The organism is Streptomyces sp. NPDC043952 (genome assembly GCF_056435325.1).
In genome coordinates, this window is the sequence record NZ_JBWKES010000003.1 from 366,851 (window position 1) to 416,305 (window position 49,455).

At 71.4% G+C, this 49,455-nt stretch carries 44 protein-coding genes and 3 pseudogenes; 28 read left to right on the plus strand and 19 right to left on the minus strand.

Features of this window, described 5'->3' with window-relative positions; all coding sequences use genetic code 11:
• Positions 1-276 precede the first annotated feature (276 nt).
• Positions 277-1,122: an RNA polymerase sigma factor SigF gene (locus tag AC069R_RS05260; RefSeq protein ID WP_478764676.1), complete on the plus strand. Its 846-nt coding sequence runs from the start codon at positions 277-279 to the stop codon at positions 1,120-1,122.
• 551 nt (positions 1,123-1,673) lie between these two features.
• Here the strand turns inward: AC069R_RS05260 and AC069R_RS05265 are convergent.
• From AC069R_RS05265 to AC069R_RS05290, 6 genes are all read right to left on the minus strand, one after another.
• A complete protein-coding gene (locus AC069R_RS05265; protein WP_478764677.1) occupies positions 1,674-2,900 on the minus strand; it encodes a lanthionine synthetase LanC family protein in 1,227 nt (408 codons plus the stop codon).
• Positions 2,901-3,037: 137 nt separating this feature from the next.
• On the minus strand, positions 3,038-3,193 hold the full coding sequence (locus AC069R_RS05270; protein WP_478764679.1) for a hypothetical protein: 156 nt from the start codon (positions 3,191-3,193) through the stop codon (positions 3,038-3,040).
• Positions 3,154-3,693: a hypothetical protein gene (locus AC069R_RS05275; RefSeq protein WP_478764680.1), complete on the minus strand. Its 540-nt coding sequence runs from the start codon at positions 3,691-3,693 to the stop codon at positions 3,154-3,156. Before AC069R_RS05275 ends, AC069R_RS05270 begins: the two co-directional genes overlap by 40 nt.
• Positions 3,694-3,719: 26 nt before the next feature.
• Positions 3,720-5,861 (minus strand): lantibiotic dehydratase, encoded by a 2,142-nt coding sequence (locus tag AC069R_RS05280; protein WP_478764682.1) that lies wholly within the window; start codon positions 5,859-5,861, stop codon positions 3,720-3,722.
• Positions 5,858-6,199, minus strand: a complete 342-nt coding sequence (locus tag AC069R_RS05285) for a hypothetical protein (RefSeq protein WP_478764684.1) — start codon at positions 6,197-6,199, stop codon at positions 5,858-5,860. Before AC069R_RS05285 ends, AC069R_RS05280 begins: the two co-directional genes overlap by 4 nt.
• Before the next feature lie 135 nt (positions 6,200-6,334).
• Positions 6,335-6,829, minus strand: a complete 495-nt coding sequence (locus AC069R_RS05290) for a thiopeptide-type bacteriocin biosynthesis protein (RefSeq protein WP_478764685.1) — start codon at positions 6,827-6,829, stop codon at positions 6,335-6,337.
• Between the two features lie 867 nt (positions 6,830-7,696).
• Here AC069R_RS05290 and AC069R_RS05295 point away from each other — a divergent pair.
• Entirely contained in the window at positions 7,697-8,497 is an 801-nt protein-coding gene (locus AC069R_RS05295) for a S1 family peptidase (RefSeq protein ID WP_478764686.1), read from the plus strand.
• Positions 8,498-8,743: 246 nt separating this feature from the next.
• On the opposite strand, the gene AC069R_RS05300 is transcribed toward AC069R_RS05295, so the two are convergent.
• Positions 8,744-9,880, minus strand: coding sequence for a GlxA family transcriptional regulator (locus AC069R_RS05300; protein ID WP_478764688.1), 1,137 nt, complete (start codon positions 9,878-9,880; stop codon positions 8,744-8,746).
• Positions 9,881-10,016: 136 nt separating this feature from the next.
• Here AC069R_RS05300 and AC069R_RS05305 point away from each other — a divergent pair, with 136 nt between their 5' ends.
• From AC069R_RS05305 to AC069R_RS05350, 10 genes are all read left to right on the plus strand, one after another.
• Positions 10,017-10,940 (plus strand): NADP-dependent oxidoreductase, encoded by a 924-nt coding sequence (locus tag AC069R_RS05305; RefSeq protein WP_478764690.1) that lies wholly within the window; start codon positions 10,017-10,019, stop codon positions 10,938-10,940.
• Positions 10,941-11,281: 341 nt separating this feature from the next.
• On the plus strand, positions 11,282-11,440 hold the full coding sequence (locus AC069R_RS05310) for a hypothetical protein (RefSeq protein ID WP_478764691.1): 159 nt from the start codon (positions 11,282-11,284) through the stop codon (positions 11,438-11,440).
• Positions 11,441-11,489: 49 nt separating this feature from the next.
• On the plus strand, positions 11,490-11,858 hold the full coding sequence (locus tag AC069R_RS05315; RefSeq protein ID WP_478764693.1) for a hypothetical protein: 369 nt from the start codon (positions 11,490-11,492) through the stop codon (positions 11,856-11,858).
• Positions 11,859-12,401: 543 nt separating this feature from the next.
• The gene (locus tag AC069R_RS05320; protein ID WP_478764694.1) at positions 12,402-13,352 is read left to right on the plus strand and encodes an urea transporter; all 951 of its coding nucleotides are present in this window, start codon (positions 12,402-12,404) and stop codon (positions 13,350-13,352) included.
• A 4-nt stretch (positions 13,353-13,356) separates the two neighbouring features.
• Complete coding sequence (locus tag AC069R_RS05325) at positions 13,357-13,662, plus strand: urease subunit gamma (protein WP_478764695.1); 306 nt, start codon at positions 13,357-13,359, stop codon at positions 13,660-13,662.
• A 19-nt stretch (positions 13,663-13,681) separates the two neighbouring features.
• Positions 13,682-14,092: an urease subunit beta gene (locus tag AC069R_RS05330; RefSeq protein ID WP_478764696.1), complete on the plus strand. Its 411-nt coding sequence runs from the start codon at positions 13,682-13,684 to the stop codon at positions 14,090-14,092.
• The gene (gene ureC, locus AC069R_RS05335) at positions 14,092-15,816 is read left to right on the plus strand and encodes an urease subunit alpha (protein WP_478764697.1); all 1,725 of its coding nucleotides are present in this window, start codon (positions 14,092-14,094) and stop codon (positions 15,814-15,816) included. Before AC069R_RS05330 ends, ureC begins: the two co-directional genes overlap by 1 nt.
• A gap of 88 nt (positions 15,817-15,904) precedes the next feature.
• Complete coding sequence (locus AC069R_RS05340) at positions 15,905-16,591, plus strand: urease accessory protein UreF (protein ID WP_478764769.1); 687 nt, start codon at positions 15,905-15,907, stop codon at positions 16,589-16,591.
• Positions 16,592-16,650: 59 nt separating this feature from the next.
• Entirely contained in the window at positions 16,651-17,361 is a 711-nt protein-coding gene (ureG, locus tag AC069R_RS05345) for an urease accessory protein UreG (RefSeq protein WP_478764699.1), read from the plus strand.
• Positions 17,358-18,299 carry an urease accessory protein UreD gene (locus AC069R_RS05350; RefSeq protein WP_478764701.1) on the plus strand — a complete coding sequence of 314 codons (942 nt, stop codon included), beginning with the start codon at positions 17,358-17,360 and terminating at the stop codon, positions 18,297-18,299. Before ureG ends, AC069R_RS05350 begins: the two co-directional genes overlap by 4 nt.
• Before the next feature lie 134 nt (positions 18,300-18,433).
• On the opposite strand, the gene AC069R_RS05355 is transcribed toward AC069R_RS05350, so the two are convergent.
• Complete coding sequence (locus tag AC069R_RS05355) at positions 18,434-18,814, minus strand: STAS domain-containing protein (protein ID WP_478764703.1); 381 nt, start codon at positions 18,812-18,814, stop codon at positions 18,434-18,436.
• A gap of 152 nt (positions 18,815-18,966) precedes the next feature.
• Between AC069R_RS05355 and AC069R_RS05360 the strand changes: the two genes are divergently transcribed.
• Positions 18,967-19,449: an ATP-binding protein gene (locus AC069R_RS05360; RefSeq protein ID WP_478764705.1), complete on the plus strand. Its 483-nt coding sequence runs from the start codon at positions 18,967-18,969 to the stop codon at positions 19,447-19,449.
• A 259-nt stretch (positions 19,450-19,708) separates the two neighbouring features.
• Here AC069R_RS05360 and AC069R_RS05365 read toward each other — a convergent pair whose 3' ends face one another.
• From AC069R_RS05365 to AC069R_RS05385, 5 genes are all read right to left on the minus strand, one after another.
• Positions 19,709-20,395, minus strand: a complete 687-nt coding sequence (locus AC069R_RS05365; protein ID WP_478764707.1) for a hypothetical protein — start codon at positions 20,393-20,395, stop codon at positions 19,709-19,711.
• Positions 20,396-20,468: 73 nt separating this feature from the next.
• Positions 20,469-20,744, minus strand: a complete 276-nt coding sequence (locus AC069R_RS05370; RefSeq protein WP_478764608.1) for a DUF4190 domain-containing protein — start codon at positions 20,742-20,744, stop codon at positions 20,469-20,471.
• The gene (locus AC069R_RS05375; RefSeq protein ID WP_478764709.1) at positions 20,735-20,911 is read right to left on the minus strand and encodes a hypothetical protein; all 177 of its coding nucleotides are present in this window, start codon (positions 20,909-20,911) and stop codon (positions 20,735-20,737) included. The genes AC069R_RS05370 and AC069R_RS05375 overlap by 10 nt, the downstream gene beginning before the upstream one ends.
• Positions 20,912-21,171: 260 nt before the next feature.
• Positions 21,172-23,901: a molybdopterin-dependent oxidoreductase gene (locus AC069R_RS05380; protein WP_478764710.1), complete on the minus strand. Its 2,730-nt coding sequence runs from the start codon at positions 23,899-23,901 to the stop codon at positions 21,172-21,174.
• Entirely contained in the window at positions 23,898-24,719 is an 822-nt protein-coding gene (locus AC069R_RS05385; RefSeq protein ID WP_478764712.1) for an FAD binding domain-containing protein, read from the minus strand. The genes AC069R_RS05380 and AC069R_RS05385 overlap by 4 nt, the downstream gene beginning before the upstream one ends.
• A 214-nt stretch (positions 24,720-24,933) precedes the next feature.
• Between AC069R_RS05385 and AC069R_RS05390 the strand changes: the two genes are divergently transcribed.
• On the plus strand, positions 24,934-26,544 hold the full coding sequence (locus AC069R_RS05390; protein ID WP_478764713.1) for a PucR family transcriptional regulator: 1,611 nt from the start codon (positions 24,934-24,936) through the stop codon (positions 26,542-26,544).
• A gap of 306 nt (positions 26,545-26,850) precedes the next feature.
• On the opposite strand, the pseudogene AC069R_RS05395 reads toward AC069R_RS05390, so the two are convergent.
• Together AC069R_RS05395 and AC069R_RS05400 are read right to left on the minus strand one after the other, a co-directional pair.
• Positions 26,851-27,066, minus strand: a pseudogene (locus tag AC069R_RS05395) (hypothetical protein); the annotation flags it as partial.
• A 781-nt stretch (positions 27,067-27,847) separates the two neighbouring features.
• Positions 27,848-28,309 carry a DUF6531 domain-containing protein gene (locus AC069R_RS05400; protein WP_478764715.1) on the minus strand — a complete coding sequence of 154 codons (462 nt, stop codon included), beginning with the start codon at positions 28,307-28,309 and terminating at the stop codon, positions 27,848-27,850.
• A gap of 11 nt (positions 28,310-28,320) precedes the next feature.
• Between AC069R_RS05400 and AC069R_RS05405 the strand changes: the two genes are divergently transcribed.
• From AC069R_RS05405 to AC069R_RS05430, 6 genes are all read left to right on the plus strand, one after another.
• A complete protein-coding gene (locus tag AC069R_RS05405; RefSeq protein WP_478764717.1) occupies positions 28,321-29,661 on the plus strand; it encodes an alpha/beta hydrolase family protein in 1,341 nt (446 codons plus the stop codon).
• Positions 29,662-30,029: 368 nt separating this feature from the next.
• A complete protein-coding gene (locus AC069R_RS05410; RefSeq protein WP_478764719.1) occupies positions 30,030-32,291 on the plus strand; it encodes a HAMP domain-containing protein in 2,262 nt (753 codons plus the stop codon).
• A gap of 14 nt (positions 32,292-32,305) precedes the next feature.
• A complete protein-coding gene (gene pgsB, locus AC069R_RS05415; RefSeq protein ID WP_478764721.1) occupies positions 32,306-33,946 on the plus strand; it encodes a poly-gamma-glutamate synthase PgsB in 1,641 nt (546 codons plus the stop codon).
• Positions 33,947-34,429, plus strand: coding sequence for a poly-gamma-glutamate biosynthesis protein PgsC/CapC (locus AC069R_RS05420; protein ID WP_478764723.1), 483 nt, complete (start codon positions 33,947-33,949; stop codon positions 34,427-34,429).
• A 43-nt stretch (positions 34,430-34,472) separates the two neighbouring features.
• On the plus strand, positions 34,473-35,531 hold the full coding sequence (locus AC069R_RS05425) for an NlpC/P60 family protein (RefSeq protein ID WP_478764724.1): 1,059 nt from the start codon (positions 34,473-34,475) through the stop codon (positions 35,529-35,531).
• A gap of 41 nt (positions 35,532-35,572) precedes the next feature.
• Complete coding sequence (locus tag AC069R_RS05430) at positions 35,573-37,477, plus strand: ArnT family glycosyltransferase (RefSeq protein ID WP_478764726.1); 1,905 nt, start codon at positions 35,573-35,575, stop codon at positions 37,475-37,477.
• 483 nt (positions 37,478-37,960) lie between these two features.
• Here AC069R_RS05430 and AC069R_RS05435 read toward each other — a convergent pair whose 3' ends face one another.
• Positions 37,961-38,440, minus strand: coding sequence for a LamG-like jellyroll fold domain-containing protein (locus AC069R_RS05435; protein WP_478764770.1), 480 nt, complete (start codon positions 38,438-38,440; stop codon positions 37,961-37,963).
• A gap of 635 nt (positions 38,441-39,075) precedes the next feature.
• On the opposite strand from AC069R_RS05435, the gene glgX reads away from it, so the two are divergent.
• The 7 genes and pseudogenes from glgX (at position 39,076) to AC069R_RS05470 (ending at position 46,561) form a co-directional block, all read left to right on the plus strand.
• On the plus strand, positions 39,076-41,217 hold the full coding sequence (glgX, locus tag AC069R_RS05440; protein ID WP_478764727.1) for a glycogen debranching protein GlgX: 2,142 nt from the start codon (positions 39,076-39,078) through the stop codon (positions 41,215-41,217).
• 233 nt (positions 41,218-41,450) lie between these two features.
• Positions 41,451-41,597, plus strand: coding sequence for a hypothetical protein (locus AC069R_RS05445; RefSeq protein ID WP_471055802.1), 147 nt, complete (start codon positions 41,451-41,453; stop codon positions 41,595-41,597).
• Positions 41,594-42,199 (plus strand): PRC-barrel domain-containing protein, encoded by a 606-nt coding sequence (locus AC069R_RS05450; RefSeq protein ID WP_478764728.1) that lies wholly within the window; start codon positions 41,594-41,596, stop codon positions 42,197-42,199. The genes AC069R_RS05445 and AC069R_RS05450 overlap by 4 nt, the downstream gene beginning before the upstream one ends.
• A complete protein-coding gene (locus AC069R_RS05455; protein WP_478764730.1) occupies positions 42,196-42,621 on the plus strand; it encodes a PRC-barrel domain-containing protein in 426 nt (141 codons plus the stop codon). The genes AC069R_RS05450 and AC069R_RS05455 overlap by 4 nt, the downstream gene beginning before the upstream one ends.
• Positions 42,622-42,996: 375 nt before the next feature.
• A complete protein-coding gene (locus AC069R_RS05460; RefSeq protein ID WP_478764732.1) occupies positions 42,997-43,284 on the plus strand; it encodes a hypothetical protein in 288 nt (95 codons plus the stop codon).
• 325 nt (positions 43,285-43,609) lie between these two features.
• Positions 43,610-43,898 (plus strand): annotated as a pseudogene (locus AC069R_RS05465) (IS5/IS1182 family transposase); the annotation flags it as partial.
• Between the two features lie 1,241 nt (positions 43,899-45,139).
• The gene (locus AC069R_RS05470; protein WP_478764733.1) at positions 45,140-46,561 is read left to right on the plus strand and encodes a hypothetical protein; all 1,422 of its coding nucleotides are present in this window, start codon (positions 45,140-45,142) and stop codon (positions 46,559-46,561) included.
• 133 nt (positions 46,562-46,694) lie between these two features.
• Here AC069R_RS05470 and tpg read toward each other — a convergent pair whose 3' ends face one another.
• Positions 46,695-47,114: a telomere-protecting terminal protein Tpg gene (gene tpg, locus AC069R_RS05475; RefSeq protein WP_478764772.1), complete on the minus strand. Its 420-nt coding sequence runs from the start codon at positions 47,112-47,114 to the stop codon at positions 46,695-46,697.
• A gap of 271 nt (positions 47,115-47,385) precedes the next feature.
• Between tpg and AC069R_RS05480 the strand changes: the two are divergent.
• Positions 47,386-47,448: pseudogene (locus tag AC069R_RS05480) on the plus strand (hypothetical protein); the annotation flags it as partial.
• Between the two features lie 91 nt (positions 47,449-47,539).
• Here the strand turns inward: AC069R_RS05480 and AC069R_RS05485 are convergent.
• Together AC069R_RS05485 and AC069R_RS05490 are read right to left on the minus strand one after the other, a co-directional pair.
• Complete coding sequence (locus AC069R_RS05485; RefSeq protein ID WP_478764735.1) at positions 47,540-47,911, minus strand: FAD-dependent oxidoreductase; 372 nt, start codon at positions 47,909-47,911, stop codon at positions 47,540-47,542.
• A 687-nt stretch (positions 47,912-48,598) separates the two neighbouring features.
• Positions 48,599-49,339: a helicase associated domain-containing protein gene (locus tag AC069R_RS05490; protein WP_478764737.1), complete on the minus strand. Its 741-nt coding sequence runs from the start codon at positions 49,337-49,339 to the stop codon at positions 48,599-48,601.
• Positions 49,340-49,455 lie beyond the last annotated feature (116 nt).

Genomic DNA, 49,455 nt, shown 5'->3' on the forward strand with positions numbered 1-49,455 from the left:
TTGTTGGTATTGTTGGGAACGTGCAGAGCGACGCTCCCGCCCCGCGGTCCCCGGTCCTCCGGGCCCCGCAGCCATGCCCGGCGCGGAACACCCCGATCCGGGAAATCCGGTGCAATCGGCTTTGTATGGGCACCAGCCTCATCGGAACCGTAGCCGCTCCCGGAGGGAGCGGCGCGGCTGCTTCCGGTTGGGGCATGATCGGCAAATGCCCGGGTAGGCGCCGCAACGTCGGCTCGTAGCGGGTCGGCAAGTGCAGGGACAGGGGAGGAAAACATCATGGCGACAGTGACTGCGGCGAAGGCGGACACGGGTCTGGTCGGCCTGCCGGAGGTCGTGGACCCCGCTCAGGTCCCGCCGAAGGACGCACGTGAGCTGTCGCGGTTGTTCTTCGATCGGCTGGCGACGCTGGAGGAGGGCACTCCGGAGTACAGCTACGCGCGCAACACGCTGATCGAGATGAACATGTCCCTGGTGCGCTTCGCGGCCGGCCGGTTCCGCAGCCGGGGGCCGGAGGAGATGGAGGACATCGTCCAGGTCGGCATGATCGGCCTGATCAAGGCGATCGACCGGTTCGAGCTGTCCCGGCAGGTGGAGTTCACCTCCTTCGCCATCCCCTACATCGTCGGCGAGATCAAGCGGTTCTTCCGCGACACCACCTGGGCCGTGCACGTGCCCCGCCGATTGCAGGAAGCCCGAGTCCAGCTCGCCCGCGCCACGGAGGAACTCCGCAGCCGCCTCGGCCGCACGCCGACGGTCAAGGAGCTGTCGGACCTCATGTGCCTGCCCGAGGACGAGGTGCGGGAAGCCCGCCTGGCCGCGAACGGCTACAACTCCTCCTCCCTGGACGCCACCCTTGGCGGCAGCGAGGACGGCGAGAGCGCCCTGCAGGACTTCATCGGCAGCGAAGACCAGGCGCTGGAACTGGTCGAGGACTTCCACGCCCTGGCCCCGCTGATCGCCGAACTCGACGAACGGGACCGGCAGATCATCCACATGCGCTTCGTCGAAGAACTGACCCAGGCCCAGATCGGCGAACGCCTCGGTGTCTCCCAGATGCACGTCTCCCGCCTGCTCTCCCGCACCCTCGCCCGCCTGCGGGAAGGCATGCTCACCACCCGCTGACAGCAACGCCCCTGGCGCCCCCAGGGTCCAACTGCCCGCCAATGCGCCACAGTTACCGGCCCCGCCCGCAGCCGCCAACCGGCAGGTACGTGAGCGTATGACACCACCCCCGCCGGCGTGCTGACGACGGACTGCCCGTGCGGTGCGCGGGCCGGCCGCCGTTGCGCTGAAGGCCATCGATGAGCGCCAGCGCGTCGAACACGCCCCGGAGCAGCGGTCTCAAGGCACCGACACTCGTGGGTCGTCGGCGGCGCGTGCCCCGTTGGTACTCGACAACGCCGGCGCCCCCCCCGTGACGCGCTCACCCTCTGCCCCTGGCGCGCGGATCGAGCAGCCGGGCGACGCCTCGGCCATGTCCCGGAACTCCTCGGACGTGCCTGCCTCCGCGACGTCCACCGTCAGTTCGCCCGCACCCGTCGGCCCCGCGGCACCGCATGACCAGGGGCATCCGCGCTGCCAGTACGGCACAGGCGTGTGGCCCGCTGGGCGAAATCAAGGGGCTCCGTCTGCCAACCGGTTGGCACAGTCACCAAGAACCGCTCCATCGCCGTTCAGCGCAGCGCCAGGCACGGCAGCCACGCGCGTGAGCTGCCGTGGAGGGAGGTGAGCAGGGCGCACAGCGGGCCCGCCGCCCCGCCGAGCAGCCCTATGCACTCCGTGCCGAGCGCCTCCACCACGGGCAGGCGGTTCCCCAAGTGGGTGATCAAGCGTGCCTTGAGAACGGCCGCGGCGGGCAGTGCGGCATGGCGATCGAACGTGTCCGCCACCGCCAGCACGCCCGCGGCCCCGTGACACACGCCCAGCAGGTCGCCCGGCCGGTCGCCGAAGAGGTGGAACCCTTCGTCGTACCGTTCGGCGAGCGTGGTGAAGGCCGCCGCGGCCCAGGTGGCCGTGTCCGGGTCGCCGGTGGCGTCCGCCGCGTTCCACAGCGTCCAGGACACGCCCGGAGTGCCGTAGCACCAGGCCTGGCGGGCACGCGGTGTGGCGGGCGGCGGGCCGTCGAGCCCGGCGCCGTCCCAGGTGCGGATGGCCCGGCCGTCGACGAAGGACTGCCGGGTCAGCCACCCGGTCGCGTGCCGCAGCGCGCGCAGCAGACCGGGGTCCGGGCCCAGCCCGCGGACCGCCGCGGTCAGTGCGGCGACGACTATGGCGACGCCGTGCCCCAGGCCGGTGTTGATCCGCCCGTCCAGCCAGTCCAGGTGCGGGTGGCCGGCGTAGCCCACCGTGCGCAGCCGCGGCAGGTCGTCGGCGTCGCACAGCGCGGCCAGGTACCCGGCGAACGGCCGGATCTCCCGCGGCGCCGGGCGGGTTCCGGCGCACAGGGCGAGCAGGATGCCGGACGGCCCGACCATCAGGGCGTAGTCCGGGAAGGTGAGCTGCTCACGGCGCCGGTGGCCCGCCGGGGCGCTGCGCACCAGGTGGTCGCGGAGCCGGTCGGCAGCCGCGTGCAGCGGTGGCTGCACCCGAGCGCCCAGGCGGAGGCCCACCAGGGTCCCGGCGAGGCCCCCGTCGTACAGACCGCGGTGTCCGGGGCCCCGGCCGGCGGTGCGGGCCCAGACAGCGACGGCACGGGCGGCTGACTCCTCGGCTCCGGGCGCTCCGGTTCCGTGCACCAAGGCCGCCAGGATGGGGATGCCCGGATCGGAAGGCGGCTCGGCCGTGCTCCCGCCGGGCCGGACGGCCCAGGCATCCAGGAGGCGGACCGCGAGAGCGGTGACGGCGGTGCCGATGTGCTCGTGTCCTTCGACGCTCCGGGCGCTCTCGGCGCTCCGCGGCATGCCGTCTCTCCTTCGGGACGTCGGTGCGACGGGCCGGCGAACCGCCCCGACGTACGGGCGGGGCACCGGTGAGGCGGCATCCGGTGCCGCGGGTCTCAGGCGGCCTGAGCTGAGCCCCCAGGCCGCCTGAGGAGGTGTCAGCAGATCACCACGGTGCCGCAGACGATGACGGTACACACGCCGCTGCACTCCATGCTGTAGGCATGAGCCGACGGCAGGCTGCTCTCGGTGATGCGCTCGTCGAGGTCGCCGATCAGGGCGTCGAGGTCGGTGAATTCGGTGGATACGGGCATGGTTCTGCTCCTTCAGGAGCGGTGATGGTGGGGTCCGCCCCGGCGGCCCGCCCGCTGGGGGCGGGCGCGCCGGGGAGGCTGGGAGCGCCGCACAGCGCGGCGGCGGCGCGTGCCGCGAGTTCTTCGGTGTCCTGGTCGGCGGGAAGCCGTAGCAGCAGCTGGGCGGCGACGGTGGCGCCGCCGTGCAGCGGGTCACGGAGCGACAGGCCGTCGGGGCCGGGAAGCATCTCCTCGACCAGGAGGTCCGCTCCGGGCTGGTGCGCGCACAGCCGCTCCAGCAGGGGTACGGCGGTCAGCGCGGCGAAGTCGACGGGCGCCGGTCTCGCCGCCGCGGCGGCCCTGACGAACGCGAAGCGGGGGAGCCCGGCGTCGCGGACGAGGCCGGTGAGCGCGCGCACCTTGGCCAGGTCACCGTCCCCGCGCCGCCACAGCAGGTCACGGGGCACCCGCCAGCCGGCCGGACTGACCACCAGGGTGCCGGCGACGGTCAACCGGGGCACCCGGCCCGCCTCGGGGAGGGCTTCCGTCAGTCCGTCCAGGCGGATGAACCGGGATGCCGAGGGGTGGCCGGCCGCCGGCAGCAGACGCAGCAGGATGTCGTAGGGGGGGGCAGCGGGGTCCGGGTGGCGTGGTGGATGGGAAGCACCCGCTGCCCGTCGGTCTCGGCGACGACCTGGTGGCCGTCCCGCCGCAGGGTGATGCGGTCCAGCGGCAGATAGCGGGCTGCCGGACCGCCCGATCCCTGATACGGCGCCGGGTCCGGGTCGCCGCTCCACCAGCCGGTGAGGACCGGGCGGCGTACGGCGTTGGCGGCGCGCTCGGCCAGCGGTGGCACCAGCAACTCCACGAACCGGGCCCCCGACAGCCGCTCCACGGCCGCGAGGAAGGCGCGGTACCCATCGGCGTGCGGGTAGCCGCCGTGCAGGGTGTCCAGTGCGGCGGCGAACCGGGCGTCCAGCACACCCGCGGGCGAGGCGGTCTCCAGTACCGCCGGCGGACCGGGGCTGCGCAGGGGGCGTAACAGGCAGTCCAGGGGCCAGGGCGGCAGCGCCGTACGGGCGGGAGGGGCGCCCAGCGCGTCCAGCAGGGCCTCGTCCAGGTCCACCTGTTCCTCGTCGGCGCGCCCGGCCAGGTGGGCGAGCAGCCGGGCGTACCCGGAGCCGGGCGTCCTGGCGGGATGCCAGCCGGTGTACCGGTGCGGCGACCCCGGCTGGCGCGGAGCGGAGCCGTCGGACAGGTGCCGCACGAGGATCGCCCCGAGCGGGCAGGGCTGTTCACCGGGCCCCTCCAGTTCCGGCGGCAGCGGACGCCGGTCGACCGGGGGCAGCGAGTGCCGTCCGTCCGCCGCCCCCAGCCGGTCGGCGTCCCGCAGCCAGGCCACCCGCGCGGCGATGCCGAGGGCCTGCCACACGAGTTCGGCGGCGGGCGCGGGGACCGCGCTGGAGCAGGTCCGGTAGGAGTCCGTGAACCAGGGATGGGGGGCGGCGGCCGGGGCGTCCGGCACCGGGTGCGGGAGGGTGCCACGGGCTCGGACCTCCTCGGCGCCGGTCCAGGCCCCGGTGCTGCGGCGCGGGGCGGCGCAGACCTGGAGGACGCCGAGTTCGAGCAGGTGGGCGAGGAACCCGCGCAGTACGTCCCGGCCGGGAGCCGCCGCCTGAACGGCGACCGTGCCGAGCAGGGCCGCCTCGACCTCCCCGAGCGTTCGTGGCCCGTCGGCCAGGAGGGCGAGCACGCTCTCCAGGGGACGGGTGCGCCGCAGGACGACCTCCCGCATCCGGCCGCGCTCACCGGGGTCGATCGCCCAACAGCGCAGCACACCGGGGCCGTCCGCGGGGCCGGGGGACTGGAGGAAGTGCAGCGGCGCGGGGGCCAGCGGCGTCGCGGGGCCGGCGGCCCGCAGATCGGTGCCGGCGAGCCGGGCGCGCAACAGGTGGACGTTCTCCACGGTCTCGGCCGCCACCGAGCCGAGGGCCGCACCGGCCGCGAGGAGCCGAAGCGAGTGATCCCCGCCCATGTCCTCGCGCGGCGGGCCGACCGGCAGCAGGGCGACCTGCCCAGCCCACCCGCGCGGGGTCGTCTTCGCCGCCACCCGGCCCAGCGCACGCCACAGGTACGCCCCGCGCTTGCGCAGCGGCTTCTCGCTCCCGGAGCCGCCGGCGGCCAGCCGACGGGCCACGTCGGCGGCGAGCCCCGGTTCCGCCTCCTCCACAAACGTGCCCATGACCGGGGCCTCGCGCACCAGGGACCAGCCCAGTTCCGCCACCCGCTCCCGCTCCTCGCCCACCGCACGCTCCAGTTCCAGCAGAGCGGCGGCGGACGACTCGGCCTCATGGGACAGCCGCCGGGCCTCCGCGGCAAGGAACTCCGCGGCGGGCAGGCCCTCCAGCAGCCGGCAGTCCGCCGGGCCGGGGGCCGCACCGCGGTGCAGCCGCCGCCGCAGCGCCAGCACGGCCCGGCGGTCACCGGGTGCCAGATCCGGGTGCGGTACGACGGTGACGCCCAGCTGTCCGGCCAGCGCCCGCGCGCGTCCGGCCCACCGCTCCTCCTGCTCGGCATGCTCGGCCACGCGGGCACACAGCTTCGGGTTGCCTGCCGCCGCCCACGCGCCCAGCGGCATGCCGGCCACGCGCAGCAGCGCTGTGCCGCCCAGCCGCGCGACCCCGCTCACCGCAGTGTCCCTTCATCGGCGAGGGCCTGGGTCAGCAGGCACTGCCGGGCCAGGGACAGCCGGCCCCGGTTCCAGTGGAAGACGGCGTGGTGGGCGGCGGCGCGCCGGGGACCGATCACGGCCTCCCCGGAGTCGAAATACCCGCTGCGCCACCGCTCGGCAACCCGGCGTACGGCGTCCGCGTGCGCCTCCACCACAGCGCGCCGTCGCGGTGGCACGGACGCGAGCAGGCCCTCGCGTCCGGCGCGCCAGACGTCGGCGATACCGGCGGCGGCCTGGCGGGCATCGCCGTCCACGGCCAGGCCGGGAAGGCTGCGCCCGGCGTCGTCGCGCACCACCTGCCAGACCCCGCGATGCTCCCACCCGACGACCGCAAGGCCCCGGAGCAGACTGTCCAGCAGTACGAGGGAGACCCGCCAGTCGGCAGCCGACCGGGCTGGGCCGTCGTCCGCGCTGCCGAGATGGTGGTCGAGTCAGGCGAGTGAGTCCACCGTGAACAGCTCGTGCACGTACCGCATGGACAGCGGGCCGCCGAACAGATACGTCTCCGGCTCGTACACCCCGCACAGCGGCGGCCGCAGCCCCCCGTCCAACTTCCGGAACCGGTCCAGCAGTTCCGTGCGCAGGAGTGCGGCGTCGGCCGGTGCCGGGGCCTCGAAGCGGACCCGCAGTCCCGGTGGTTTGTGCATGAAGAAGAAGGAACGCACCGCCCCGACCGCGATCAGCTCACGGGCCGCGTCGGCGACGACCCGGTAAGCCTGCGGCCAAGTCCCCGGCGCCGGTGCGAGGTTGACCTGCACCCACCCGGACTCCGGCAAGTCGTCGCGGAGCGCGGACAGACCGGCCGTCAGAAAAGTCGTACGGGCCGCCTCGTAGCCCGGATCATCCGCATCGACCGGCACCGTTCCGATTGGAATGCCGCGTGTGTCCCGAAGACAGTCGGCCAGCAGCTGGTGGACGTCGAGCACGGTGCCGCCTCCTCGGATTGGCCTCCTACTCCTCCGATTTCCGCACCGTCCGCCACCTCAAAAATGAACGACGAGTCTTCATATGATCGACTGGAGTACGCCGGGTGTACTGCCCGCTCCGCCTACCTGAGCCCCGCACCTCCGCCCACCCCCACGTCCGTACGTCGCGCGCCGGTCGTCCGGGTGCTGGAGCGCAGCCCGCGCCGCCTGGCACTGCGCCGTTCAGTTCGGCGACCGCCATTCGATCAGCGGGATGGTGGTGGCGTCGTTCAGCCCGGCAGCGTGGTGGTCGAACGAGCCATTCGGACCGCGTCGGCATGCGGCAGGCCGGGCACTGCCATGGTGCACGGGGCGTCTCAGCCGGACCGGGCTGTGCCCGCCTGGTGCCCGCAGGGCATCGCTGGAGGCAGGGACGGAGAGCGGGGTGCGTGCGCTGGGTTCGTGCGCTAGTTGGCGGCTCGGTCTGATCGTTTCTTCGGTGAACACGGTCGTCCGTCCGGGGGAGTGTCCGGGCTCGGGCGTCGTACGGAGGGTGGATCTGGCGCTATCCACGTGACCCGCGACCTCGTGACGAAGGGACACCGGCGGTATGAGACAGAAGATCTGGGCGGCGGTATGCGCGGTGGGGGAGGCCGTGCTGAGAGCGGTGACTCCCATTGGCGGTTCCGCACCGACGGGCGGACCGCTGGTGGCGCCGTCGAGTCGCCGTCGTAGGGAACCTGCGCGCGCCGCCGGCCCCCGCCGCGGGCAGGAACACCCCGCGCTGTCTTCAGCGATCGGCTCCCCCGGAGCCCCGGTGTCCGGCCGCCAAGGTGGCGCGGAGCCAGGCTGGGACTCGCCGCGGCCCTGGCTGCCGGTCTGCTGACGGTGAGTGCGGCCGGAACGTCGGCCGCCCACCGGCGCATCATCGGCGGCGGTGAGGTGGCCGATGACGCGTACCCGTTCATGACGGCGCTCGTGCATCACCGTCCCGGTCAGGGCGACTACCGCAACCAGTACTGCGGCGGAACCCTCGTCCACCGGGAATGGGTACTGACCGCCGCGCACTGCGTCGAGGGATGGGAGCAGAGCGACTTCGACCTGATCGTCGGGCGTACCCAGCTCTCCGACACCGGCAAGGGCCACTTCCGCCACCATGTCCGGGTCGAAATCCACCCGCGCTACTACACGAACCACGACGACTACGACATCGCACTGGTGCAGCTCGACAAGGAAGTCAGCGACATCACTCCCGTACGGCTGCCGACCAGAGGCACCGACGCGATGCTCCGCCCCGGCCAGGAGGCAACCGTCCTCGGCTGGGGCCTCACCGACGACGTTCTCCACCACAAGCCCGACCGGCTCCACAGCGTCGACGTGCCGCTCCTGTCCCGCGACGAATGCCGGATCTCGGACCACATCAACGCGCAGACCCAGATCTGCGCCGGCCGTGAAGGCGTCGACGCCTGTGGGGCGGACAGCGGCGGCCCCCTGATCCGCACCGTGCCGGGTCGCGAGGTCTTCTACCAGATCGGTGTCGTGCAGGGCGGTGCCGGCTGCGGAGCCCAGGGCGGCCCCGGCATCTACATCTCGACCGGATCGGCCACCCTGCTCGACTCCTGGCCCAGCTACCCGCCGTGGGACAAGGACGAGCAGGAAGACGCTCCCACCGGCCGTCCGGCACCGTGAGCGCGACCCGCCGGCAACCCTGAACGGACCAGGAGCACGGTGCGGGTCGCGAGCTCTGTCCGTGACCGGAACCGTCCGGAACCGTCCGGAACCGTCCGGGACCGCTCCGGCAGCAGCTCCGCGGCATCTGCTCACCGGACCGGCAACGCAACTGTCGGCCCGACGGGCATCTCTCCACCGGCCCGGCGCGGGCGACATCGCTGCCGCCACCCCCAACCACTTCGAGGCCGCCGTCCGCCGGGGGCGTCAGGCGCTGAGCGAGCCCTGCGCCTCGGCGCTCCGCGCGGGGAAGCGGGCGCTCGATCCGGTCGGCATCCCGAACCCGGTGTGTTCATCGGCCCGGCGCCGAACCGGCGCGTGCTCGTTCGCGCTGAAGGTACGGCGGTAGGAGGCGGGCGACACCCCGAAGGCCGTTCTCATGTGCGCGCGCAGCGAGTTCGCCGTACCGAAGCCGGCCCGGTGCGCGACCAGGTCGATCGACAGGTCGGTCGTCTCCAGCAACTGTTTGGCGAGCTCCAGGCGCTGTGCGGTGAGCCACTGCACCGGAGTCATGCCGACCTCGTCGCGGAATCTGCGGCTGAAGGAGCGCAGGCTCATCCGGGCATGCTCGGCGAGCCGGGCGAGGGTGAGCGGCTCACCGAGGTGCTCCAGGGCCCACGCGCGGGTCGCGGTGGTGCTGGCGACGGTGGGCTCGGGTACCGGGCGGTCGATGTACTGTGCCTGCCCGCCGTCCCGCCAGGGCGGTACGACACACATACGGGCGGCCCGGTTCGCGGCGGCGGCCCCGTGGTCGCGGCGGATCATGTGCAGGCACAGGTCGACGCCGGCGGCCACGCCCGCGGAGGTCAGTATGTCGCCGTCGTCGACGAAGAGGACTTCCTCGTCGAGCTTGACCTTGGGGTAGGCCCGGCGGAACTCCGGGGCGAGGTTCCAGTGGGTGGTGGCCGGGCGGCCGTCGAGCAGTCCGGCCGCCGCGAGGACGTAGGACCCGGTGCAGATGGACACCAGCCGGGTACCGGGCCGGATGCCGGCGATGGCCGCGGCGACCCCGGCGGGCAGCGGTCCGCCACGGCCCAGTTCGGGCATGGCGTGCGTGGGCGGGACGATCACGGTGTCCGCCGCGGCCATGGCCTCCGGGCCGGCCGCGGGCTGAACGGTGAAGCCCGCGTCGCTGGGCACGGGGGCGCCGTCGGCGGTGCAGACGGTGACGTCGTACAGCGGGCGGCCCTCGGCATCCCGCACGCTGCCGAAAACGCGTGAGGGGATGCCGAGTTCGAACGGCGGGACCCCCGGCAGAGCGAGCACGGCGATCCGGTGCCGCCGCGGGGTGCCGCCCACGCGGCGGGTCTCGCTCTTTACCGTCGTCCACTGCGCGCCGTCCATGGCCGAATCCTGGCACATAGTGGCCGTACGGCCAACACCGTGGCGAGACGCGGTGACCGATGCTGGGCTTCGTCGCGCCGGGACCCCTGGCGCGGACCGATACGAAGCGAAGAACAGCGAAGGACGAGGAAAGACGATGCGCGCGGTGGTCGTGGAGCAGTGGGGCGGGGCCGAGAACCTGGTCGAGCGGGAGGTGCGGCGCCCGGAACCGGGGCTGAACGAGGTCTTGGTCCGGGTGCACGCGGCCGGGGTGAACCCGGTGGACTGGAAGACGCGTGCCAGTGGGGCCCTCGTCGAGTGGGGCGCGGTGCCGGCGGTCGGATGGGACGTGTCCGGCACGATCGAGGCCGTCGGCCCCGGTGTGGGCGTGTTCCGCCCTGGTGACGAGGTGTACGGAATGCCGTCGTTCCCCCGCCAGGCGGGCGCCTACGCCGAGTACGTGGTGGCACCGGCCCGGCACCTCGCCCCCAAGCCGGCGTCCTTGACGCACGTGGAGGCGGCGGCCCTGCCGCTCGCCGCGCTCACCGCCTGGCAGGCGCTCGTGGACACCGCCGATGTGCGCCCCGGCGAGCGGGTGCTGGTGCACGCGGCCGCCGGCGGGGTCGGTCACCTCGCCGTACAGATCGCCAAGGCGCGCGGCGCGTACGTCATCGGCACGGCCAGCGCGGCCAAGCACGACCTGGTGCGCCAACTGGGCGCGGACGAGGTGATCGACTACCGCGCGGTCCGGTTCGAGGACGTCGTGAGCGACATCGACGTGGTGCTGGACGGACTCGGCGGGGAAACGGCCGAACGCTCCCTTACGGTCCTGCGGGCCGGCGGCCGGCTGATCACCCTGCCCGGCCCGGACGACGTTCCCACGGCGCCGGACGGGGTGCGGGTGGTGTGGATGCTGGTCGAACCCGACCACTTGGGCCTGCGCGAGATCACCGCCCTGGTGGAGCGGGGCGCGCTGCACCCGGTGATCGACACCGTCGTGCCGCTGGCAGAGGCCGCGAAGGCGCACGAGATCGGTGAGCAGGGCCGCACCACCGGCAAGATCGTGCTGACGGTCGCCTGAGCCGCGGCCGTGCTCGGCCTTCCGCTCCGGCCAGGGGCAGCCGGTCGCATCACGACGACGACCGCCAGGGCTGCTCGCGGGCACCGGGCGGGCCGCTGACGCCTCGGCCGCCGTCTCCGAACCAGTTGGCTGCGCCGGTGACGGCGCCGGGGCCGCCGCCGACCAGTGCGCGTGAACGCACTTCGGCACCACTTCCCTGAGCGCCTGGGAGCGTCTGCTCAGGCGCTCATCCTCTTCGCGGGCCACGTCGCCGCGCCACCGAGAGTGCGCCCCGTAAGCCCCGCGTTTCACCCTTCGCAACCTGCGCTATTCGCATCGCTCGAACCGCCACCGACGTGGGCGTGGTCACCTTTCCCGACGGACAGCGGTACGCGATCGCCGTGCTCACCCGGCCGCTGACGCTCGGCGCACCCACCTGCGAGAACGTCCTCGGCACTGCGGCCCGCGTGGCCCTGGACCACCTGCGCACCAGGGCGGGGCTGCGGCGCCAACCCCGTTGAGTACGGTGGTCACCGCTTGCACCGATACACATATCGAGAGGTCGACGCCATGCCCACAGCCAGGTTCTTCTTCGACGCGGGATCAGGCGGTGTCCTATGGGCGGCCTCTGAGGACCGGGATGCGTGGGGGTACCCGGTCGATCTGGACCGACTGCCGATCAGTCACGACCTCCGCGACGGCCTGAAGGCGCTGATAGCTCGCTACGATACGTCGTTGAACTGGGACTATCCTCCGGACCCAGGGCCTTGGCGTGAAGCGGAGTGCCGCGAATTCAACGAGGCGGTACGCCAGGCGCTCGACCGCCTCCGCGCCGAACTCGGCCCGGAATGGCGGATTTACGACGAGTTCTACGCACTCGAAGAAGACCCGGACCTCGACCGCTACCTGGCCGATCCGGCACGGTTTGTCCGCAGCTGACCCGCCGGACTCGTCGCCGGCTTCAGACCATTTTCCGATGCCGTCAGGCGTGCATGCCGGTCGACCTCGGATGTACGGGGAAACAGGGCCTGCTGGACGCCGAGCGAGGCGGCCCCTGACCAGCCGGGCGCCGGAAGCCGGGGCCTGCACCGGCGGTTGGCCGGCGGAACCGCCCGCAGCCGGCGCCGCTCTCGGGCCACCCAACGGCCTGCCTCACCCCACGTCATCCCTCCGCCGCACTGGCGGCGTCGGAGCGCCCCCCGTGACGCGTGACGAACCGATTGTTCTGATCTTCGCCTCGATCCCTCCAAGAGACGTTCAACGAATCGCTGGATCGAGGTCAAGCCCCCATGCCCCGGACCCGCGGTCAGGCCGGTCTTCCTGAGGTGATCCCGTTCTGTGTCCGGGCGGTCACCGAGCAGTTTCGATCTTGGCGGCCGGAAGCCGGGCGTAGTCTTCAACAAGTTGTTGAAGGAATCGCATCTTCTCCCCGACGCAGGGGAGTTGATGGCTTTGACATGTCCTCACGCAGGGAGGATGCCCATGCCTACAGCGGATCAGGCGCTGCGGCCGGCGGGCTGGAGACCGATCGCTGTCGGGCGGACACAGCTGCGCGGCATCGCGCAGGTCGCGCTCAGCGCGAACCCATGGACAGGGCTGCTGTTCCTCGTCGCGTTGCTCGCCGACGACTGGCGGATCGGGGTGTTCGGTCTGCTCGGCACGGTGGCGTCCACGGCCACGGCGGCGGCGCTCCGCGGCGACCGGGACGACCGTCTGGAACAGGGGCTCGAAGGGTACTGCGGCTGCCTCGTCGGCATCGCGCTCCTCGTCCGGTCCGGCGCCTCCTGGCGCACCGCGCTGCTCGTCGTCCTCGCCGCGGCGGTCTGCTCGGTGCTGACCACGGCCGCCGCCCGGCTCCTGGAGCGCCCGAGCCTGCCCGTGCTCACCGCCCCGTACTGTCTCGTCGCCGGCGGCATGACGATCGCGCTGCCCAAGCCCACCGCGGCACCAGCGGCTGCGGTCGCCCGGACCGCCGGCCCCTCGAAGGCGGACATCGGGCACGCCTTCTGCGACAACATCGGACAGGTCTTCTTCCTCGACAAGTGGTACGCGGGCCTGATCCTGCTGGCCGGACTGCTCCTCACCTCCTGGCGCACGGCCGCGGCCGCCGCCTGCGGCAGTGCCCTGGCGATCCTGACCGCCTGTGCGATGGGCCTGCCCGCCGACCGTCTGAGCGAGGGGCTGTACGGCTACAACGCGGTGCTCGTCGCCATCGCGCTGGCGACGACCTTCCTGGCTCCCACCCCGTGGACCGCGGGCTACGCCGCACTCGCCGTCGTGGCCTCGGTGCCCTTCACCACCGCCTGGACGGCTTTTGCCCAGCCGTCCGGCGGATCACCTTTTACCTGGCCGTTCGTGGTGACGACCTGGCTCTTCCTGGCGGCCGCGCCGGCGATGGACCGGCCCGGCATGTCGTACGAGAAAGCGAAGTGACGCGATGAACCTCGCACCCCGCGAAATCGACAAGCTTCACGTCTACGTGGTGGCGGACCTGGCCCGGCGCCGCAGGGACCGGGGCACCAAGCTCAACTACAGCGAAGCGGCCGCGCTGATCACCGAGGCCGTGCTCGAAGGCGCACGGGACGGCCACACCGTGGCCGAGTGCATGGAACTGGGCCGCAAGGTCGTCACCGCCGACGAGGTCATGCCCGGAGTGCGCGAGATGCTCACCGTCCTCCAGGTCGAGACGGCGTTCGTGGACGGCACGAAGCTGGTCACCTGCCACGACCCGATCAGCGCCTGAACCACCGAGGAGACCAACGATGTCGGGTGGAGCCCACTACCTCTACGGGGACGACCCCGTGGAGATCAACTCCGGCCGGGCCAAGGTCAGTCTCACCGTCGCCAACACCGGCGACCGTGCTGTCCAGATCGGCTCGCACTACCACTTCTTCGAGGTCAACCGCGCGCTGTGGTTCGACCGCGAGGCCGCGTACGGCATGCGCTTGGACATCCCGTCCGGCACCGCCGTGCGTTTCGAACCCGGCGACACCCGCGAGGTCGAGCTGTGCGCGTTCGGCGGCGCCCGGCGGCTCGTCGGCTTCGCCGGACTCGTCAACGGTGGCCTGAACGCCGACGCCACCCGGCGGACCGCGCTGCTCCGTGCCGGGCAGCGGGAGTTCGCCACCACGGCGGGCAGCGCCGACACCGAGAACGAGGGAGCTGAGAACTGATGGCGATCATCCCGCGCCGGCAGTACACCGACCTGTTCGGACCCACGGTGGGCGACCGGTTCCACCTCGCCGACACCAATCTGGTCGTCGAGGTCGAGTACGACCACAACGCGGGCTCCTACGGCGACGAGGCCGTCTACGGCGGCGGCAAGGCCATCCGGGACGGCATGGCCCAGGACCCCGCCGCGCTGAACCGCGAGGGCGCCCTGGACCTGGTGATCACCAACGTCGTGGTCCTGGACCCGGTCCTGGGCGTCGTCAAGGGCGACATCGGCGTCCGCGGCGGCCTGATCGTCGGCGTCGGCAAGGCGGGCAACCCCCATCTCCAGAACGGCGTCGACCCCAAGCTGGTCATCGGCCCCGGCACCGAAGTGATCTCCGGCGAGCACCTGATCGCCACCGCCGGCGGCGTCGACACCCACATCCACTTCATCTCGCCGCAGCAGGCTCAGGAGGGCCTGTCCAACGGCATCACCACCTTCTTCGGCGGCGGCACCGGCCCGACCGACGGCAGCAACGGCACCACCTGCACCCCCGGCCCCTGGAACATCCACCGGATGCTGGAGGCCGCCGAGGACCTGCCGGTCAACGTCGGCCTGCTCGGCAAGGGCAACGGCAGCCTGCCCGAGGCGCTGCGCGAGCAGGTCGACGCGGGCGTGGCCGGCCTGAAGGTGCACGAGGACTGGGGCGCCACCCCGGCCGTCATCGACAACGCGCTGCGCGTCGCCGACGAGTACGACGTACAGCTCGCCATCCACACCGACACCCTCAACGAGGGCGGCTTCTTCGAGGACACCCTCTCCGCGATCGATGGCCGGACCATCCACACCTTCCACACCGAGGGCGCGGGCGGCGGCCACGCACCCGACATCATGCGGGTCTCCGGCGAACCCAACGTGCTCCCCGCCTCGACCAACCCCGCCCTGCCGTACACCATCAACTCGGTGGACGAACTGCTGGACATGGTGATGGTCTGCCACCACCTGTCCCGCGACATCCCCGAGGACGTCTCGTTCGCCGACAGCCGGGTGCGCGCCGAGACCATCGCGGCCGAGACGGTGCTGCACGACCTCGGCGTGATCAGCATCTTCTCCTCCGACTCCCAGGCCATGGGCCGGGTCGGCGAGTCCTTCGCCCGCGCCTTCCAGACCGCGCACCACTGCAAGGAGATGCGCGGCGCGCTGGCCGAGGACAGCTCCCGCAACGACAACGCCCGCGTCCTGCGCTACCTGGCGAAGCTCACCATCAACCCGGCCATCGCGGTGGGCGCCGCCGATGTGATCGGCTCGCTGGAGCCCGGCAAGCTCGCCGACATCGTGCTCTGGCCGATCCATTCCTTCGCCGCCAAGCCCAAGCTGATCATCAAGGGCGGCATGGTCAACTGGGCGCTGATGGGCGACCCCAACGCCTCCCTGCCGACGCCCCAACCGGTCTACTACCGGCCGATGTTCGGCACCCACGGGCGGGCCAAGGAGCGTACCTCGGTCACCTTCATGTCCCAGGCGTCCATCGCCGCCGGCGTGCCCGGCGAGCTGGACCTGCGGCGCCGGATCGAGCCGGTGCGGCGCTGCCGGACCGTCGGCAAGCAGCACATGGTCCGCAACGATGCGCTGCCGCGCATCGAGGTGGACCCGGAGACCTACAAGGTCACCGTGGACGGCGAGCCCGCCACCATCGAGCCGGCCGAACGCCTCCCGCTCAATCAGCTGTTCTACATCGTCTGACCCGGCAGGGCGGCCGCGGGGCGCGCAAGTCGCCTCGCGGCGGCCGTCGTCCATCCCGAAGGAACGGAGACCCGGCGTGAACGACCCGATGCCGATCCAGGCGCTGCTGACCGGGCTCCAGCTCACGGACTCGGCCTTTCCCAGCGGCTACTACACCCTCTCCCACGGCCTCGAAGGCTTCCAGCAGTCCCGCGCGGTCGACCCGCGGTCCCTGCCCGCCCTCCTGCACGACCTGCTCCGCCACAGCGCGGGGCCGGCCGACGCGACCGCCCTCGCCCTCACCCACCGCGCGGTCGGTGCGGACGACTGGGACCAAGTGGTCGCCGTGGAGCGGCGGTTGTACGCCGGCAAGCTGGGCCGCGAGGCCCGGCAGGCCGCCGTCCGCACCGGACGGCAACTGCTGGACCTGACCGCCGAGGTCTACGGCGCACCCGAGATCGAGCACTACCAGACGCTGTACCGCGCGGGCACGGTCCGCGGCTGCCAGCCGGTCGTCGCCGGCGTCGTCCACGCGGCGGGCGGGCTCACCACCCGGCAGGCGGTCACCTGCGAGCTGTTCGCCTTCGCGGCCAGCTTCGTGGGGGCCGCCCTGCGCCTGCGGCTCACCGACCACCGCCGGGCGCAGGCCGTCCTGCACGGCGCCGCCCCGGTGATCGAGGAGACCGTCGAGGCGGCCCTGTGCCGCGAGCCGGCCGATCTCGGCGGCTGCGTGCCCGTCGCGGACGTCATGGCCGGCCGGCACGAACGCGCGGAGGCCCGCCTCTTCGCGAGCTAGCCGCCGCCCCCACACCAGAGAGACCCGCCGCCCCCACACCAGAGAGACAAGGAATCACCATGCACGACCCCACACAGGTGCGAGGCTCCCGGCACCACCACGATCACGACGAGTTCGTGCAGCGTCCCGCGGACGGTGTGCTGCGCGTCGGCGTCGCCGGACCGGTCGGCTCCGGCAAGACCGCGCTGATCGAGGCGCTCGTCCCGGTGCTCATCGGCCGCGGCCGCACCCCGGCGGTGATCACCAACGACATCTACACCTCCGAGGACGCCGCCCATGTGCGGCGCACCCTCGCCGGGGTCCTCGACGCGGACCGCATCGTCGGTGTCGAGACCGGAGCCTGCCCGCACACGGCGGTCCGCGACGACCCGACGATGAACCAGGCCGCGGCCGACGAGATCCTGGAGCGCTTCCCGGAGGTGGACACGCTGCTGTTCGAGAGCGGCGGCGACAACCTCACCCTCACGTTCAGCCCGGCACTCGTCGACCTCTTCCTGTTCGTGCTGGACACCGCCGAGGGCGACAAGATGCCGCGCAAGCGGGGGCCCGGCATCACCGAGTGCGAGCTGCTCGTCATCAACAAGATCGACATCGCCCAGTACGTGCGCTGCGATCTGTCCGTCATGGAGTCCGACGCCCACCACGTCCGCCAGGGGCGGCCCGTGGTGCTCACCAACTCCCTGACCGGAGAGGGCCTGGAGACCATCGCCGACTTCCTGCTGTCCCACGAGGCCGCCCGGCCCGCCGGCCAGGAGACGGCCACCGCATGACCACGGCGCCCGCGCGGCTGGACCCCGCACACTACGAACCCCGCCGGACACCGGAGCGGATGCTCGACCTCACCGGCCCGGCGGACACCCTGGCCGCCGGGCGCCCCGGCAAGGTCGGCCTGCTCGAACTGCGCTACGCGCGCATCGGCGACCGCACCGAACTCGTGGACCGCTACCAGAAGTCACCGCTCCAGATCATGCGCCCGCTGTACGTCGATCCGCTGCGGCCGGACATGCCGGTGACCTATCTGATGTCCACCGGCGGCGGTATCGTCCAGGCCGACCGCAACCGCGTCGACGTCGACTGCGGCCCCGGCACGGCGGTGCATCTGACGACGCAGGCCGCCACCAAACTGCACCGGATGGAGTTCGACCACGCCACACAGGTCGTCAATCTCTTTGCGGCGGCGGGGAGTTACGTCGAGTATCTGCCCGACCCGCTGATTCCGTACCGGGACGCGCGCTTTTACCAGCACACCCGTGTGACCGTCGAGCCCACGGCCACCGTACTGCTGGGCGAGACCATCGCCGCCGGCCGGCTAGCCCGCGGCGAACGGCACGCCTACCGCATGCTCTTCAGCGACCTGGAGATCACGCGCGGCGACGACGACCTCGTGGTCGTGGACACCGTACGGCTGGACCCCGGCGAGCCCGGTTCGGTGACCGGCCCGGCGGTGTTCGCCGGCCACGACCTGATGGCCACGCTCTACGTCGTTTCGCCGCTCGCCCCCGCGGCGGAGATCGCCGACGCCCTGCACGAGGCGCTACCGGACACCGGCCCGGCCTTCGGAGTGAGCGTGCTGCCCGACGACTGCGGCGCATGGGTACGGATCCTGGGCAGCGACCCGCCCGCGGTCAGCCGCGCCCTGCACACCGCCTGGGACGCGGCACGCCGCCTGCTCATCGGCGTGCCCGCCCCCGACCTCCGCAAGACCTGACGGTCCCGGCCCCACGTCTGTGCGGCATCCCTGCTTCCTGCTTGCAGGCGTCGGCCGTGAGTTTCCGGAGATCCGCTCCTACCTGAGCAGAAGCGGCGTCGAGCGATCTTCGACAAGCTCAAGCAGAACAAGTCCTAGTCGGCGAGGAGGGCTTGGCGGAGAGTGTCGCGGCAGTCGATGACGCTGTCGACGCCGACGAGGCTGATGGTGCGCATCACGGACTCGCCGGCAGCGGCCAGACGAAGCCAGCCGCCGGCCTCGCCGAGGGCACGGTGGGCGCTGATGAAGATGTTGATGCCGCTGGAGTCCATGAAGGTGACCTGGCGCAGGTCGGCCACGACCCGCGGGCGGGGAGTGTCCCGGACGTGCAGGGCCTGGCGGAGTGTGTCGCCGGTGTGGTGGTCGATTTCTCCGGCCAGGGTCAGCACGCGGATGCCGTCGGCGGTGGTGGTCTCGACCGACAGCTGACCGGTCTGCCCGGCGTGTTCGGGGCCGGTCATCTCTACCTCAGACATGTCGGTGATCCTGGCACAGTCGGACCCTCCTGCCCAGTGCGGACCGGCGCGCGTCCACGTGTGGCCGCTCCGACCGAAGAGACAGGGTGTGATCCCCGGCTGCGCGGGTAAACGCGGGAACGACATGGACGGGGGAGCGAATGGCGGTCGTGATGGAAAAGACAGACCCGGCACCGGCAGACCGCGCTGCGCTGGACAGGCCGGTCATAGAGACAAGTGCAGCCCTGGTCGGAGACGGCACGGACATCGCCCGCGCCCGCCACCTGGCAGCCGGCTTCCTCACCCGGCTCCAGGCCGAGCACGGCCTGCCCGTCTCGCAGCGTGCCATGGATGTCACCCGATTGGTGGTCAGCGAGCTGGTCACCAACGCCCGCAAGTACGCCCCCGGACCGGTGCTGCTGGACCTGCGTCTCACCGGTGACACGGTCGAGGTCGCCGTGTGGGACTCCGATCCGGTACTGCCGATCGCCCGTGCCGCGGACGCCGGCCGGGTCGGCCAGCACGGCCTGGAGATCGTCATGGCCGTCGCCCGGGGCTTCGAAGCCCAGCGCGAGCCGGTCGGCAAACGCATCACCGCACGCATCGCCCTGGCCGATGATCCGGGCGGCGCCATCACCGGACGCCGGCCCCTGTAAGGCGACCGGGGCCGGCGCCGCACGCCCGGCGAGCATGGCGCCGCCTCGGACGCCGTCAACGCCCACCGGCCGCGCCGGCGACGCCGCCGAGAACGCCGAGGTCGTGCCGTTCCTCACCCGCCCGGCCAGCTCGTACGTCAACGGCGCCGTGCTGTTCGCCGGCAGCGGCGAGCGCAGCGCTCCGCCCCGTCCGCCTGGGAACATCGTCATGAGTGGCCCCAACCGCCCAGTCACGCAACGTGATTGACGCACCGTCGGTTCAGCGTGCCGAGGACGCCCGCCGGCGGCCGGTCGTGCGGGGCGGCCCCACCGTCGTCGTGACGCGTACCAGGCCGGGGGAGCGGGGGACCGAGCCGAATCCGAACCGTACGGCGGGTTCGACCGGCGCGAGGGAACCGAGGTCGCGGCCCTCGTGGACGACGCTCGCCGCGACGATCCGGTGCAGATCGCGGGCGCCGTACCACTCGCGTCGGCCGCCCCCGGCGCTTCCTCGTGTGCGCAGGCCGAGCAGCAGGCGGGCGAGGGGATCGGTCACCGCCGTCCAGCCGGGCCGCGCCGCCAGCGCTCCGGGCACCGCGGCGAGCAGCAGGCCCGGCAGCGGCCGACGGCCGACGGTGAAGCGCAGTTCGAGGTGCGGTTTCGCGGTGACCGTCCAGAGCCCACCGGCGACGTGGACCCGCACCGGCGCCACCCGCACCTCGTCGAAGCTGTAGGTGCCGGCGATGAAGTCCGCCGTCCGCCGGCTGGGCGCCAGCAGGAGCCGGTGGCCGTCCGCCCGCTCCAGCATCACGTCACCGAACGGGCCGAAGGGCGAGCGCGGCCAGTGGCCGACGACCAGGCGGGTGCCGGACGTGGTGCCCACCCCGGCGATCCAGCCGTCGAAGCGCAGCCGCCTCCGGCGCCCGGTCGGACACGGGACGGGCTGCTGTGGCGGGTACGAGTGCACGCGCGACGTTTCCCCGGCGGGGATGCGTGCCGAAACCCGGGGGCGCCATCACGGTGTCGGCGGCCTGGAGCGGTCAGCCGCTCCAGATCGACCAGGAGGTGGCTCCGTGGGCGGAGGCCAGGACGGTGAAGAGGATCAGGTCGGCGATGCCGAGGCCCAGTCCGAGCAGTGCCCGGAAGCGGCGGGGTGTGTCCCGGCGCAGGGCGAGGAGGGCGAGCGCGATGGCGATGGGGCCGAGGACCAGGTTGAGGACGAGCAGTCCGAGGAGTCCCAGGACGAAGGAGGCCACGGCCATGCCTTCGGTGTCCCGTCGGCCGGTGCGGGCGGAGGGTGGTGCGGTCAGCCGCATGGTCGGGCCCTCCTGGAGCGGGAGCGCCGGCGTCGCTCGCGTCCGGCGAACACGACGAGCCAGCCGATGATCACGGCGCCGGCCAGCAGGGTGACGGGCCAGGGGAGGTAGGCGGCCGAGCCCAGGATGATGCCCAGCAGGAGCAGGGCGGCGACCAGGAAGAGCACGTCTACCTCCTCGGTTCGACGGTGCCGGCGGTGGACGGCGGTTCGCCGTCGCGTCCGTACGACGACTTCTGCGGCCGTTTCGTCAACGCGTTCATGACATCGCCGGTTACCCGCGGACGCGCGTCTCACGCGCCGGGGACGCCACGGACCGGTCCTCAGGTGACGCACGTACCGCAGTCATGCCGCATCCGGCCGGCGGATTCCGCTGCCGCATCGGTGCGGGCAGTGCCGTCCCGCCCCTGAAGGGCTCCGAGAAGTCTTCAACGTTCCGTCACACCCGCCTCGTGCAGCGCCAGCCACACGCGATCACGGGTCAGGGGCAGCTCGGTGAAGCGGATGCCCGTCGCGTCGCGCAGGGCGTTGGCGAAGGCGGGGGCGACCGGGTTGAAGGGGCTCTCGCTCATCGACTTCGCGCCCAGGGGACCGATGGCGTCCGCGGTCTCCATGAAGTGGACCTCGGTACGCGGGATATCGGCGTACTGGGGCAACCGATAGCGGCGGAAAGCGGCCGTCTCGACCTCGCCCCGCCCGTCGATGCGGACGTTCTCGAAGAGCGTGGCACCGAGGGCCTGCGCGACGCCGCCCTCCACCTGACCGCGGCACTGCATCGGGTTCATGACCTTGCCCGCGTCGGCGGCGTGCACGCTGCGCAGGATGCGGATCTCACCCGTGGTCGGGTCGACGGCCACCTTGAGCCACTGGGCGTTGAAGGCGACCGAGCGCGGAGTGCCGCCGAACCGCCCGTCGGCACAGAACTCGACACCGACCGCGCGGGCGGCGCCGTACAGCTCCTTCAGCAGCAGGCGCCCGCCGGGGTGCAGGACGGCTTCCTCGGCGAGCCGGCAGTCGGCGCGCGGCACGCGCAGGTGGGCGGCGGCGAAGTCGAGGAGCATGTCGGCGAGGGCGCGTGCGGCGCGCAGCGTCGCCTTGCCCGCGACGACGGTCCCCGTGGAGGCGAAGGCGCCGGTGTCATGCCGTACGACATCCGTGTCGGACTGGCGGATGGCGATCCGGTCGACCGTGGTGCCGAGTTCCCCGGCCGCGATCTGCTTGTGCACGGTCGTCGTACCGTTGCCGAACTCGGCCGTGCCGACGGCGAGATCGTAGGTGCCGTCGGGCAGCAGGGCGGCCTTGGCGTCGGCGATGTGCCCGCCGGGCGGACCGGTCGCGATCATCGCCAGAGCCGCGCCCTCGCCGACCAGCCAGCCCTCCGGCGCGCCTTCGCCGGCGTCCTTGTGGGCCTGCGCCCGGCGCACGATGCCGAGGCACTGGTCGAGGCCGTAGCTGGCGATGTGCAGATCCTCCTCGTGCCCGCCGGGGGTGACCATCGGCTCGTCGGCACCGATGACGTTACGGGCCTTGAACTCCAGCGGGTCCAGGCGCAGTCGGCGGGCGAGCTCGTCGAACGCGGACTCGACGGCGAAGCTCACCTGGCCGAGGCCGTAGCCGCGGAAGGTGCCGGCCGGAACGGTGTGGGTGTACACCGAGTAGGCGTCGACCTTCTTGTGCGCGGCGCGGTAGACCGCCATGGACTCGCCGACGCTGTGGAACATCACCGCCGGCCCGTGATTGCCGTACGCACCGGTGTTCGCCACCACCCGCAGCTGCAAGGCGGTGAGGGTGCCGTCACGGCGGGCGCCCGCTTTGACGTGGATGAGGAAGGGGTGCCGGGTGGTGGCGCCGTAGAACTGCTCGGCGCGGGTGTACTCCAGCTTCACCGGGCGCCGCAGCTTCAGCACCGCCAGGGCGACGATGTCCTCGACGAGCATCTCCTGCTTGCCGCCGAACCCGCCCCCGACCCGTCCCGCGACCACGCGGACCCGCTCCGCGGGCAGGTCGTACAGCGCGCACAGCGCACGGCGGGTCAGGAAGGGGGTCTGCGAGCTGGTGCGCACGGTGAGACGGCCGTCCTCGTCGAACCAGGCGACGGCCCCGTGCGTCTCCAGGCTGGCGTGCTGGGCGCGCTGGGTGCGGAAGGTGTCCTCGTAGACGACGTCCGCCTCGGCGAAACCGGCCGCGACGTCGCCGATCTCCCCGTGCGCCTCGCCGACCACGTTGTCGGGGGGACGGGAGATCCGGTGCCTCTCCGCGTCCTTGTCGTGCACGATCGGCGCGCCCGGCCGCATGGCCTCCTCCGGATCGAGGACGGCCGGCAGCACGTCGTACGTCACCTCGATGCGCCGGCAGCCCTCCTCCGCGGCCGCTTCGCTGTCGGCCACGACGGCCGCGACGCGCTGGCCGATGTAGCGGACGGTGTCGTCCAGGACGCGGGTGTCGTCCGGGTCCTCCTCGGGGTGCTCGTGGCGGGCCGTGGAGAAGTGCCGCTCCGGCGCGTCGCGATGGGTGAACACGGCTTGTACGCCGGGGACGCGCAGGGCGGCGGAGATGTCGATCGCGACGATGCTGGCGTGGGCGTGCGGGGAGCGCAGCAGCTTCATGTGCAGCAGGCCGGGCACGTCGATGTCGAAGGTGTAGCGGGCGGTGCCGGTGACGACCTGGGGCCCGGCCGGGGCGGGCAGGCTGCGGCCGACGGACTCGCCGGGCGCCGGCTCCTCGACGTTCTTCACCCCCCGTACGGCGTCCTCGATGGCCCGGTAGCCCGTGCAGCGGCACAGGTTGCCCTTGAACGCCCGCGGCAGGTCGGAAAGTTGTTCCTTGTCGAGGGCGGCCGTGGTCATCAGGAACCCGGCCGTGCAGAAGCCGCACTGGAAGCCCTGCGCGTCGAGGAACTTCTGCTGCACGGGATGGAGTTCGCCGTTCGGGGCGGCAAGGCCCTCGACGGTGGTGACGGTGCGGCCGTCGGCGCGGAACGCCGGATACAGGCAGCTGTGCACCGGACGGCCGTCCACGTGGACCGTGCAGGCGCCGCAGTCTCCCTGGTCGCACCCCTTCTTCACGCCGAACCAGCCGCGTGCGCGCAGATAGGTGCGCAGACACTGGCCCGGCCGGGGCTCCTCCTCGTGGGTCCGCCCGTTGACGTCGACCTTCATCGTGCCGCCTCTCCCAGTTCCCGGCGGATCTCCTCCGCGTACCGGAACGTCATGTGCCGCCGCCACTCGGGCAGCCCGTGGATGTCGTCGAACCACTCGTCGTCCGCGACCGCGCCCTCGATCGCCGCCCGCAGCGCGCCGGCCGTCGGCGGCAGGGGGAACCAGAGCCGGACCGGCCGGACCGTGGCGGCGGTGACCGTGACGGCGAGGGAGCCGTCCTGTGGGTCGAGGGTGCCGATGACAAGCACCCCGGAGCGCCCCAGTCCGTACAGCGACGCCTGCCGGAACGCCGTACGGCAGGCCAGCGCACGGGCGGAAAGCGTGACCGAGCGCAGCAGTTCGCCCTCCGCCAGGACCTTGCGGCCCGCCCCGGTGACGAAGTCGACGACCCGGACCCTGCGCCGGACGCCGCTCTGGCCGAGCAGCAGGCACTCCCCGTCCAGAGCAGCCGTGAGCGAGATCATCGGGCCCGCCGGCAGCCCGTTGCACAGATTCCCGCCGACGGTCGCCATGTTCCAGATCTTGAACGAGGCGAGGAAGGCCCGGCAGCACTGCTCGAACAGCGGCGCCGACTCGGCGAGGAGACGCTTGCCGAAACGGGACAGCTCGGCGATCGTGCACGTCGCGGCGACCTCCACGGAGCCGTCCCGATGCTGCTGGACGGGCGTCCAGCCGGTGCGGCTCAGGTCGATCAGGCGGCGCAGGTGCGGCTGCGGTTCCGAGAACAGGTATGTGCCGCCGCCGAGCCAGGCGTCGCCCGGCCGCCAAGGCGCCGGGTGCCGTGCGTCCCGTATCTCCACCACCGTGTTCAGGTCCATGAGCGACCAGTGAAGCAACCGGAACCGGCCAGAACGACTGGTTCACAGCACGGAAAAGACGGCTTCTCCCGCTCGGTACTTGGTGAATCAACCAAAAGGTATACCGCCCGTCTGCGCTGGCATTTACCATGCGGAGACTCGCTTTCACCTGGTGAATGCGAGATGCCGGGTGTCGGGCACCGCCATTCGGCAGCCGTACGAGGAGCCGGATCACATGCACGTCGAACACCTCTTTCAGGACGAGTCCCTCGGCCTGCGCCTGCTCTGGGCCGAGGGCGCGCTGCTGCGCCGGGAGATCAGCGGGGTCACCGTCACCGACCTGGAGGACCCGGCCCGTTTCGTCCGGGCCGACGAGGTGGTGCTCAGCGGGCTCGTCTGGTGGAGCGCGGACCGGGGGAGGGAGAAGGCGGAACGGTTCGTCTCCGGGCTGAGGGACGCGGGCGCCGTCGCCCTGCTCGCCGGCGAGGAGACGCACGGCACGGTGCCCGAGGACTTGGTCGAGGCGTGCAGGCGGCACGGAGTACCGGTCGCGGGCGTACCGGCCCACGTGATGTTCCGCGCGATCACCGACACCGTGTACCTGCGGCAGTGGGGAGAGCTGAGCCGCGGTCAGGCCCTGCCCGAGCACGTGCGGGTCCGGCTGGACCAACTGGTCGCGCAGGACGCCGCCCCGGCCCGGGTACTCGGCGCCGCCTTCGCGCACCTCGACGGGATTGCCGCCTATGTCCTGACCGCGACCGGCCGGACCGTCGCGGCCACGCCGGGCGCGCGGCCGCTCCCGGCGCGGGAGGCCGCTGCCCTGCTGGGAGGCGATACCGGCGTGACGGTCGCCGTGGAGACTGCCGATGCCACCCCGTACGACCTCTGGTTGCTGTATCTGCCGGATGCGGCCGGAGCACCCCCACGCCTCCTGCACGAGATCGCCCGCGTCCTGGGCCGCTGCCGCGCAGCGCTGTCCCGGCAGCGGGCCGCTCAGCGTCAGGCGGCGGACGAAGCCGGGGACCTGATCAGCGGGCACCGAACCGGCGACGTCGATGCCGCGGCACGTGCCTGCGGTCTGCCGGCCGAGGGCCCGTACCGCGTGGTCGCAGCCGCCACCAGCACCCGCCAGGAGGGCCTCGCGGAGGGCGCTCTGTCCGAGGCGATCGCGCTCACGAACCCGGCATTCGCCGTCGTGGGGCGCCTGCCCGACGGGACCGCCTTCGCGGTGCTGCCCGAAGACGCCGCCCGCGGGCTGGGGGAGACGTGGCGGTTGGTGGCCGCCTGCGCGCCGGACATCCTCCTGCACGGCGGGCTCTCCTCACCGGCGGACGCGGCGGACGCGGCGACCGGGCTGCCCGGCTCCCTGGCCCAGGCCCGCTACGCCCTCACCTCCGCCCGGACCACCGCACCGGGGGCCTCGGCCCTGACCGATGCCACCACCCTGACCACGCTGGGCACACTGCTCACCGGCGTACCGGCCGAGGTCCGCACCGCGTTCAGCAGCACCCTCCTCGGGCCGCTGCTCGACCCGGCGAACGCCTCCGCCGCCGTGCTGCTGACCACCCTGGAGGTCTTCCTCGCCTACGACGGCTCCTGGGCACGCACGGCCGAAGCACTGCACGTGCACGTCAACACCGTGCACTACCGCATCCAGCGCATAGAGCATCTGACGGGCCGTGTCCTTTCCCGGCTCAGGGACCGACTCGACCTGTGCGCGGCGCTGCTGTGCCGCACGGACCCGGCCTGCCCACCGGCCACGACAGCCGTGCATCCGAACGGCGCCTCCACCGCTACGACCGCTCGCCGTGCACGCCCGTCGACTTCATCCGCGCCCCGACGGTAACGCCGACCGCCAGGCCCAACTCCCGCACCGCCTCCCGGTCACCAGGGACACGACTTGGTGTGGTCCGGCGCGGATCTCCACGCGCGCCCCAACGTGGTGCACGGTCGGCGCCGTAGCCCTCCCGGTGAACGCGTCGCGGACGAAGGCCGGCGACCCAGGCATCGCGGATGCAGGCAACACGATGACGGGCCCGGTGTGGATCACCATCAACAGCGGGAGCGGTCTCCTCCTCGAAAAGGACCCGTTCGCCGGTGGGCCGAGGCAGGCACTGCCCGGCGTTGCCGCCGTCCGGGTCTCCGGGCCCCAGGGTGCGGCTTCGGGCCGGAGCCGTTCGACCGCCGCGTCCGACAACGACTCCTGGAGATCCCCCCGGCGGCGGTAGATCGTCCATGGCGTCGCGCCCGCACTCAGGGCGATCACCGGCACGGTCAGAGTGTCGCAGCCCTCCTCCGAGGCGCGCCGGCGGCGCCGACCTGGCCATACGCCCTGCCCACCGGCACCCCGACGCCGCGCAGCCCGCACCGCGTGAGCCTGCCCGCCGCCTTACGGCAAATCCGCCTTGGCCGGCAGCACCTTGGCTCCCGCTCCCAAGGCGCGCCGCGCATGACGCTCGCCTCACCCGACGAGCGGACGGCGCCGCGACTCCGATCGCCTGCCGCGTCCTCGCTCGCCTTCTCCATGAGCCCAGCGGCGCGCAGGGCCGACACATGACCGTATGCGTCGATTTCGTACTCGGTGCGGGAGCCGCGGCGTCCGGACCACTGCGACTTTCAACGCATTCGGCCTGCCCGTGGCCGTCACCGAGCGCGGCGGTCGTACGCGTCGCTACGAGTACGACGCGTGGCAATCTGACTCTGTTACCGAACCCGATTACCCAGTGCGTCAAGCCGGTCGCGGGCATCGAAGACGAAGCGTGTGGTGTGATCCTGTCGCCGGTGTCCTGATGCCGGGTGCAGGTGAAGGCGGACGACAGGAAGCCGTCGGGGCCCGCCGTTTGCACGACCCGGCCCTGCTCGTCGTATGTGTAACGGAAGGCGCAGCCGTTGCGATCGGTCCACGACGTGATGCGGGCCTCTTCGTCATAAGTGAACCGGAGCGGCAGAGCGGAGGTGTTGACCACCGTGTCGAGGTTGCCGTGCGGGTCGTAGCCGCAGCGCCGCACGGTCTGCGGACCTGACGGAGTACGCAGGGACAGCTCACCCACGCGGTCGTCCGCCAGGGTCACCAGTGAACAGGCGCGTGAGGCCGGACGCGGGGGCGGTGATGCGATACGTGGTCGTGGCGTCGTGGCGACCCCCAGACGTCAGGTGGCACCGGAGCCGGTCAGCTCAATGCGCTCGTCCAGAGTGGATGCCCAACTGCGTCCGAACCAGTGCCCATAGCGGTAGTCCGACCGATGTGTCCGCCGCAGAACGAGCGGAATCGCGTCGGCCAGGGCCACGTCCGTGTCGCTCAGCGTCATCTCGCCCGTGGCGACGTCGACAGGATCGTTTTCGCACCTCTTCTTGGTCAGCGGGAGGGCGTTGCGGCGCGGGTCCGATGCGGCGCCCCGCAGGGAATCGGGCCTGGTCCGCCGCCCGTGGCCAAGGCCGCCCGCGAGACGGGACCCACCGTCGCCGTCCTTGCCGAGTCTGATCGAGTCGACCTTGTCCCGGACACTCTGGTCGTTGTGCTTGTGAGCAAGGAGGGTGCGCCGGTTCTGTGTACAGCAAACGGCGATACGGTGTGCGGCAGTCGATCGCTTGTTCAGCGATCGCTGAGCCACAAGGGGGTTCCATGAAACACCGTCACCCACGCCGCCGTCGCAGAGTGATCGCCGGCGCGGTCGGTACGGCGAGCGCGCTCGCCGTCGTACTGGGCGCCGGGATATCGCCGGCGATGGCCGCCGGGACGACGCACGGCAAGGACGCGGTCGGAACGGCCGCACCCGACGGGAAGGCGCCCTGGGCGCCCGAGAACGACGAGCCGCCGATACAGCACAAGGCCCTCAAGCCGTCGGCCACACCGCGCGACTCGGTACGGGCGTCCGGGCTCAAGCTCAGTATTCCCGCGCCGACCGGAAGCCACAGCGTGGGCATGGTCGGGCTGCACCTGGTCGACAAGTCCCGCACCGACCCGTACGTGCCCGGCAAGAAGCCCCGCGAGCTGATGATCTCGCTCTTCTACCCGACCTCCGCGCCGTCAGGGCACTACCAGGCACCGTGGATGTCGTCGCTCTCGGGCGCCCACTTCCTCGCCTCGCGCGGCCTGTCGCCGCAGCAGGTGACGCTGCCGACGACCGCCGGGCACGTCCTCGCGCCGGTCGACACCAAGCTCGGCAAGCTGCCCGTGCTGCTGTACTCGACCGGGCTGCACTCCGACCGGGCGCAGGGCACCGCGCTCGTCCAGGACCTCGCCAGCCGCGGCTACCTCGTCGTCACCGTCGACCACACCCACGACGCCAACGAGGTGCAGTTCCCGGGCAACCGGGTCGAGGTCAACACGATGCCGTCGGGCGCGCATTCCTCCGACACCCTCAACGTGCGCGCGGCCGACATCAAGTACGTCATCGACCAGCTCGGCGTGCTCAGCAAGGGCGGCAACCCGGACGCCGGCCACGCCACGCTGCCCACCGGGCTGACGAAGGCCGTCGACATGTCCCACATCGGCATGTTCGGCTGGTCGCTGGGCGGCGCGGCGGTCGACACCGCCATGCAGCTCGACCACCGGATCGCGGCGGGTGCCAACCTGGACGGGCAGTTCTTCGGCTCGGCCCCGAGCAAGAACCTGGACCGCCCGTTCCTGCTCTTCAGCTCCGGCACCCACAACCGCAGCAACGACAGTTCCTGGCGCACGCTCTGGTCGCACCTCAAGGGCTACCGGCTGGACATCCAACTCCATGGCGCGGCGCACCTGTCGTTCAGCGACAACGAGTGGATGGTACGGCAGGAGGCGGCCCTGCTCGGGCTCTCCCAGTCCCAGCTGGAACAGCAGTACGGCACCATCGACCCGAAACGTGCGTTCACGGTACAAAGTACATATCTCGCGGCCTTCTTCGACCAGGAACTGCGGCACAAGTCCCAGTCTCTGCTGAACGGCCCGAGCAAGAAGTACCCGGAGATCTCGTTCGTCCACTGACCACCGGGCGACCCTGGGCCGCGACCGGATGATACGAGGAGAGGCTGACCGCGCCGCTCGGGTCCGCCCCTCCTCTTCCGCTCCCGCCGCCGGGCCCTTGCCGACGCCTTCCGCTCCCGCCGCCGGGCCCTGGCCGACACCCCGCGTGGTCGGCGGCCACCGTCGGTATCCGGTCACTCCCGGCGTTCGGCCGGATCACCCCCACTTGTGCAGACGGGGGCAAAACCGTGATGGACATGCCATCACTTGGCACTAGAGTGTTCGTTCGCATCATCGAACGCTCATGCGCTCGGCGTCAGAGAGGAAGCCCTGCCCTGCCCACCGAGTTCCGGGCGCCACGCCGACACCGTATCCGCCGCCGCGCCGATATGCCGCTCCTCGGCGGGGTACGCCCACCCATAGCCTCGCTCGTCCTGCTGCTTCTCGTCGTCGCCGCCCTGACCGTGGCCGGTCTCGGCGCGATACACGCCGAGCGGGTGCCGTCGGCCGTGCTCACGGCCGAACAGCGGATCGCCGCGGACACCGCGCTGTCGGTGCGCACCTCGATCGACGTCGAGGCGAACACCGTACGGCGCAGCGCCGACGCTTACACCCCGACCCGTACCACCTCCACGCCCGCCGGCGCGCTCAAGGAGCTCACTTCCGCGCGGAAGGCCGTCCTCGGCAGCGCGCTGCTCGACGCGCGCACCGGTAAGCCGCTGGCCTTCGGCGGCAAGCCCGTGCCGCTGGCCGGGCTGGACGCGGCCAGGCTGTCGTCCGCACACGGGCCGGTTCCGCCCCGGCTGGTGACCTCCGATGGCCAGGCGCGGCTGCTGTACTTCGCCAGGGTGACCCTGCCCGCGCAGCAGGAGGACGCCAACCAGGACCAGAACCAGGCGGACACCACCGAGCGGCAGTGGCTGCTGGTGGTCTGTGAGGCGCTCCCCGCCGCCACGGCACACGGCCAGGGCGGCACGGCCCGGATCCTGGACGCCAAGGGCGACACGCTCGGCAGCGCGGCCCACGACGCCGCGGCGCCCGACGACGGACTGTCCGCACCGGTCTCCCGAGCGGCGAGCGCGTCGGCGCGGGCCACCGGGGCCTCGGGCAGCCTGCTGGGTGCCACCACCGGCGACCGGCGCATCGTGGGCGGCTGGGCGCAGGTCGCCTCCGGGACCGGGCCAGGTCACACCGACGACCTCGGGCTGGTGGTGCTCACCTCCCGCCCGGTGCCCGTCGAGGCAGCCGCCGTCGACTACGTGGGCTTCGCGCTCAAGGCCGCGGCGACGCTCGCCGGCCTCGCCGTCCTGCTCGGGCTGGGGCTGTACCTCCTCGTCCAGCGGCCGCTGCTGCGGCTGTACCTGTCCGCGGGCCGTCTGGCCCGGAGCGCGTCCGCGAATGGACCGGCCGCGTGGGCGGAGCTGGACCGGCCGGTCCCGGTGCACGGCTTCGGGGAACTGGCGCGCATCGGACGGGCGCTGGAGTCGCTGCGCGGGCAACTGCGCGGCGACAGCGGCCCGCGGGAGTTCCCGGCCCGCCGCGCCCCTGGTTATCGGGCGCTGGCCGCGGTCGGTGTGCTGCTGGTGGCCTGCTGGTCGGTGCCGATGATCTTCCTGCTGAACCGTGCCGACACCGCGACCGCCGTTCCCGCCCCGGTCCTCGCCGGTCAGCAGGTGCGCACCGAGATCGCGGCGAACCGGGTGCGGCAGTCGCTCGACCAGTCGTACAGCGCGCTGAGCGATGTGGCCGCCCGGCTGGCGGGACGGACCCGGAGCGCGCAGAGCGAGCTGCTCCGCAAGACCCTGGACGAGCACAAGCAGTACCGCTCGCTGTATCTGCTGGATGGCGCCGGCGCCATCACGCTGCGGGTGGGCGACAGCCCGCTGCGCACCCTGGTGCACGTGCCGCGGGGCGGCGGGGTCACCACCGTCAACACCTCCGGCCGGATACCGGCCATCGCCGCCTACGCGCAGGTCCGGGCCGTCCGGGGCAAGCCTCCGGCGGACGGGGTGGTCCTCTTCGGCGAGATCGACGTCAACACCCTCAACTCGGAGCTGGCCAGGCCGGACCTGGGCAGCGTCTGGGTGACCGACGAGAACGACAAGGTGCTGGCGGCCAGCGTGGGCTACCGCGCCTTCCAGACGTTGCCCGAGCCGGGCCTGTCCCGTCTCGCCCGCGCCGCGCAGAGCGCTCCGGGCACGGTGGGAGCCGCGACCTCGGCGGTGCTCGCCTCGTCCTCCGGGCCCTCGGTCGACGCCGCCGCACCGCTCTCACAGAGCGGCCCGACGGCTCGTCTCGGCTGGCGGGTGGTCACCGCGGAGCCCGCGGCGGCCCTGCGACTGCCCGCCGTACAGGCCCAGCAGCGCACCATGCTCGCGGGAATCCTCGCCCTCGCTCTGGGCACCGCCTGCCTGGGCTGGCTGCACGTCGTGGTGATCCGGCCGCTGCGCGCGGTCGCCCGGCTCATCGAACAGCTCGCGGCCGGCGACCGCCGCACCGTGCTCCACCCCGTCAACCACGACGAGGTCGGCTCGGTCACCCGCAGCCTGGAGCTGATCCGTCAGGCCCTGGCGGAGCGCGGCCGGGCGGGCCGATCCGGACCCACCGCCGGCCTTTCCGGGCCGCGGCGCGAGAACTCACTCCAGCGGTAGAAAGACGATTCGGCGTGCTCTTCCTCTATGTCATCGTCCTGCTGTGCTGCGGCGCACTGTGGGTCGCCGGGATCCTCGAGCAGAAACGGCACTTCGCCTCGCTGGAGCAGATACCGACGCGGGTGCTGGTCAACGGCATCCGCGGCAAGTCCTCCATCACCCGGCTGTGCGCGGGCGCGCTGCGCGGCGGCGACCTGGTGACCGTGGCCAAGACCACGGGCACCGCGGCCCGGTTCATCCACCCGGACGCCACCGAGGAGCCGGTGTACCGCAAGTTCGGGCTGTCCAACATCGTGGAGCAGATCGGCATCGTGCGGCGGGCGGCGACCTACCGGCCGGACGCACTGGTGATCGAGTGCATGGCGGTGATGCCCGCGCTTCAGGAGATCAACCAGGAGAAGCTGATCCGCTCCACCATCGGCGTGCTGTGCAACGTCCGTGAGGACCACCTCGAGGAGATGGGTCCGACGCTGGACGACGTGGCACGCTCGCTGTCCCGCTCCATGCCGGTCGGGGGAGTGTGCGTCACCGCGGAGAAGGACCGGCTGCACATCCTCAGGGAAGAGGCCGACAAGCGGAACTGCCGTCTGGTCTCGGTCGACCCGGAGTCGGTGAGCGACGACGAACTGCGCGGCTTCAGCTGGTTCACCTTCAAGGAGAACGTGGCGATCGCGCTCGCCGTCGCCGAACTCTGCGGGGTGGAGCGGCAGACCGCGTTGCAGGGCATGTGGGACGCGCCGCCCGACCCGGGCGTGCTGTCGGTGGAACGCTATGTCACCCCCGACGGCAAGCGGCTGCGGTTCGCCAACGTCTTCGCGGCGAACGATCCCGAGTCGACGCTGATGAACGTCAAGCAGCTCCAGGACCTGGGCGCGATCAAGCATCCGGTGAACGTGGTCATCAACTGCCGCCCGGACCGGGTGGAACGCAACGGCCAGATGGGCGCGATCGTCTCCGACCTCGCCGCCGAGACGGTCTTCCTGATCGGCCATCCGACCAAGAGCGCCCGCGACACCATCCCGGACGGTTTCGCCGGGCGGGTGGTGGACCTCGGCGGCGACCGCCGAGACCCCGAGGAGCTGACCGCGCAGATCCTCGCCCAGCTCGGTCCGGTCTCCTCGCTGGTGGCGATCGGCAACATCCATGGCCAAGGCGAGCTGTTCCTCGAGTGCCTGGCCGAACTGCCGCTGGACGACAGCGAGGAGGAGCCCTCCGCCATGCCTGCCGACGGGGCGGGCACCACGGGCGACGGCCTCGACCAGGAGACCATCCAGATCGCGGTACCCCGGCGGATGGCGGTGTCCCCGCCGCCCGCCCCGGAGCCCTTCAGCTGGGTGGCACCGCTGGAGACACCGGCGTACGGCTTCCACGTCCCCGGCCAGCGGGAACTGGCCCGCCGGCTTGCCGCCCGCCACGAACGGCTCGACCGGCACGACGGCCACGACGACCGGCACGACGGCCGCGACGACCGGCACGACGGCCACGGCGGGCACGGCGACCGGTACGACGGACACCACGGTCACGGCGGCTACCACCGGCAGGAACCGCATGACCGGCATGACGGGTACGACCGGCAGGACCAGCCCCATGCCGAGTGGCCCGAGGCCGGGCCCCACCACCCCTACGAATCCCACCAGTTGCCGAGGAACCCGTAAGTGATCCCCGCTCACCTCACCGCACAGACCGCCGCGCTCGGGATCGCCCTCGGGCTGATCTTCTCGCTCGTCTGCTACCTCACCACCAACCTCTCCCCAGGCGGCATGATCACCCCCGGCTGGATCGCGCTCACGCTCATCACCGATGTGCAGATGGCCGCGCTGATGGTGGGTGTCGCGGCGCTCACCTTCTTCATGACGAAACTGCTCCAGCGCACGGTGATCCTCTACGGCAAGCGCCTGTTCGCCGCCGTGGTGCTGTGCGCCGTACTCATGCAGACCACCGTGATGCTCGCCCTCAACCACGAGTTCCCACTGCTGTACACGTCGCAGACCCTGGGCTTCATCGTCCCCGGCCTGGTCTCCTACCAGATGGTCCGCCAGCCGCTGGCCCCCACGCTGATCTCGACCACGGCGATAACGCTGGCCACGTACGTGGTGCTGGTCGCCGGACTGCTGCTCGGCGCCCTGCCCGTCGGCTGATCCGCCCGCCCCTGTCACCCCGCACCCTCCAGGAGGTCCCGCCATGCACCCTGAACCCACCGGCAACCGCGGCCGCCCGACCCGCCGCGCCGTACTCGGGACGATCGCGGGCCTGGCGGCCGCCGGCGCGGTGGCCGGCTTCGGGTACGACCGCCTCGCCCACGCGGACGACGACGGTGCCACGGGACCGCGCGGCCAGGCATCCGGCCCCCACAGCTTCGAGCGGCTGACCGGCCCCGGCCGCACCGTGGTCCGGACCGCCGACGGCGCCACCCTGGCCACCTTCACCGACGGTGCCCGCACCGCCGTACTGACCGGACCCAGCCGTACCTTCAGCGAGCCGCGCACCACCACCGCCACGCTGACCACCAACGCCTGGGTACGGGTGCTGCCGCACACCTGGCAGCAGGGTGCGGAGAAGTCCGCCTGGTTCACGTCCTGGTTCACCAAGACGCTCGGAGACTCCGCGCCGGACGTGTTCGCGGTGGCGTTCGAGTACAGCAGCGCCGGAGCACCCGACAAACACAACTCCTCCGGTGTGCGCTACGCGGGCACCGCGCACTTCGGCCCGCGCAACCAACGGGTCGCCAACCCGCTGGACTTCGCCTACCACGACGAGCAGTCCGACTTCTACGACTACCTGGGCATCCCCTGGACCTTCGCCGACGGCACCCGTGTCCAGCCCGAGCGGGCCCGCTACGGCGACGTCGACTGCTCCGGGTTCCAGCGGCTCGTCTGGGGCTACCGCATGGGCATCCCGCTGCACAACACCGACACCAAGGGCACCGGCCTGCCGCGCCGCGCCTTCGCCATCGCCGCCTACGGCCCCGGCCTGATGGTGATCCCCGACGAAGGCCGTCAGCCGACCGAGCTGAGCGCCCTGCAACCCGGTGACCTGGTCTTCTTCGCCATCATCAAGGACCAGCCGAACTTCATCGACCACTGCGGTATGTACCTGGGCCTGGACGACCAGGGCCGGCACCGCTTCTACTCCAGCCGCTCCGCCGCGAACGGCCCCACCATGGGCGACCTGTCGGGACACTCCCTGCTGGACGGCACCGACTTCTACGCCCGCGGCTTCCGAGCGGCCCGCCGCCTGTGAACCCACCGCCCCACCCGAACGCCGATCCGAGGACCACTGCCATGGCCACCACCCCCGCCGCCCAGCCCACCGGCGCGCGCCCGCTGCGCCGGCCGGACGAGCCGCCCGCCGGCCGGCCGGACGCCGCGCCGCGCTGGGAACGCCCGGCGCTCGCCGCGGTACTGGTCGCCGCCGCGGTGCTGTACTCCTGGGGCATCGGGCATGCCGCGCTTCACCCGTTCTACGGCGCGGCGATACGGTCGATGGCCGAGGGCTGGCGCGCCTTCCTCTTCGGCGGCCTCGACGCGAGCGGTTCGATCTCCATCGACAAACTGCCCGGTGCCTTCTGGCCCGGTGCCGTCTCCGTGTGGATCTTCGGTCCCCACACCTGGGCGGCGGCGCTTCCGCAGGCCGTCGAGGGCGTGCTCACCGTATGGCTGCTGCACCGGATCGTACGGGTGTGGGCCGGGCCGTTCGCCGCGCTGATCGCCGCACTGGCGCTCACCCTCACTCCGGTCACCGTGGCCCTCGACCGGGCCACCATCCCGGACACCGCGCTGACGCTGCTGCTGGTGGCGGCCGCGGGGGCGTTGCAGAAAGCGGTGCGCACCGGCCGGTTGCTCCCCCTGATCACCTGCGGGATCTGGGTGGGTCTCGCCTTCCAGGCCAAGATGCTCCAGGCGTGGCTGGTGCTGCCGGTGTTCTGGCTGGTCCACCAACTCGCGGCGCCGGGCACGCCGTTGAAGCGAACGCTGCGCTCGCTGCTGGCTGGCGCGATAGCCCTGGTGGTGTCCTGTTCGTGGGTGCTGCTCGCCTGGGCGACCCCGGCCGCCGACCGCCCTTACCTGGACGGCACCACCGACAACAACCCCTTCGCCCTGGTCTTCGGCTACAACGGCCTGAGCCGGTTCACCGCTGACTCCACCGCGTTCGGCGCCGCCGCGAGCACCGCCGCGAGCCGCACCACCGGCAACACCGGCTGGTCGATGCTGGTCAACCACACGGTCGGCCCCCAGATCGCGTGGCTCCTGCCGCTCGCCGTGGCCGCCGCGGTGCTGGGCGTCGTCTGGCGCGCCGGGCAGCCGCGCACCGACGCGCTGCGCGCCGGGTTCGTCCTCTGGGGCGGCTGGCTGGCGGTGCACGCGCTGGTGTTCAGCGTCTCCAACGGCAACCACGCCTACTACACCGCCGTCATCGCCCCGGCCCTGGCCGCGCTGGCCGGTGGCGGGTTCGCGCTGCTGCGCACGGAGTACGAGCAGGGCGGGCGACGGCGCGTCGCGCTTCCGGCGGCGATCGCGGTCACGGTGCTGTGGGCGCTGGTGCTCGACCTGCCCACCGGGTTCGTGTCCTGGCTGCTGCCGGTCGCCGTGATGCTCGCGCTGTGCGGCGCGGTGGGGCTGTGGTCGCGGGGCCCCCGTACCTCCCAGCGGATGGTGAACGGCGCGCTCGCCGCCGGAATCGCGGCCACGCTGGTCGTACCGGCCGGGTGGGCGTTGTCCACCCTGAAGCCGCTCTACGCGGGCGCCTCCACCTCGCCGATGGCCGGCCCGGTGGGCAACGCATACGCCGAGGCGCTGCGGCACCACCGGTCCGTGGCCCGTGTCGGCCTCGACCGGCCGAGCGCCCGCGACCGGGCCCTGCTGAGCTATCTCACCGAGCACCGCCACGGCGAGCAGTACCTCCTCGCCACCCAGGCCGCCTACACCGCCGAGCCGTTGCTGCGCGCGGCGCCGGAACCCGTGCTCGTCATGGGCGGCTTCACCGGCAACACCCCGTTCCCCACCGCCCAGCAGCTCGCCACCCTGGTGACGACCCACCGGCTCCGCTACGCCCTGCTCACCTCGCGGCGCCCCGCCACCGCCGACACCGCCTGGGTGAAGTCCCACTGCGCCCGCGTCCGCCCCACGGCGTACGGCCGTCGCACCGACGGCAGCTTCAGGCTGTACGACTGCGCACCCAGGCCCTGACCAAGCCCTGTACGGCCCTCTCGCCGGAAGCGTCACCGCCTCTCCTGACCGTCGCGGCTCAATGAGCCGTGGCAGCTGGGACGTTGGCGAGGTGTGCCGCGGGACGGCGGCCGCCGACCGTCCCGGCGCGATGCCGGGGGCGTGGCCTTGAGCCTGACCAGGCGGACGGGCGGAACGTCGACGAAGAATCCATCGATCAGGGCATCGGCGCTCTCGTCGTCATGCTCGCCGGTCTGCAACGGGCCCAGGGAGATGTGATAGTCGAGCAAGGCGTCCCGGAGCCGCGCAAGCACGTGCCTCACGTGGTGCGTCGATATCGCTCACCGACCCAGCTCCGGACGGTGAAACCGGGGCGGCATGCGGCCAACGCGGTGCCGGGCCCGAGGCTCCGACGAGGGGACGCCGACATATGCGCGTGTTGCGGGTAAGGAGCACTCCGCTCCCGTGTCCTTCCCGAGCAGGTCTGGAGGGCTTTGCACGGCGTCAGCATGCCGCTCGCTGAGAGCCCCCGATCGGCGGCGTGCCGCGGCTGTCCCAGTCGGCGTGAACCTCGTGTCTGAGTGGATGGGTATGGCCCGGCCCAGAAGCCGGCCATGGATGGGTTGCGATCGTCTGAGCGCCGCCCAGAGCTGGGCAGTCCTTCGAGGTCGGCGACAGCGTCCGCGGGTATACGTGGACGTCGGCCACGGAGCCGGGGAACCAGGTTCGGGGCCGTGGCGGAGGTGCGTTAGTGGCGATCCCCACCAGGGTGCCGTTCTGAAAGAGGGTCATATAGCCGGTGTCGGCGTTACCAGCGACCGGTGCCAAATGGTCCCAGACGCCGACCGGGGTGCTGTTGCTGTCTCCTTCGGCGGTGGGTAAGTCGGAGTTCTCGTCGTTGGTATTCGTGGTCTGGAACATCCAGGCGGCACTGGGTTTGTCGTAGGAGAGGTAGAAGGACTGCTGTTGTGTGGCGCCCTGTATTGGCTGCCGTGTATTGGCGTGCGAACCTCACCCTGCGGCAACTCGCCACCTGACCGGGGAGTCCGGATCCGGCGGATGATCATCCAGCTCGGCCTCACTTGCCGTGCAGCCTCGCAAGAGGTTCCCCAAGGGACACCGCGCCGATCGTGTGGACGGCAATCACCAGGTCGTCGTCGACCGCACAGCCGCCTGGTCGTCGCCGCGGTCGGCCCGGTCCGGGGGACCGCGACAACTCCAAGCCATGGAGTCGTCCGGAGCGAAAGACCCTGTCGGTCGGACTACCTTGATCGCTGACGGTAGTTACCGGGGTGCTCACCTGATCAATCCCTCACCCCCGGTGGTCCTGGCCAGACGGGGCGCCCGGCCGGGGCAGAGGACCAGGACCCCTCGCTCCGGAAGGCCAATGCCCGCGTCGAGCCCGTCTTCGCCGGCAGGTCGCCTTTCCTGCTGGACCGAGATCTCCCCAGGAGAGGAAACATGGGGGTGGCGGGCTGTTCCCCTCCCCGGCAGCGGTGTTCACCGCCGACATGGGCCGCGGTGGCCGAGCGGCACAGGGAGAATGCCCGCGGCCGGCCGGGGCAGAAGTGAACGGCGGGCGTGGGCTTCCCACCATCCTGCTCGGGAGGGACGTGATCATGCGTATCTGGCAAGAGAGCACGAAGATGGGTCCAAGGCCGGGCAGGATGTCGCCGCTGGGTGCCACCTTCGACGGCGCCGGGACGAACTTCGCCGTGTTCTCCGAAGTCGCGCAGCTCGTGGAGCTGTGCCTCTTCGACGAAGACGGCACGGAGGAGCGCGTCCCGCTACGCGAGGTGGACGGCTTCGTCCACCACATCTACCTGCCGGATGTCGGACCCGGCCGGCGCTACGGGTTCCGGGTGCACGGACCTTGCCATCCGGAGCGGGGTGATCGCTGCAACCCGCACAAGCTGCTGCTCGACCCCTACGCCAAGGCGATCGAAGGCGAAATCCAGTGGGACGAGGCCCTCTTCCCCTACCGCTTCGGGAACGTCGAGCGGCGGAACGACCTGGACTCCGCGCCCTACACCGCGAAGTCGGTCGTGGTGAACCCATACTTCGACTGGGGCAGCGACCACCCGCTGCGGACCCCGTACCACGAGACGGTCATCTACGAGGCCCACGTCAAGGGCATGACGCGGACCCACCCCGCGATCCCGGAGGCCATTCGCGGCACGTACGCCGCGCTCGCGCACCCGGCCATGGTCGACTACTTCACCAAGCTCGGCGTCACCGCGGTGGAACTCATGCCGGTCCACCAGTTCGTGCAGGACCACGCCTTGGTACAGAAGGGGCTGACGAACTACTGGGGGTACAACACCATCGGATTCTTCGCGCCGCACAACGCGTACTGTTCCTCGGGGCAGCGGGGCGAGCAGGTGCAGGAGTTCCGCTCGATGGTCAAGACCCTGCACGAGGCGGGTATCGAGGTGATCCTCGACGTCGTCTACAACCACACCGCGGAGGGGAACCACCTCGGCCCGGTGCTGTCCTTCAGGGGTTTGGACAACGCGGCGTACTACCGCTTGTCCGACGAGGACCCACGCTACTACTGGGACACCACCGGCACCGGCAACAGCCTGCGGATGAACCATCCGCACACCCTGCAACTGATCATGGACTCACTGCGCTACTGGGTGACCGAGATGCACGTCGACGGCTTCCGGTTCGACCTGGCCGCCACCCTGGCACGCCAGTTCCACGCGGTCGACCGGCTGTCGTCGTTCTTCGACCTCGTCCAGCAGGACCCGGTCATCTCCCAGGTCAAGCTCATCGCCGAGCCGTGGGACGTCGGCGACGGCGGCTACCAGGTCGGCAACTTCCCTCCGCTGTGGACCGAGTGGAACGGCAAGTACCGTGACACCGTGCGCGACTTCTGGCGCGGCGAGGGCGGCACCCTGGGGGAGTTCGCCTCCCGCCTGACCGGCTCCTCCGACCTCTACCAGAGCGACGGCCGCCGCCCCTACGCGTCGGTCAACTTCGTCACCGCGCACGACGGGTTCACCCTGCGCGACCTGGTGTCGTACAACGGCAAGCACAACGAGGCCAACGGCGAGGGCAACCGGGACGGCGAGAACCACAACCGCTCCTGGAACTGCGGCGTGGAGGGCCCCACCCGAGATCGTGACGTCCTCGCCCTGCGCGCCCGGCAGCAGCGCAACCTCCTCGCCACCCTGCTGCTCTCCCAGGGCGTGCCCATGCTGCTGCACGGTGACGAACTCGGCCGCACCCAGCACGGCAACAACAACGCCTACTGCCAGAACGGGACGCTGACCTGGATCGACTGGGCGAACGTCGCCGAAGGCAGCGAACTGCTGGACTTCACGCGCAGGCTGATCACCCTGCGCCGCGACCACCCGGTTTTCCGCCGCCGACGCTTCTTCAAGGGCCGGGTGGCGCGCGGAGCCAGCGCCGGCGGCAAGGACATCACCTGGTTCACCCCCGCCGGGCGCGAGATGACCGACACCGACTGGGACACCGGCTTCGCCAGATCCCTGATGGTCCACCTCAACGGGAATGCCATCACGGAACCGGACCTGCGCGGCCTGCGGGTGCAGGACGACTCCTTCCTCCTGCTCTTCAACGCCCATGACCAGGCCCTCACCTTCACCCTCCCCGAGGAGACGGGCCGGTGGTGGGCGGTGGAGGTGGACACCGCCATCCCCTACACCGAGTACCGGCCGCTGATCAAGGGCGGCAGCGAGGTCGAGGTCGAAGCCCACGCCATGCTCGTCCTGCGCGGTCACGAGGACGGCTGACCCCGCCCGGACCGCGTCCAACCCCTCGCCACGAGGCACGCGACAGGCCGATCCGCCGGGCCGCGTCACGCCCTCGACGCGGCCCGGACCCACACACCTGCCGACATGCGGGCCGAAGAATCCGGAACGGCCGCGCAGGAAGGCGTGCAACCCGCCCGCGCGGGAAGCCGGAAGCCAGGGACGCGCCACACGGGGCGACGACCCTGGGCGCAGACGGCAGAAGGAGGTCGGCGATGGAATGGTCTGGCTGGATTGTCTTCTTCATCGCAGTGGCGGTGTTGCTCGCCGCGGTGGCACTGGTGGTCCAGGCCAAACGCCGTAGCGGAACGGTGATCGCCATGCGTTCGGGCCGCAGGCCGGGCGGGGAGGGATCGCGGTGATCACCCCACTGCTCGCCTCGGAACTGACCAAGCGGGTGGTCGTGACCCTGAGCGGCGAGGCGGTCGCCCAGGTGAAGGACACCGTGTTCGACTCCGGAGCAGGCCGGATCACCGGCTTCACCCTGAGCGGGCGCGGCCTGCTCGCCGGTCCGCTCAAGGTGAGCCTGCCGTTCTCCGGAGTCCACGCCATCGGACCGTCCGCCGTGATGATTCCCAGTACGGCGGTCCTGGCGGAGCGGAAGGCGGTCCTCGCGGCCCGTGAAGCCGAGCACGGCCAGGTCATCGGCGCGCCGGTCCTCACCGACCAGGGAACCGAAACGGGCACGGTCCTGGACGTCGTGATCGAGGCCGGCGGCAGCGGTCGTGTGATCGGCTTCGAGATCGCCATGAAGGAGAACACCGAGCACGAGAAGCGCAGGGCGTTCATCCCGCGCGGAGAGGAACTCGCCGTCTCCGGACGGGCCATGGTCGTCCCCGCGCACGCCCGCCACTTCGTCGCGGAGGACCTGCCCAGTTTCGGTGCCCAGGTCGAGGCGTTCCGCCGGTACACCGCGCGGCCGTCCCACCTCACACCCCCGACCACCGAGGAGGCCCAGGCATGAGGCTGTTGAGTCAGACCCGCGGCCTGCCGGTGATCACGACGGAGGAGGCAGAACAACTGGGCCGCGTGCAGGACCTGACCGTTGACCCGCGCACGAGGAGCGTCGTCTGCGTGCGGCTGTCCGGAGCTCCGAAACACGCGTCGACGATCGCATGGGACCTGGTCGAAGGAGTGGGACAGGACGCCGTCGTCGTACGGTCCGCCGCCTCCGCCGGTGTCGGACGGCAGGATTTCCCCGCCCATCACGAGATCCTCGGCAAGCGGCTCCTCACGGAACACGGCACCGCGCACGGCACCGTCAAGGACCTCGCCTTCGACCCCACCACCGGACACATCCACACCCTGTACACGGCCCTCGGGGACATCTCCGGTGACCACCTCCTGGGCGTCGGCGACTACGCGGTCGTCGTACGCGGTGCCTGACCGCGGCCGGAAAGATGAAACCGAAGCGCGCTGCTGGCGAAACGGCTGCGGGCGCAGTGAATCCGAGCACTGGGTCGACGCCGACCGAGGCGGCCGCAACACCCGTGCCGAGGTCTTCATGGCCGGGGCCGTCGTCGTCCGGCGCAGGGGGTGTGGTGCACGGTGACGGAGGGGAGTGCTCTCGCCCTGCGGCGACGGCTGCATCACCGGTCCTCGAGGCTGGGACATCGACGGCTTGGTCGCGCCCGCTGAAGTATGGGACTCGGGTGCCTCCGCGTGTACTACGGCCGTGCGGGAGGCTTACGCCAACGACCTGGAGGGCGGCCGGGCGTTGATCGCGGTGTCTGCTGCGTCGAACCGGTCGAAGGCGGACCAGTGGACCCGCGGCTTTTCGCCGGCATCGAGAAGTGGTCACATGACGCGCCGGTCTCGTTCGAGGGCTCTTACGGGTACGGGCGAGACCTGGTCGCGCAAGGCCGCCTCCGCCTCGCGCTGCGCGAACTCGACCCGGTGCTCAGTACTCCCCACCAGCCCGAGCACACCTTCCGAACACTTCAGCCGGTCGGAGACGACGAAGAGGTCGAAGTGCTCATCCCGCTGAGCTCGTCGGCGACCTACTTCCACGCCGGCGACAAACTGCGGCTCACGGTGGCCGGCCGGTAGCAGCGACCCCGCAACCCCTTCTTCGGTCACTTCCCCCACCCGCTACGAACCGACCACCTCAGGGAACGCCACCCTCTTCTGGACGCCCGGTCATGCTTCCACACTTGAGATACCCGTGATCCCTAAGGGATGAGCGGCCCGACACCTTCCTGAGAGCTCCTGACAAGGGCGTTGGACGTGGAGGCAACCCCCCAACGCAAGGCGCCCAGAGCAGAGCCGTGTTGGACGCCTCGTTCGGCGATGACCGGGCGAATGCCGAGCGGGCATTCCGCCGTCCCGTGTGCGCCGGCTGCGGCACCCAGTTCACCGAGGAATGGCGGAAGGCACGCCTGGCCAGGCAGGTGACGCACCCGCGTCCACCGAGGTCATGTCCCGCCTGCGGGTGCCCCGGCCGGCCGGAAGATCCAGGACCACACCGGAGGTGGTGCTGGCCGACAAGGCCTGTTCATCCAGAAAGATCCGGGTCCATCTGCGGCAGCGCGGGATCCGCGCTGTCATCCAGCAATCAGCCGACCAGATCGCCAACCGCAAAGAAGTGCGGCCGGTCAGGCGGAAGACCGCCGGCCTTCGACCGCGAGGCGTACAAGCAGCGCAACACCGTCGAGCGGTGCATGTGCGCCACGAGGCGCCTTGTCGTATCCCCGGTTCAGCCGGGAGGAATTGGAGGGATATTCCTGGGCCTGATGGCTTACCTGGATCCGAAAGGTGATGGGGACCAGAGCATGCCAGAGTGATCAAGGCCAGCCCCGAGACCGAGTGACCCCACCCCATAGGGCGATGACGACTGGGAGCCCTCCGAATAACGAGGGGAGACCTCCTCATCCTGGCTGGTGGCCGGTGCCTGGGGCGTGTCGGCAGCGGACGCCGGTGCAACGTCGAAGGCACCCGATCTCGCGCCCAGCGCCAAAGTCATCAAGTGCTACCGGACGTACAAGAAGGAGATCCGCTGCTACGAGGTGAAGAAGCCGGGTCGCGTGACCTGGCGCCTCGGTCGACCAGGAGCGCGGGGCTGCGACAATGGTTGCACCTACTGTTGCGCGACCCGACGCGCTGTCTCCGGGTTCTGGCAGGTCACCGCGCGATTTCGCCGTCGGGGCCCAGGCATCTCCGTTGCGGCTGCTCTGCCCGTGTCCGTGCCCTGGTGAGTGCAGGAGCAAGGGGCGGGCGATGAGCGGTACGGCTGCGGCCGGGGCCGGTCCGGAACGGAAGCCGCCGACACTCCGGTGCTGTCCTTCGCCGAGTGCGGCCGGGCCGTCGAAACGGATGTACAGCACTTCACGGGGTTGAACCTGGCCCTCGATCCGCAGCCGAGGTGTCAGTTCTGTGCGCCAGCGGTCCCGTTCGATCTGCGCGAGGGAGGCCGCCGTCTCCTTCGCGTTCCAGGCCGCCCATTCGACTCGCGGGCAGCTTTCCACGCGCCGTAGGCGGCAGCTCCGCTGAGCACTGCTGAGACCCCGGCTATGGACGTGTCAACGATGCCGGCCGCCCCGGCCGCCCTGCTCGCTCTCGCCACCGCGGTGTCGCAGTTCCACCGCGCCCTCGGTACGACCGACCGTTCTTGACACCCCTCGCCGGGGACGATCGAGGAGCGATCGACGACTGTGCCGAAACGCGTAGTTGTCACCATCGGTACCCGCTGGCCTGCGGCTTCAGCACGTCAAAGCATGGTGGTTGCCACCGATGCCGCGCCCTACCTGGCACCAGCGGCAAGCGAAGCAGGGGGACGTCATCGCGTTCTGCTTCCGGTGGGCAGGGAGCCGGGCGACGGCCCTCGGCGATCAGAGCGCATATTTCGGGCGCCCTACGCGAACCTCGTCCCCTATGATCATCCGGCACAACTGCTGGAGGGGCGGGAATGCTCGGGGACATTGAGGACGGGACAGCGGCAGCGACGCGGCTCGCGGGTGGCGCGCCGCTTCACAGCACGATTGACGCCGCCGACCCCGCTGACTGGCTCGCGCTGGACGCAGGAGTGCGTGAGGTGGCCTGGTACCGCCCGCAGTTCCTGCCGAGCTGGGAGCACTCCGCCCCCTTGCCCGCCGACCTGAGTCAGCTCGGCGAGTCCCGGCTCGCACTCGCCCTCTGCCACCGCGACGGGCGGATCCGTCAAGAGGCGCTGCGCCAGTCGGTCCGATACCCCGGCCTGCTGCCGTTGGTCGTGATCCGCTGCACCGATTGGGCTGGCCCCGTGCGCGAGCACGCCCGGCAGCTGCTGCGCGAGGCCCTGAACGTGGACTCCGCCCTCCACCTTGCACCGCTCATCCTCCGCGTCGGCCGCCGCGACAGAGGTGCCTTCGGCATCGATGTGCTCGGGCGGCTCTTGCGCCAGGCATCCCACGGACAGCTCGCTGCTCTCTTCGCCCACCCCGACCGCACCGTCCGCCGGTTCGCGTACCGGCTTGCCATTGAGGGCCGTCTGCTGCGTCCCGCCGAGCTGGCCCGCGCGGCCGCCCACGACCAGGACACCGTGGTCCAGGACCTGTGTGCCACAGCGGCGCTCACGGCTCTGGGAGACGAGGACGCCTATGAGGACGTGCTGCCTCCACTGCTGTCCGCACGCAACCCGCGTACCCGTTCGGCCGGCGTCACCGCGCTGAGACGGGCGGGGCGGTCAGAGCAGGCGGAGCCGTTCCTCAACGACCGCTCCGCGCTCGTACGCGCTTGCGCCCGGTATGTCGTACGACAGCAGGGAGGCGACCCTGCGGCCTGGTACCGACAGCGGTGCACGGCGTCGGACGACCCCGAGTTGGCCCCCGGTGCGGTCATCGGGCTGGCCGAGTGCGGGAACCGCGCGGACGCCGGGCTGCTACGGCCGCTGCTCGTGCACCCGGCGGCCGGGGTGCGGGCGCGAGCGGTGGCGGGACTGCGGGTACTGGACTGCGTGGATGCGAAGCAGTTGCGGCCGCTCCTTGACGATCCTGCCGCCGGGGTCGTCCGCGAGACCGCCTCCGCCCTGCTGCCCTCGGCCAAGGAACTGCCCGCCGACTGGCTCTTGGAACACACCGGCTCCGAGCGGCCGCGGCACGTCCGCGTCGGTGCGTTCCGGCTGCTCGACGCGCGTGGCGGCATCGTGGCGCTACGGGCGGCGGTCGGTCTGCTCGAGGACCCGGATATCAAGCTGCGCACCTGGGCCGCGCAATCAGTGCAGCGCTGGCATCCGCCGCCGGACGGGCGGCGCGGCGATGCGGAGGTGGGTGAACTGCTCGACCGGAGCAGACACCTCTTCAGCGACCACGTGCTGCGCCGACGCAAGTGGGAAGCCGGGGTGGACAGCTGAGGGAGTACGGCGGTCCAGAGCTCTGCTCAGCACTCGCCGCCCGGCGGCCCTGGTGCCAGCACGCCTGCCTTGGTGACACCTATCTTGCTTCGGCTCACACAGCCGGGGACGAGGTGCTTGTGCGGGAGCCTGCCTAGAGCTCGGTCCCGGTGTGCTCCACGCCGGTTAACTCCACGCCCGGGCCGTGCGCCCGGCTGTTGGTGGCGCGGAAGTCCATCCGGGCGAGACCGTCGGCGGCGATCTGCTGCACTTGCTGCCCGGTGGCTCCCTGCTCACAGACCGTTGAACAGTTGGCCGGCGTACTCGGGCGGAACAGGGCCTGGGTGATGTCGCGGATGCCGGCGTCGTCAGTGGTACCCGGCGCCGCGGTGAACCCGAACCGGGCGCGGGTGGAGACGGCCAGGCCGTCGGTGGAGACGGCCTTCTTCTGCGCCTTGGCCCGCACTTGCGGTTGCTGGCGCTTCTTGACCGCGCGCTCTATGCGGCCGCGCAGGTCCTGGCGGGGCCGCTTGAGCTTGCCCGCGACGTACCTCTCCACGGTGCGCTGGGAGATTGGCTGCGTTTACATTCAGCGGCTCTGGCTCGACTTCTGTGACGCGGCCACTCTGAGTGACAGCCGGGCCTCTTCGAGCCGTGCGCGAAGTCGCCCGAAAACGGTCCGCGGACACGGTGGTTGGGCTGACAGGCCGGGGCCGTGGAAGAGGTCGTGCTCCGGCTGAAGGAGTTGCTGTTCCCGTCGATCGCGGGCGTCGCGGTGCTGTCGGTGGACGTGAACATCGAGCGAGATAGTGCGCGTTCATGCGCAATGCGTCGCGGACGGCGCCGTGTGCCCGGTCTGCGGCGTCTGGCCGGACCGGGTTCATGGTTCCTGCCTGCGGTTTCCTGCCGATGTGCCGAGCGGTGGCCGAAGCGTTGTTCTCCGGCTGAGGGTCCGCCGGTTCACCTGCGGGAATTCGGGCTGCCCACGCCGTACTTTCGTCAGGCCGCCAGACCGACCGGCGCGCGAAACACCTCACCGCCCAGGCGGAACTCGTCATACGGGTCACCCAACGGCGTCCAGGCGAGTGTGCCGTCGGTCAGGTAGTCCGAGAGGACCCGCACGGGCTCACGCGCCGCCAACTGGCCGACGTAGTGGATCCCGACGTCCCACTCCCAGCCGCGCCGCCGGTAGGCATGGGTGTAGCCGCCAGCCGTGTAGTGCTGCTCGAACACCGCGACGCGACGCCCCTGCCGCGCCAGGCACACCGCCGTGGTCAGGCCGCCGGCCCCGGAGCCGATCACCACCGCGTCGTACTCGGCCGCCACCTCGGCCCTGGCCAGCGGCCGCCCGACCAGAACGCTCCCCACCATGCCCACCACCGTCGCAGCCGCTCTCCTGTGCCCGGAGCAACGAGCCGAGAACAGCCTCGTCACGCACCACCCCCTCACCACACCAACACCGCCGGCCTTGGCCCCGGCATCGGGTCGGCATGAGACGCCTCGATGCGGCCCAGCGGCGGCCGACCCGCCCGGGCACCATCGCACGGGCTCGCTCCGAAGGGGACCGCGCCGGGAGTCGTCGACACCGTGCTCGACCCCCACTCCACTGGGTGGAGTCCACCGGCCGGAAAGTGGACGACATCGTGCAGCAGCGGCCGACATCGCCGAGACGACGCCATGCATCCACCCGGCGCCCTTCGCCTTGACCACGGCCCGCGTTAAGGGGAATCGCGCCGCTCCACCGCACCGAGTCCATCCGATGCGCACCACTTCCGCGCTGCCGGCCGCATCGATGGCCTCCATCCCGAAGGTGGTGTGGTCACCGGTGGGCGCCGGGGTTCGGGGTACACCGCGTACGCCAGCATCGGGCGTCAGACCGCGGGCAAGGGGGCTGGCTGCACGCTGCGTCCGGGCGCGCCAGACGACGGGGAGGGAGCGCAGCTGATGGTGGTTAAGCGTGCGTCTTTGCCATGGAAGAACTCTAGTATGGCCGCGACCTGGACGGCATGGGGATGCGGCATCTACCAAGGAGTAGATGCCGCATCCCCACGACGCCCGTTACGTCCAGCGCATCCCGATGGTGGACAGCTGCTCGACCCGTTCCGGGGACAGTGTCGCGGCCCTGCTGCGCTGGTTGTTGATCCATGTTCCGAGTCGGAGCTCTTGTTCCTCCTGGCCCTCGCCGACGACGAGGATGCGTTCGATGTGTTTGCGTGGTACTCGTAGGTGTCCTTCGCGTTGGTAGTACTGTTTGGCAGCCTGGTAGTTGAGGTCCCATTTGTCGGCTTGTGTGCGGCGTGGGGGTGGTTTCTCGTCCTCGGTCGCGGGCTGGATGCCGAGGACGTGTTCGCACATCCATTGCTGGGCGGTGGTGAGCTTGTCCCAGTCCAGCTGCTGCGCGCGTACCCATCGGCCGAGGTCCTCGCTCTGGTGGATGATGTCGCCGGGTTGGGTGGGCAGTGGGTGGCCGGCTTGCAGGTGGAGCCGGACGAGGTGGAAGCAGCGCTGCCATGTAACCGGCCAGGTGGGGCACCAGGCGGGGTCGATGTTCTCCAGTTGTTCGCGCCGCTCTTGCGTCAGTGTTCCGGCTGAGGACTGAACTGGTAGCCCCTCGGCGCGCCGTTGCTCGATCTCGGCCGCCTTGCGGGCGGCGGCTCGCTGGTTCTTCAGCCAGATCCCCACCCGGTGGCCCTGGAAGGTGGCGTCTGTCGGGGCCAGGAGGTGGCCTGCCTCGGCTGCCCATCCGCGTGCTGCGGTGAGTCCTTCCTCCCATGCGACGTCGTAGTGTGACCACACCATGCCGAGTTTTTCCAGCTGTTGGTGATGGTCGGCTTCTAGTTTTCAGTGGTCGGTGGTTTGTTTTCAGTGGCCGGGATTGCCTGGTGGTGTGGGTGAGTTGGGCGTCTGCTGAAGGC

Excerpts from the sequence above, each read along its gene's own strand:
- AC069R_RS05260 (WP_478764676.1), top strand. The coding sequence starts at position 277 with ATGGCGACAGTGACTGCGGCGAAGGCGGACACGGGTCTGGTCGGCCTG.
- AC069R_RS05265 (WP_478764677.1), bottom strand. The coding sequence starts at position 2,900 with ATGCCGCGGAGCGCCGAGAGCGCCCGGAGCGTCGAAGGACACGAGCAC.
- AC069R_RS05270 (WP_478764679.1), bottom strand. The coding sequence starts at position 3,193 with ATGCCCGTATCCACCGAATTCACCGACCTCGACGCCCTGATCGGCGAC.
- AC069R_RS05300 (WP_478764688.1), bottom strand. The coding sequence starts at position 9,880 with ATGGACGGCGCGCAGTGGACGACGGTAAAGAGCGAGACCCGCCGCGTG.
- AC069R_RS05305 (WP_478764690.1), top strand. The coding sequence starts at position 10,017 with ATGCGCGCGGTGGTCGTGGAGCAGTGGGGCGGGGCCGAGAACCTGGTC.
- AC069R_RS05315 (WP_478764693.1), top strand. The coding sequence starts at position 11,490 with ATGCCCACAGCCAGGTTCTTCTTCGACGCGGGATCAGGCGGTGTCCTA.
- AC069R_RS05320 (WP_478764694.1), top strand. The coding sequence starts at position 12,402 with ATGCCTACAGCGGATCAGGCGCTGCGGCCGGCGGGCTGGAGACCGATC.
- AC069R_RS05325 (WP_478764695.1), top strand. The coding sequence starts at position 13,357 with ATGAACCTCGCACCCCGCGAAATCGACAAGCTTCACGTCTACGTGGTG.
- AC069R_RS05330 (WP_478764696.1), top strand. The coding sequence starts at position 13,682 with ATGTCGGGTGGAGCCCACTACCTCTACGGGGACGACCCCGTGGAGATC.
- ureC (WP_478764697.1), top strand. The coding sequence starts at position 14,092 with ATGGCGATCATCCCGCGCCGGCAGTACACCGACCTGTTCGGACCCACG.
- AC069R_RS05340 (WP_478764769.1), top strand. The coding sequence starts at position 15,905 with ATGCCGATCCAGGCGCTGCTGACCGGGCTCCAGCTCACGGACTCGGCC.
- ureG (WP_478764699.1), top strand. The coding sequence starts at position 16,651 with ATGCACGACCCCACACAGGTGCGAGGCTCCCGGCACCACCACGATCAC.
- AC069R_RS05350 (WP_478764701.1), top strand. The coding sequence starts at position 17,358 with ATGACCACGGCGCCCGCGCGGCTGGACCCCGCACACTACGAACCCCGC.
- AC069R_RS05355 (WP_478764703.1), bottom strand. The coding sequence starts at position 18,814 with ATGTCTGAGGTAGAGATGACCGGCCCCGAACACGCCGGGCAGACCGGT.
- AC069R_RS05360 (WP_478764705.1), top strand. The coding sequence starts at position 18,967 with ATGGAAAAGACAGACCCGGCACCGGCAGACCGCGCTGCGCTGGACAGG.
- AC069R_RS05370 (WP_478764608.1), bottom strand. The coding sequence starts at position 20,744 with ATGCGGCTGACCGCACCACCCTCCGCCCGCACCGGCCGACGGGACACC.
- AC069R_RS05380 (WP_478764710.1), bottom strand. The coding sequence starts at position 23,901 with ATGAAGGTCGACGTCAACGGGCGGACCCACGAGGAGGAGCCCCGGCCG.
- AC069R_RS05385 (WP_478764712.1), bottom strand. The coding sequence starts at position 24,719 with ATGGACCTGAACACGGTGGTGGAGATACGGGACGCACGGCACCCGGCG.
- AC069R_RS05390 (WP_478764713.1), top strand. The coding sequence starts at position 24,934 with ATGCACGTCGAACACCTCTTTCAGGACGAGTCCCTCGGCCTGCGCCTG.
- AC069R_RS05405 (WP_478764717.1), top strand. The coding sequence starts at position 28,321 with ATGAAACACCGTCACCCACGCCGCCGTCGCAGAGTGATCGCCGGCGCG.
- AC069R_RS05410 (WP_478764719.1), top strand. The coding sequence starts at position 30,030 with ATGCCGCTCCTCGGCGGGGTACGCCCACCCATAGCCTCGCTCGTCCTG.
- AC069R_RS05425 (WP_478764724.1), top strand. The coding sequence starts at position 34,473 with ATGCACCCTGAACCCACCGGCAACCGCGGCCGCCCGACCCGCCGCGCC.
- AC069R_RS05430 (WP_478764726.1), top strand. The coding sequence starts at position 35,573 with ATGGCCACCACCCCCGCCGCCCAGCCCACCGGCGCGCGCCCGCTGCGC.
- glgX (WP_478764727.1), top strand. The coding sequence starts at position 39,076 with ATGCGTATCTGGCAAGAGAGCACGAAGATGGGTCCAAGGCCGGGCAGG.
- AC069R_RS05445 (WP_471055802.1), top strand. The coding sequence starts at position 41,451 with ATGGAATGGTCTGGCTGGATTGTCTTCTTCATCGCAGTGGCGGTGTTG.
- AC069R_RS05455 (WP_478764730.1), top strand. The coding sequence starts at position 42,196 with ATGAGGCTGTTGAGTCAGACCCGCGGCCTGCCGGTGATCACGACGGAG.
- AC069R_RS05470 (WP_478764733.1), top strand. The coding sequence starts at position 45,140 with ATGCTCGGGGACATTGAGGACGGGACAGCGGCAGCGACGCGGCTCGCG.
- AC069R_RS05485 (WP_478764735.1), bottom strand. The coding sequence starts at position 47,911 with ATGGTGGGGAGCGTTCTGGTCGGGCGGCCGCTGGCCAGGGCCGAGGTG.
- AC069R_RS05490 (WP_478764737.1), bottom strand. The coding sequence starts at position 49,339 with ATGGTGTGGTCACACTACGACGTCGCATGGGAGGAAGGACTCACCGCA.